35 protein-coding genes are annotated in these 40,506 nt (G+C 66.2%); 19 read left to right on the top strand and 16 right to left on the bottom strand.

All coding sequences use genetic code 11. The annotated features are described in order from the left end of the window. The first annotated feature begins 93 nt into the window (after positions 1-93). The 5 genes from ASD86_RS20115 to ASD86_RS20095 all read left to right on the top strand — a co-directional run bounded on the left by ASD86_RS20115 (position 94) and on the right by ASD86_RS20095 (position 11,163). Entirely contained in the window at positions 94-2,766 is a 2,673-nt protein-coding gene (locus tag ASD86_RS20115) for a glycoside hydrolase family 2 protein (RefSeq protein ID WP_157476910.1), read from the top strand. A 529-nt stretch (positions 2,767-3,295) separates the two neighbouring features. Continuing rightward, complete coding sequence (locus tag ASD86_RS20110) at positions 3,296-6,247, top strand: VIT domain-containing protein (RefSeq protein WP_056114802.1); 2,952 nt, start codon at positions 3,296-3,298, stop codon at positions 6,245-6,247. 224 nt (positions 6,248-6,471) lie between these two features. Then, positions 6,472-7,600, top strand: a protein-coding gene (prfB, locus tag ASD86_RS20105) for a peptide chain release factor 2 (RefSeq protein ID WP_157476908.1) whose coding sequence is annotated in 2 segments (ribosomal slippage) — positions 6,472-6,546 and positions 6,548-7,600 — 1,128 coding nt in all. Because the reading frame shifts where the segments join, the coding sequence is not laid out codon by codon here. 694 nt (positions 7,601-8,294) lie between these two features. Next, positions 8,295-9,803, top strand: a complete 1,509-nt coding sequence (gene lysS, locus ASD86_RS20100) for a lysine--tRNA ligase (RefSeq protein ID WP_056114800.1) — start codon at positions 8,295-8,297, stop codon at positions 9,801-9,803. Positions 9,804-10,074: 271 nt separating this feature from the next. Continuing rightward, a complete protein-coding gene (locus ASD86_RS20095) occupies positions 10,075-11,163 on the top strand; it encodes a two-component system response regulator (protein WP_046656519.1) in 1,089 nt (362 codons plus the stop codon). A 356-nt stretch (positions 11,164-11,519) separates the two neighbouring features. On the opposite strand, the gene ASD86_RS20090 is transcribed toward ASD86_RS20095, so the two are convergent. Further along, positions 11,520-13,193: a long-chain fatty acid--CoA ligase gene (locus tag ASD86_RS20090; protein WP_056114797.1), complete on the bottom strand. Its 1,674-nt coding sequence runs from the start codon at positions 13,191-13,193 to the stop codon at positions 11,520-11,522. A 302-nt stretch (positions 13,194-13,495) separates the two neighbouring features. Here ASD86_RS20090 and ASD86_RS20085 point away from each other — a divergent pair, with 302 nt between their 5' ends. After that, on the top strand, positions 13,496-13,960 hold the full coding sequence (locus ASD86_RS20085) for a nuclear transport factor 2 family protein (RefSeq protein ID WP_056114794.1): 465 nt from the start codon (positions 13,496-13,498) through the stop codon (positions 13,958-13,960). A gap of 563 nt (positions 13,961-14,523) precedes the next feature. Here ASD86_RS20085 and acnA read toward each other — a convergent pair. Next, positions 14,524-17,289 (bottom strand): aconitate hydratase AcnA, encoded by a 2,766-nt coding sequence (gene acnA, locus ASD86_RS20080; RefSeq protein WP_056114791.1) that lies wholly within the window; start codon positions 17,287-17,289, stop codon positions 14,524-14,526. A gap of 397 nt (positions 17,290-17,686) precedes the next feature. Here acnA and acnB point away from each other — a divergent pair, with 397 nt between their 5' ends. Together acnB and ASD86_RS20070 are read left to right on the top strand one after the other, a co-directional pair. Continuing rightward, positions 17,687-20,287 (top strand): bifunctional aconitate hydratase 2/2-methylisocitrate dehydratase, encoded by a 2,601-nt coding sequence (acnB, locus tag ASD86_RS20075; protein WP_056114787.1) that lies wholly within the window; start codon positions 17,687-17,689, stop codon positions 20,285-20,287. A 59-nt stretch (positions 20,288-20,346) separates the two neighbouring features. After that, positions 20,347-21,150, top strand: coding sequence for a hypothetical protein (locus ASD86_RS20070; protein ID WP_157476904.1), 804 nt, complete (start codon positions 20,347-20,349; stop codon positions 21,148-21,150). A 379-nt stretch (positions 21,151-21,529) separates the two neighbouring features. Here ASD86_RS20070 and hflD read toward each other — a convergent pair whose 3' ends face one another. From hflD to ASD86_RS20050, 4 genes are read right to left on the bottom strand one after another with little or no spacing between them, the layout of a single operon-like run. Beyond that, the gene (gene hflD, locus ASD86_RS20065) at positions 21,530-22,138 is read right to left on the bottom strand and encodes a high frequency lysogenization protein HflD (RefSeq protein ID WP_056114782.1); all 609 of its coding nucleotides are present in this window, start codon (positions 22,136-22,138) and stop codon (positions 21,530-21,532) included. After that, positions 22,138-23,280 carry a tRNA 2-thiouridine(34) synthase MnmA gene (mnmA, locus tag ASD86_RS20060; RefSeq protein WP_056114774.1) on the bottom strand — a complete coding sequence of 381 codons (1,143 nt, stop codon included), beginning with the start codon at positions 23,278-23,280 and terminating at the stop codon, positions 22,138-22,140. Before mnmA ends, hflD begins: the two co-directional genes overlap by 1 nt. 5 nt (positions 23,281-23,285) lie before the next feature. Beyond that, on the bottom strand, positions 23,286-23,780 hold the full coding sequence (locus tag ASD86_RS20055; RefSeq protein WP_056114772.1) for an NUDIX hydrolase: 495 nt from the start codon (positions 23,778-23,780) through the stop codon (positions 23,286-23,288). Between the two features lies 1 nt (position 23,781). Then, the gene (locus tag ASD86_RS20050) at positions 23,782-24,384 is read right to left on the bottom strand and encodes a YbjN domain-containing protein (RefSeq protein WP_082578540.1); all 603 of its coding nucleotides are present in this window, start codon (positions 24,382-24,384) and stop codon (positions 23,782-23,784) included. Positions 24,385-24,563: 179 nt separating this feature from the next. On the opposite strand from ASD86_RS20050, the gene clpS reads away from it, so the two are divergent. The 4 genes from clpS (at position 24,564) to ASD86_RS20030 (ending at position 28,119) form a co-directional block, all read left to right on the top strand. Further along, a complete protein-coding gene (gene clpS / locus ASD86_RS20045; protein WP_036102919.1) occupies positions 24,564-24,884 on the top strand; it encodes an ATP-dependent Clp protease adapter ClpS in 321 nt (106 codons plus the stop codon). A gap of 89 nt (positions 24,885-24,973) precedes the next feature. Then, positions 24,974-27,253, top strand: coding sequence for an ATP-dependent Clp protease ATP-binding subunit ClpA (gene clpA / locus ASD86_RS20040; RefSeq protein ID WP_056114769.1), 2,280 nt, complete (start codon positions 24,974-24,976; stop codon positions 27,251-27,253). Between the two features lie 415 nt (positions 27,254-27,668). Then, positions 27,669-27,863 carry a hypothetical protein gene (locus ASD86_RS20035; protein WP_056114766.1) on the top strand — a complete coding sequence of 65 codons (195 nt, stop codon included), beginning with the start codon at positions 27,669-27,671 and terminating at the stop codon, positions 27,861-27,863. A gap of 46 nt (positions 27,864-27,909) precedes the next feature. Next, complete coding sequence (locus ASD86_RS20030) at positions 27,910-28,119, top strand: hypothetical protein (protein ID WP_056114763.1); 210 nt, start codon at positions 27,910-27,912, stop codon at positions 28,117-28,119. A 169-nt stretch (positions 28,120-28,288) separates the two neighbouring features. On the opposite strand, the gene ASD86_RS20025 is transcribed toward ASD86_RS20030, so the two are convergent. Together ASD86_RS20025 and ASD86_RS26980 are read right to left on the bottom strand one after the other, a co-directional pair. Continuing rightward, entirely contained in the window at positions 28,289-28,639 is a 351-nt protein-coding gene (locus ASD86_RS20025; RefSeq protein ID WP_056114759.1) for a hypothetical protein, read from the bottom strand. A 99-nt stretch (positions 28,640-28,738) separates the two neighbouring features. Next, the gene (locus ASD86_RS26980; RefSeq protein WP_157476902.1) at positions 28,739-29,128 is read right to left on the bottom strand and encodes a hypothetical protein; all 390 of its coding nucleotides are present in this window, start codon (positions 29,126-29,128) and stop codon (positions 28,739-28,741) included. Between ASD86_RS26980 and ASD86_RS20020 the strand changes: the two genes are divergently transcribed. The 3 genes from ASD86_RS20020 (at position 29,127) to ASD86_RS20010 (ending at position 30,036) form a co-directional block, all read left to right on the top strand. Next, the gene (locus tag ASD86_RS20020) at positions 29,127-29,324 is read left to right on the top strand and encodes a hypothetical protein (protein ID WP_157476900.1); all 198 of its coding nucleotides are present in this window, start codon (positions 29,127-29,129) and stop codon (positions 29,322-29,324) included. The genes ASD86_RS26980 and ASD86_RS20020 overlap by 2 nt on opposite strands. Before the next feature lie 111 nt (positions 29,325-29,435). After that, positions 29,436-29,645 (top strand): hypothetical protein, encoded by a 210-nt coding sequence (locus tag ASD86_RS20015; protein ID WP_046656529.1) that lies wholly within the window; start codon positions 29,436-29,438, stop codon positions 29,643-29,645. A gap of 193 nt (positions 29,646-29,838) precedes the next feature. After that, positions 29,839-30,036: a hypothetical protein gene (locus tag ASD86_RS20010; protein ID WP_056114751.1), complete on the top strand. Its 198-nt coding sequence runs from the start codon at positions 29,839-29,841 to the stop codon at positions 30,034-30,036. Between the two features lie 83 nt (positions 30,037-30,119). Here ASD86_RS20010 and infA read toward each other — a convergent pair whose 3' ends face one another. The 5 genes from infA to trxB form a co-directional block, all read right to left on the bottom strand. Beyond that, on the bottom strand, positions 30,120-30,338 hold the full coding sequence (gene infA, locus ASD86_RS20005; protein ID WP_031372296.1) for a translation initiation factor IF-1: 219 nt from the start codon (positions 30,336-30,338) through the stop codon (positions 30,120-30,122). A gap of 167 nt (positions 30,339-30,505) precedes the next feature. Then, entirely contained in the window at positions 30,506-31,276 is a 771-nt protein-coding gene (gene aat, locus ASD86_RS20000; protein ID WP_056114748.1) for a leucyl/phenylalanyl-tRNA--protein transferase, read from the bottom strand. A gap of 114 nt (positions 31,277-31,390) precedes the next feature. Beyond that, positions 31,391-32,545 carry a GNAT family N-acetyltransferase gene (locus ASD86_RS19995; protein ID WP_056115212.1) on the bottom strand — a complete coding sequence of 385 codons (1,155 nt, stop codon included), beginning with the start codon at positions 32,543-32,545 and terminating at the stop codon, positions 31,391-31,393. A 17-nt stretch (positions 32,546-32,562) separates the two neighbouring features. Next, positions 32,563-33,027, bottom strand: a complete 465-nt coding sequence (locus tag ASD86_RS19990) for a GNAT family N-acetyltransferase (RefSeq protein ID WP_056114745.1) — start codon at positions 33,025-33,027, stop codon at positions 32,563-32,565. Then, entirely contained in the window at positions 33,027-33,980 is a 954-nt protein-coding gene (trxB, locus tag ASD86_RS19985) for a thioredoxin-disulfide reductase (protein WP_056114741.1), read from the bottom strand. The genes ASD86_RS19990 and trxB overlap by 1 nt, the downstream gene beginning before the upstream one ends. Before the next feature lie 486 nt (positions 33,981-34,466). On the opposite strand from trxB, the gene ASD86_RS19980 reads away from it, so the two are divergent. Both ASD86_RS19980 and ASD86_RS19975 read left to right on the top strand, forming a co-directional pair. Next, on the top strand, positions 34,467-35,537 hold the full coding sequence (locus tag ASD86_RS19980; RefSeq protein ID WP_056114740.1) for an alanine dehydrogenase: 1,071 nt from the start codon (positions 34,467-34,469) through the stop codon (positions 35,535-35,537). Positions 35,538-35,839: 302 nt separating this feature from the next. Continuing rightward, complete coding sequence (locus tag ASD86_RS19975; RefSeq protein ID WP_235567848.1) at positions 35,840-38,152, top strand: DNA translocase FtsK; 2,313 nt, start codon at positions 35,840-35,842, stop codon at positions 38,150-38,152. A 63-nt stretch (positions 38,153-38,215) separates the two neighbouring features. Here the strand turns inward: ASD86_RS19975 and ASD86_RS19970 are convergent, their stop codons facing one another. After that, entirely contained in the window at positions 38,216-38,458 is a 243-nt protein-coding gene (locus ASD86_RS19970) for a DUF6289 family protein (RefSeq protein WP_056114730.1), read from the bottom strand. A 156-nt stretch (positions 38,459-38,614) separates the two neighbouring features. Between ASD86_RS19970 and lolA the strand changes: the two genes are divergently transcribed. Next, complete coding sequence (gene lolA / locus ASD86_RS19965; RefSeq protein ID WP_056114727.1) at positions 38,615-39,250, top strand: outer membrane lipoprotein chaperone LolA; 636 nt, start codon at positions 38,615-38,617, stop codon at positions 39,248-39,250. A gap of 122 nt (positions 39,251-39,372) precedes the next feature. Here lolA and ASD86_RS19960 read toward each other — a convergent pair whose 3' ends face one another. Then, complete coding sequence (locus tag ASD86_RS19960) at positions 39,373-39,951, bottom strand: GNAT family N-acetyltransferase (RefSeq protein WP_157476898.1); 579 nt, start codon at positions 39,949-39,951, stop codon at positions 39,373-39,375. Continuing rightward, on the bottom strand, positions 39,948-40,265 hold the full coding sequence (locus tag ASD86_RS19955; protein WP_056114721.1) for a hypothetical protein: 318 nt from the start codon (positions 40,263-40,265) through the stop codon (positions 39,948-39,950). Before ASD86_RS19955 ends, ASD86_RS19960 begins: the two co-directional genes overlap by 4 nt. A 109-nt stretch (positions 40,266-40,374) precedes the next feature. On the opposite strand from ASD86_RS19955, the gene ASD86_RS28220 reads away from it, so the two are divergent. Beyond that, entirely contained in the window at positions 40,375-40,497 is a 123-nt protein-coding gene (locus tag ASD86_RS28220; protein ID WP_255357304.1) for a hypothetical protein, read from the top strand. Positions 40,498-40,506: the final 9 nt, after the last annotated feature.

Raw genomic sequence — 40,506 nt, 5'->3', positions numbered from 1 at the left:
CGGCTCGCGCCGCTCCTACAGGTAGGCCATGTGGGAACGGCGCGATGGTGGTTTACCGCGTCACCCGCACTGTCCCAATCACAAGGTATGCGCATGCCCATCGCCCGATCCTCATCCGATTCCGTCTCGCGCCTGCGCACCCTGGCCGCGATCGCGCTGATGCTGATCGCCGCGCTCGCGGCCTACGGCGCGCAAGCCGCGCCGCTGCATTCGCAGCCCTTACATCAAAACTGGCAATTCCGCTTGGTACCGGGCGATCCGCAGGCCGCCGCGCATAAGCCGGCGACCGAGTGGCATCCGGCCCAGGTGCCCGGCCACGTTCACACCGATCTGCTGGCGGTGAAGCTGATCGAGGATCCTTACGTCGGTGCGCGCGAAGCGCAGTTGCAATGGATCGGCCTGTCGCAGTGGGAATACCGTGGCCGCTTCGACGTGGATCGCGAGACCCTGGCGCGCAAGCACGTCGAGCTGGTGTTCGACGGCCTGGACACCTTCGCCAATGTGCAGCTCAACGGCGTCGACCTGCTCAAGGCCGACAACAGCTTCCGCACCTGGCGCGTGCCAGTCGACGGCAAGCTGCGCGAGCGCGGCAATGAGTTGCGGGTGGTGTTCGATTCGCCGATCCGCCGGTTGCTGCCGCAAGTGCAGGCGATGCCGAACAAGATCGCCGGTAACTATCCTTCGCCCTACGGCGATGAACCGCGCGATGCGATGACCGCCAATTTCGTGCGCAAGCCCGGTTATCACTACGGCTGGGACTGGGGCCCGCGCTATGTCACCGCGGGTATCTGGCGCGGCGTGCGGCTGGAGAGTTGGGATCGCCTGCGCGTGGCCGATCTGCATGTGCAGCCCAAGACGATCAACCGGCAACGCGCCGATGCGGTGATCGAACTGGAGATCGAAAGCGCCAGTGCCGCAGCGGCGACGGTCGAGATCGAATACGCCGGTCCCGATGGTCGCGCCGAAATGCTGAGTTATCCGACCCAGCTCAAGCTCGGTCGCAATCTCGTCTCGATCCCGTTGAGCATCGAACGCCCGCGCCTGTGGTATCCGGTCGGCTACGGCGAGCAGGCGCTGTACTCGTTCAAGGCCACGGTGCGCGATGCCGATGGCGTGCAGGCCGTCGCCCAGCGCCGCACCGGCTTGCGCAGCATCCAACTGCGTCGCGACAAGGATGCGAACGGGCAGGGCTTCGCCTTCGTGGTCAACGGCATCGAGGTGTTCGCCAAGGGCGCCAACGCGATTCCGTTCGATGCGTTTCCGGCGCGGGTCACCCGCGAGCGGCTGCGCCGCGATCTGCAATCGGCGCGCGACGCCAACATGAACATGATCCGCAACTGGGGCGGCGGTTATTACGAATCCGACGATTTCTTCGAACTGACCGACGAACTGGGCCTGATGGTCTGGCAGGACTTCATGTTCGGCGGCGGCATGCCGCCCGGGTACGACGCCGCGTTTCGCGCCAACGTGGTCGAAGAGGCGCGCGACAACGTGCGCCGCCTGCGCAACCATCCCAGCATCGTGCTGTGGTGCGGCAACAACGAAGAAGAAACCGCGTGGAAGGATTGGGGCCACAGCAAGAAACTGATCGAGGCCGATCCCAAGTTCGCGCAGACGGTGTGGGACGGCTATGTCGCGCTGTTCGGCAAGGACCTGCGCGCGGTTGTGGCCGAACAGGGCGCGGGCGTGCCGTATTGGTCGAGTTCGCCGAGCAACGATCTGGCCGACAAGGCCAACGATTCCAACAACGGCGATAAGCATTACTGGGACGTGTGGGGCGGCCCGGCGCTGCCGGCCACCGCGTATCTCGATGAAACCCCGCGTTTCATGTCCGAATACGGCCTGCAGGGGTGGCCGTCGCTGCGCACCATCGCCGCATTCGCCAAGCCCGCGGAGCAGGGCATCGATGCCCCGGTGATCCGCGCGCATCAGAAATTCCTCGCCGGCGACGGCAACAACCGGCTGCTCAAGTACATCCGCGGCGAGTACGGCGAGCCGCGCGACTTCGCCGATTTCGTCTACCTCAGCCAGCAGGTGCAGGCCGAGGGCATCGAACTGGCGGCGCTGCATCATCGCGCTTCGCGGCCGCGCACCATGGGCTCGCTGTATTGGCAATTGAACGATGTCTGGCCGGGCGCGTCGTGGTCCAGCCTGGATTATTTCGGCCGCTGGAAGCCACTGCATTTCCACACCAAGCGTTTCTTCGCGCCGGTGACGATCGCGCCGTTGCGCCGGCCGGGCCGCGACGGCGGCCGCACCGAACTGAGCTTGTTGAACGACAAGACCACCGCGGTGCAAGGCGAATGGCGCCTGCGGGTGATCGATTTCGACGGCCGCGTGCATCGCGACGAACGCAAGCCGGCGAGTCTGGCAGCGCTGGCCTCGACCCGGGTTGGCGAATGGAGCGATGCGCAATTGCTCGGCGACGCCGATCCGCGCCGCACCGCGGCGGTGTTCGATCTGATCGTCGACGGCCGTTCGATGGCGCGGCGCGCGGTGTATTTCGGCGAGGCGCGGACCCTGGCGTGGCAGGACCCGAAGCTGCGCACTGAGCTGCGGCGCGACGGCGACGGTTATCGCCTGAGCGTGTATGCCGATGCACTGGCGCGCGCGGTGTGGGTCGATTTCGGCGATCAGGATGTGAGCCTGGCCGACAATGCCTTGACCTTGCTGCCGGGGGAGACGGTGGAGATCGCGGTGCAATCGAAGGCGGATCTGGCGAGTCTGCGGCGTGGGTTGAATGTGCGGTCGTTGTATCGGCCTTGAGGCGAACGCTAGGTATTTCTTGAGCCGCAGTCCGGTAGCTGCGGCTTGGCTTGGTCGATGGCGGGCTATCGATCCGCCTGAAGATGATGCGGCGTCGCGGGCGAGAGCAAATCCCCCGCGCTGTGAGGGCTGTATCGGCCTCGATGTTGCGCCGGGCGCTGGCCCCCTTTTTTAAAGGGGGCGAGTTGACGCGCTTGTTCTAAAGGAACGAGTCGACTCGCTTCGTTGCAGTGGTTGGGAGCCCACGTCCCCACCGTTCTAATTCCCCTGCAACGAAGTCCCCTCCCCTTTGAAAAAAGGGGAGTAGGGGGATTTGCTCTTCCGCCCACAGCCCCAGCCCACAGCCCCAGCCCCAGCCCCAGCCCGCGCCCGCGCCCAAGACCACGCCCAAGCCCAAGCTTGCAAGCCCCAGGCCGCTCCACCACTCTCCCCACTGCGGCATCCGCCCCCGCAAGGAAGCCCGCTCAACCCTTTTCGCGCCCCGGCGCGTTGAGAGTCTCAGCCCGCACTCACAAGGAAGAGGTTCCCGGTGAAATCACCGTTCTCGCTCGCCGCATTCGCCGGTGTGCTGCTCAGTCTGCCGCTCGGTCTGGTCGCGCTCGCGCAGGCCCAGGTCCATGGCCCAATCACCGCGCCGCGTATGCCGCCGTTGTTGATCGTGCGCGATGCCGCAAAACCGATCGAACTCGAATCGGTCCGGGTCGAGGGTGAAGTCGCCGGCGGTCTGGCCCGCACCTCGATCGAACTGGTGTTCCACAACCCCAACGCGCGCGTGCTCGAGGGCGAGCTGCAATTTCCGCTGCGCGACGGCCAGCAGGTCGCCGGGTTCGCGCTCGACATCGACGGCGCGCTGCGCCCGGCGGTGCCGGTGCCCAAGGCCAAGGGCCGGCAGGTGTTCGAGGCCATCGAACGCCGCGGCGTCGATCCGGCGCTGCTCGAGCAGACCGCCGGCAATCAGTTCAAGCTGCGGATCTATCCGATTCCCGCTCAGGGCACGCGCCGGGTGCGGCTGGAACTGAGCGAATCGCTGAGCCGTCACGACGGCGAATGGAAGTACGAATTGCCGTTGGCGTTCGCGGCGCAGGCGCGGCAGTTCGATCTGACGATCCGCGCCGCGCAGAAACCCAAGGTCGAGGGCCTGACCAGCGGTGTGCAGATCGGTTCGCGCGGCGGCCGCTACACGGTCAGCTTGAATAAGCCGCCGGTCGGCAACGCTCTGAGCCTGAGCATTCCGGCATCGGCCACGGCGCGCGCCTACACCCAGGATGTCGCCGGCGAGCGCTATTTCCTCGCGGAGATCCCGGTGGCGGGCGCCCGTCAGGCGCGCGCGTTGCCGAAGTCGATCGGACTGCTGTGGGACAGCTCGGCGTCGGGCTGCAAGCGCGACAACGCGAGCGAGCTGGCGTTGCTCGATCGTTACTTCCGCGCCGCCGGAACGGTGCAGGTCAGCCTGATCCGTCTGCGCGATCGCGCCGAGCCGGCGCGCAACTTCGCGGTGGCTGGCGGCGATTGGTCGGCGTTGCGTCGTGAACTGGAGAACACGGTGTATGACGGTGCGACCGATCCGGGTGGTTGGGAGCCTCAGGCCGGGATCGAGGAGTACCTCGTGGTCAGCGACGGACTGTTCAATTACGGCAAGCGGAGTTTTCCGCAATTGCTGCCGCGGCAGCGTCTGTATGCGCTGAACTCGGCCGGCGCGACCGCCGACGGCGCGCGCCTGAGCGCGTTGGCGCAAGCCAATGGCGGGCGATTGATCAGCTGGCAACGCGCCGGCGAACTCGATCGCGCCGCCGATGTGCTGCTCAATGAAGGCCCGCAATTGCTCGGCGTGAGCGCGCTGGGCGCGAACGAGGTGGTCGCCGATTCGCCGTTCGCCGATGGCGGACTGCTGCGGATCGCCGGCCGGCTGACCGATGCGAAAGCGCAGCTGACCCTGCGTCTGCGCGACGGCCGCGGCGAGCGCGAACAGACCATTGCGGTCGACGCCGGCAGCGATGCGAGCGGCTTTCCGGCTGGGCTGTGGGCGCGTTATTCGATCGCCGCGCTGCAGGCCGACCCCGACCTCAACCGCGCCGCGATCGCGCGCCTGGGCCAGCGCTTCGGCATCGTCACCGCCGAGACTTCGCTGATCGTGCTCGACGATATCGCCGACTACGTGCGTTACGACATCGCCCCGCCGGACCGGCTCGACGAATTCAATCGTCTAAAGACCCGGCAGGCCGCTGAACTCGATGGCGCGCGCAAGGCCAACCTGGACCGGGTGGCCGATATGTACAAGCAGCGTCTGGATTGGTGGCAGCGCGACTGGCCCAAGAACGCGCCGCCCAAGCCGGGCGACGATCTCAAGCTCAGCCGCGCCCGGCAGGCGCGCGATGAAAGTTCGCAGCGTGCTTACGCCCCGGCGATGGCGATGACGTCGCCGCCGCCGGCGCCCGCGCCGATGGCCGAAGCCGAAGCTTCGCCGATCGCGGCCGATGCCACGACGCTGGATCGTGTCGAGATCGCCGGTGGCATGGTCGCCGATGCCGCCGCCAGCGAGGCGAAGGTCGCTCCCGGTTCGAACGCCGCTCCTCGCGCCAGCATCAACCTGAAACCGTGGCAACCCGATTCGCCGTACGCGCGCCGCCTGCGTCAGGCCAGCGCCGACCGGGTCTATGCCATTTACCTGGACGAACGCGATTCCAATGCCGGCAGCACCGCGTTCTATCTCGACGTCGCCGATGTGCTGAGCGAAAAGGGCGAGCGCGATCTGGCTTTGCGGGTGCTGTCGAACCTGGCCGAGATGGATCTGGAGAACCGCCACATCCTGCGCGTGCTCGGCTATCGGCTGATGCAGGCCGGCCAGCCCGCGCTGGCGGTGCCGGTGTTGCAGCAGGTGCTGCGCCTGGCCGAGGAAGAGCCGCAGAGTTTCCGCGACCTGGGCCTGGCCTACGCCGCGAACGGGCAGTACCAGCAGGCGGTCGACAGCCTGTACGAAGTGGCCTTGCGCGACTGGGATCAGCGCTTCCCGGGGATCGAGGAAATCGCCCTGGCCGAGCTCAATGCCATCGCCGCCGCGCATCCGGATCAAGTCGACACGCGCCGCATCGATCCGCGCCTGAGCCGCAACCTGCCGCTGGACCTGCGCGTGGTGCTGAGCTGGGACAGCGACAACTCCGACATGGACCTGTGGGTGACCGACCCGAACGGCGAGAAGTGCTTCTACAGCCACAAGCTGACCTACCAGGGCGGGCGCATCACCAACGATTTCACCGGCGGTTACGGTCCCGAGGAGTTCTCGCTGCGCAAGGCCAAGCCCGGCAAGTACAAGGTCGAGGCCAATTTCTACGGCGACCGTCAGCAGCTGGTGACCGGCGCGACCACGCTGAGCCTGTGGCTGAGCACCGGCTTCGGCGGCCAGCGCCAGAACGACCAGCGGGTGACCCTGCGGCTCAAGGACCAGAAGGAAGTGGTGCTGGTGGGCGAGTTCGAGGTCAAGTAACGACAGCCCCCTGTAGGAGCGGCGCGAGCCGCGACGGCGAATTCCGTAGGCCCGCGCAAGCTGGTCACGGTGGTTGAGCGTCACGGCAAGCCCAGGCCTGCGCCGGGGTTGCCGTGGCGCGGTCGCGGCTCACGCCGCTCCTACAGGTGGGGCGTGGGGCAGGGCGGCCAACCACCGCCGCGGCTGCTAGAATCACCGGTTCTTCCGCATAGCAAGCACCGGACATGATCGAACTCAATCCCGTCCGCCAGCGCATCGCCGACCTCAAGGGCCGGTTGGATTCGCTCAGGGGGTATCTTTGACTACGACGCCAAGGTCGAACGTCTCGAAGAAGTAAACCGCGAGCTGGAAAGCCCGGACGTGTGGAACGACTCCGAGCGCGCCCAGGGCCTGGGCCGCGAACGCGCCGCGCTGGAAAAGGTCGTCAACGGCATCCGCACCCTCACCGAAGGCCTGCTGGGCGGCCTGGAACTGCTCGAACTGGCCGAGATGGAGGACGACGAGTCCACCGCGTTGGCTGTGGTCGAGGACGTCGAGCGCTACGCCAAGGAAGTCGAGAAACTCGAATTCCGCCGGATGTTCTCCGGGCAGATGGATTCGGCCTCGGCCTTCGTCGACATCCAGGCCGGCGCCGGCGGCACCGAGGCGCAGGACTGGGCGGAAATCCTGCTGCGCATGTACCTGCGCTGGGCCGAATCGCGCGGCTGGAAGGCCGAGCTGATGGAAGTCAGCGGTGGCGATGTCGCGGGCATCAAGTCGGCCACTTTCCGGGTGGAGGGCGATTTCGCTTACGGGTGGCTCAAGACCGAGACCGGCGTGCATCGCCTGGTGCGCAAGTCGCCGTTCGACTCCGACAACCGCCGCCACACCAGTTTCACCTCGGTGTTCGTGTCGCCGGAAGTCGACGACAAGATCGTCATCGACATCAACCCGGCCGACCTGAAGACCGACGTCTACCGCTCCTCGGGCGCCGGCGGCCAGCACGTCAACAAGACCGAATCGGCGGTGCGTATCACCCACGTGCCCAGCGGCATCGTGGTGGCCTGCCAGACCGAGCGCAGCCAGCACGCCAACCGTGACCGCGCGATGAAGATGCTCGCGGCGAAGTTGTACGAGCTGGAAATCCAGAAGCGCAACGCCGAGCGCGACGCGGTCGAGGCGACCAAGTCCGACATCGGCTGGGGCAGTCAGATCCGCAACTACGTGCTCGACCAGAGCCGGATCAAGGATCTGCGCACTGGCATCGAGCGCAGCGACACCCAGAAGGTGCTCGACGGCGACCTGGACGAATTCGTCGAGGCCAGCCTCAAATCGGGCCTGCAAGTGGGATCGAAACGCACCGACGCGGTGTAAGCCGCGTCGGTACGGGCGATGGGATGGGCGCGGCGTGTTCGACGCTGTGTCCGCCCTCGGCGCGATTCCCGGCGGGTCTCGCTGGGCTCGCGGCAGACTGGGCTCGCGGCGGATCGAGTTCACGGCGCATCGGGTTCGCAGCGAGAACCGGTTTGGCCATGCAGCGGTTAGCCACATCGCTCGCGGCACGAACCGGTTCGGACCACCCAGGCTCGGGCACTGGTTAGCGCACGCATCGGTTCGCCGCGTCCTCTCCGGTCGTCATCCCCGCGAAGGCGGGGATCCAGAGACTTCAGAGTGCTGCCGCGGTGAAGCCCTGGGTCCCCGCCTTCGCGGGGATGACGGGTAGGTAGGGGCGCAATGGCCTGACAGTGTCCTGACAGCGCCGCCCGCGGGAAAGCGCCGCGAGCGCGTCGGCCCGCACATCGGCCAGCACGATCCATCGCGACCGCACCGGCCTGAACCCGTTTGGATCGCGAAGTCCGGCGAACAGTCCGCGCCACCCGAGCCGACTCGACCAGCCCCCAGCCGAACGGAGTCGAACCGAACCATCAGCGCCATCGCCCGACTGATTAACCACCGCAATCGTTCCAGTTTCCGCACCACCGTCGCCCAGCCGCGCAAGCGCGCAACCTGCGACTTCAGTAATCTTCCTTCCTCACGCTTTCTCAAGCCCCGGCCAGACCCCAAGACCATGACCGACGATAACCTTCCGCCCATCGACGAGAACCATCTGATCGCGGAGCGTCGCGCCAAACTCAAGGCCTTGCGCGGGGAGGGCATCGCGTTCCCGAACGATTTCCGCCGCGGCGACTACACCGGCGACCTGCAGGCGCAGTACGCCGACGCCGAGCACTGGAACCAGGAATCGCTGGACACCGAGGCCCGCCGGGTCGCGGTCGCCGGCCGCATCCTGCTCAAGCGGGTGATGGGCAAGGCCAGCTTCGTGCAGATCCAGGACGAGTCCGGCCGCATCCAGCTGTTCCTGCAGTCCAACGCGCTGGGCGAGGTGTACGACAAGTTCAAGGGCTGGGACGTGGGCGACATCGTCGCCGCCGAAGGCACGGTCACCCGCACCAAGACCGGCGAGCTGTCGGTCAAGGCCGATTCGTTGCGCCTGCTGACCAAGTCGCTGCGTCCGCTGCCGGACAAGCACCACGGCCTGACCGACGTCGAGCAGCGCTACCGTCAGCGCTACGTCGACCTGATCGTCTCGCCCGACGCGCGCGACGTGTTCGTCAAGCGTTCCAAGATCATCCGCGCGATGCGCGCCTGGCTCGACACCCGGCGCTTCCTGGAAGTGGAAACGCCGATGATGCATTACATCCCCGGCGGCGCCGCGGCCAAGCCTTTCGTCACTCACCACAATGCGCTCGACCTGGAGCTGTACCTGCGGGTCGCGCCGGAGCTGTACCTCAAGCGCCTGGTGGTCGGCGGCCTGGAGCGCGTCTACGAGATCAACCGCAACTTCCGCAACGAGGGCGTGTCGACCCGGCACAACCCCGAATTCACCATGCTCGAGCTGTACGAGGCCTACGCCACCTACACCGAGATCATGGACCTGACCGAGTCGGTGATCCGCCACGCCGCGCAGGAAGTGCTCGGCAAGACCCAGGTCGAGTGGGACGGCCACGCGATCGACCTGGGGCCGGGCTTCCGCCGCTGGTCGATGACCGAGGCGGTGCTCGAGCACAACCCGGAGATCAAGCGCGAGGACCTGCGCAACCTGGACGCCATGCGCGCCCACGGCGCGCGGCTGAAGGTCGCGGTCAAGCCGTCCTACGGCTGGGGCAAGCTGCTGCTGGAAATCTTCGAAAAGACCGTCGAACACACCCTGATCCAGCCGACCTTCATCACCGACCATCCGGTCGAGGTGAGCCCGCTGGCGCGCGCCAACGACCTCGATCCGGAGCTGACCGATCGCTTTGAGCTGTTCGTCGGCGGCAAGGAACTGGCCAACGGTTTCTCCGAGCTCAACGATCCCGAAGACCAGGCCGCGCGCTTCCTGGCCCAGGTCGAGCAGAAGGACGGCGGCGACGACGAGGCGATGCATTTCGACGCCGATTACATTCGGGCGCTCGAAGTCGGGCTGCCGCCCACCGGCGGCCTGGGCATCGGCATCGACCGGCTGGTGATGATGCTGACCGGCTCGTCGTCGATCCGCGACGTGCTGCTGTTCCCGTACATGCGTCCGGAAGCCTGAGTTCGAGCCCGAGTTGACAAGCCTGAGCCACGCAGCGCGGTGCTTTCGTCTGGGCCGCGCGAACGCCAGAGCGGCGCATATCAACGCGGGTTAACCTGTACACCGGCCAGCTCGCGCTGGCCGTTTTCGTTATACGTTTACGTGTAAACCGTGACGAGCTGCGCGCAATTGCGCGCCTCGCTCATACGCATCCCGACTCAGGCATGACCGGTCGGGACTTTCGGCGGCTGTCACAGGCATTGCGGCGGAGTATGCTCGCAGGCCGGTCGCCATAGGGGGTGGCCTCACTACGGGTATCGGTGTGAACGTCGTTATCGTCGATGACCAGACATCCGCGCGGACGATGCTGCGCCACATCATCGAGGACATCGCGTCCGAGCTGTCGGTGCACGATTTCGGCGAGCCCGAAGCCGCGCTGGCGTGGTGCGAAAGCCATCAGCCCGACCTGCTGCTGCTCGATTACCGCATGCCCGGCATCGACGGCCTGGAGTTCGCGCGGCGTTTCCGCCGCCTGCCGATGCACCGCGACATTCCGATCATCCTGGTCACCGTGGTCGGCGACGAACCGGTCCGTCAGGCCGCGCTCGAAGCCGGGGTGATCGATTTCCTGGTCAAGCCGGTGCGCCCGCGCGAACTGCGCGCGCGTTGCCGCAACCTGCTGCAACTGCGCCAGCAGTCCGAGAACGTCAAGCAACGCGCGCTGTCGCTGGAGCAGCGCCTGCTGTCGAGCATGCACGAGGTCGAGGAGCGCGAACGCGAAACCCTGTCGCGGCTGGCCCGCGCGATCGAGTTCCGCGACGCCGGCACCAGCGCCTACCTGGAGCGGATGGCCCACATCGCTGGGCTGATCGCCGAGCAGCTGGGCATGTTCGAGGACGAGATCCGGGTCATCGAGATGGCCGCGCCGCTGCACGACATCGGCAAGATCGCCATCCCCGACGCGGTGCTGATGAAGCCCGGTCCGCTGACCGAGGAGGAGACGGCGATCATGCGCCGCCACCCCAAGATCGGCTACGAACTGCTCAGCGGCAGCCAGAACCGTTTCATTCAGGCCGGCGCCCTGATCGCCCTGCGCCACCACGAGCGGTACGACGGCAGCGGTTATCCGGACGGGCTGGTCGGGGACGAAATTCCGCTGGAAGCCCGGATCGTGGCGGTCGCGGATGTGTTCGACGCTCTCATTTCGCCGCGTCCGTACAAGAAAGCCTGGGACGTGGACGCCGCCTTGGGGTATATGTACGCCCAACGCGGGCGCTTGTTCGACCCGCGATGCGTGGACGCGCTGATTCGCAGCCGCGCCCGACTCGACGAAATCTGCCAACGCTATTCGACGAGTTCTACCCGCCCCGGCTTGGAGTAGCCGATGGATGCCATCTTGCGCTTGTTCAAGGAGCGCCTGCGGACTCGATCGGCACGCGAGTAGGAACGGACATGGCGGGCTCCCGGAAGGTTGGGGGCGGGCGGTGGACCCACGTCGCGATGCTACACCTCACCTGAAGAAAGTTCAGACTACGTTTGGTCTTGAACCGATGCGTCGCCGGACACGAAAAAGGCCCCTTTCGGGGCCTTTTTCGCTAACGCGGGCTCACGCCGGTCATTGCAACCGCACATTGGCTGTTACATCGCACGCGGGTTTCGCCTGTTCATCGCGGACCGACCATGGCTCGCTCGCGATCGCGCAGCGGTTACCTCGCGATCGATCGCGCCCGCTCGCCATTACTTGGGCGCGTCGCGCAGCTCGCGGCGCAGGATCTTGCCGACGTTGGTCTTGGGCAGTTCCTTGCGGAACTCCACGTACTTGGGATGCTTGTAACCGGTCAGGTTGAGGCGCGCATGCGCCTTGACGTCCTCGGCGGTCAGCGCCTCGTCCTTCTTGACGATCACCACCTTGACCGCTTCGCCGGACTTGTCGTCGGGCACGCCGACCGCGGCGACTTCGAGCACGCCGGGCATCATCGCGATCACGTCCTCGATCTCGTTGGGGTACACGTTGAAGCCCGAGACCAGGATCATGTCCTTCTTGCGGTCGACGATATAGAAGTAGCCCTTCTCGTCCATCCGCGCCATGTCGCCGGTGTGCAGCCAGCCGTCCTTGTCGATGACGTCGTCGGTTTCCTTCGGCCGCTGCCAATAGCCCTTCATCACCTGCGGGCCCTTGATGCACAGCTCGCCGACTTCGCCGACGCCCAGGACGTTGAAATTCTCGTCCTGCACGCAGGCGTCGGTCGAGGAAATCGGCAGGCCGATCGCGCCGTTGTAGGCGGGCAGGTCCATCGGGTTGATGCAGGCCGCGGGCGAGGTCTCGGTCAGGCCGTAGGCCTCGATCAGGGTCACGCCGGTGACTTCCTTCCAGCGGTCGGCGACCGAGCGCTGCACGGCCATGCCGCCGCCGAGGGTCAGGTGCAGTTTGGAGAAATCGACCTCGTCGAAACCGGGCGTGTTGAGCAGGCCGTTGAACAGGGTGTTGACGCCGGTGATCGCGGTGAACGGGGTGCTCTTGAGTTCCTTCACGAACGCCGGCATGTCGCGCGGGTTGGTGATCATGTGGTTGAGGCCGCCGAACTTCATGAACACCAGTCCGTTCGCCGTCAACGCGAAGATGTGGTACAGCGGCAGCGCGGTGATGATGATTTCCTGGCCGAGCTTGGCGTTGGTGCCGACCCAGGCCGCGGCCTGCTGCATGTTCGCGACCAGGTTACGGTGCGTCAGCATCGCCCCCTTGGCGACACCCGTGGTACCGCCGGTGTACTGCAGGAACGCAATGTCGTCCGGCGAAATCTCGACTTGCGGCAGCTTGTGCATCTGCCCAAGCGTGAGCGTGTCGCGAAACCGCACCGCGCCCGGAATGTCGTACTCGGGCACCATCTTTTTCACGTACTTGAGCACGAAGTTCATGATCGGGCCCTTGAGCCCGCCGATCATGTCGCCCAGCCCGGTGGTGATCACCTGCTTGACCGGCGTATCGGCGACCACGCTCTGCACGGTGTCGCCGAAGTTGTCGAGCACGAAGATCACCGACGCGCCCGAGTCCACCAACTGGTGCTTGAGCTCGCGCGGGGTGTACATCGGATTGGTGTTGACCACGGTCAGCCCGGCGCGCAGCACGCCGAAGGTCGCGATCGGGTACTGCAGGCAGTTGGGCATCATGATCGCGACGCGATCGCCCTTCTTGAGCTTGAGCTCGCCGAGCAGGTAAGCGGCGAATTGCGCGCTGAGCCGGTCGATATCGCCGTAGGTCAGGACCTTGCCGAAATTGGAGAAAGCGGGGCGGTCGCGGTATTTTTCGATCGCGTTTTCCAGCACCGACACCACCGACGGGAATTCCTCCACGTCGATCTGCGCGGGCACGCCTTGCGGATATTGGGCAAGCCACGGACGTTCCAAACTCATCGCGATCCCCTCTTTAAATCGCTTCGCCGATACTGGCCGCCGGCTTGCTGTGTGCGCCGCCGTACGGTGTTCGCTCGATTGGAGCATAGGCTCTACTGGCTGGCAAGGCGGTGTCGCGGGCGCGGCCGGTGATGCTGTCCGCGGCACCGCGAACCTGTCACGATGAGCGCCGATGCGGCGGCCCGAACGGTCGTGCGAAGACAGGACGTCGGCCCGCGGGGCCGGTACGCAGAGGGTTATCGATGGGGTATGCACAGACAATCGCCCGATTTTCCGCGCTGGCCCGCCCGCGAGGGGCGTGGATGAGCGCGACGGGGCGGTCGGTCGCTCGCCGGCTCGGGCCGCGCGCGCTGTGGTTGCTTGGGTTGCTCGCGCTGCTGCTGAGCGCCTGCGGCGAACAGGCGCCGCCCGAACAGCGCCTGCGGGCGACCGTGCAGCAGCTGCACGAGACCATCCAGCAACGCGATCCGAGCGCGCTCGAGGATTTTCTGGCCAAGGATTTCGTCGGCACCAACGGCCTGGACCGGCTCGGTGCGCGGCGCATGGCGATGGCGTTGTTCCTGCGTTATCGCAACGTCGGGGTCAAGTTGGGGCCGTTGAAGGTGCAGATGAAACCCGGTCACGCCACGGTGAGTTTCACCACCGCGTTGACCGGCGCGGCCGGGACGATTCCCGACGCGGCGCAGATCTACGACGTGCAGACCGGCTGGCGCGAGGAAGATGGGCAGTGGCGACTGACCTCGGCGCGATGGACGCCGGTGCTGTAGCGCAGCGTAGCGCTTTGCCGGCGCGGCGCGGGCGCTTGAGCGTTTCCTTCTCCCGCAAGCGGGAGAAGGTGCCCGCAGGGCGGATGAGGGACGCTGGTATCGCCAGCCGCCTGGGTACGAACGGCGCAAGCCGCGACCGTCATCTTGGAGTTCGCGCCGCAACGGCTTGAACCCATCGCAATCCGATCGAAAACGATCTGCCCGATCCGTCGTTGCGAAGATCGCTACCTGTATGAGCGGCGCAAGCCGCGACCGCGAAATCGCAACAACAACGCGTCGCTGTCGCGGCTTGCGCCGCTCCTACAGTGCAATACCTATCGTGCGCGGTGATCCGAGGCCCTGAGGTGCGGATTCGCAACCCTCACCCCAACCCCTCTCCCGCTAGCGGGAGCGGGGCTTTAAAGCCGATCAAGCCGCCTTTTTCGCAGCCAACTGGCGCAGCACGTAGTGCAGGATGCCGCCGTGGTGGCTGAGGCCAAGCGTTTGCGAACCGTCAGGTTCGCGCTTGGCCGAAGGCCGGCGGCGAAAGCCGCCGGCGGGGCTTGCGCTTGGCACGGAGCCGATCAAGCCGCCTTTTTCGCAGCCAACTGACGCAGCACGTAGTGCAGGATGCCGCCGTGACGGAAGTACTCGACTTCCTTCGGCGTCAACAGCAACACCTTCACTTCGAACTTCTGTTCGCTGCCGTCGGCCTTTCTGGCGACCAGGGTCGCGGTCTTGGACTTGCCGTCGTCCAGGCCGATCACGTCGATGGTTTCCGAACCGTCCAGGCCATGCGTCTGCGCGTTCTCGCCGTCCTTGAACTGCAAGGGCAGCACGCCCATGCCGACCAGGTTGGAGCGATGGATGCGCTCGAAGCTTTCGGCGATCACCGCCTTGACGCCGAGCAGGTTGGTGCCCTTGGCCGCCCAGTCGCGCGAGGAGCCGGTGCCGTATTCCTTGCCGGCGAACACCACCAGCGGCACGCCGTCGGCCTTGTACTTGATCGCCGCATCAAAGATCGCCAGCTTCTCACCTTCGCCGCCGTTCTTCGAGAAATACAGGGTGTTGCCGCCTTCCTCGCCACCGAACATCAGGTTCTTGATGCGGATGTTGGCGAAGGTGCCGCGCACCATCACGTCGTCGTTGCCGCGACGCGAACCGTAGCTGTTGAAGTCGGCCGGCTGCACGCCGCGTTCCTGCAGGAAGCGGCCCGCGGGCGAGTCTTTCTTGATGTTGCCGGCCGGCGAGATGTGGTCGGTGGTGATCGAATCGCCGAACACGCCCATCACCCGCGCGCCATGCACGTCGTCGATGGTGCCGACGTCCATGGTCATGCCGTCGAAGTAGGGCGGGTTCTTGATGTAGGTCGAGGACGCATCCCATTGGAACGACTCGCCGTCGGGCGAGGCGATCTGGTTCCAGCGGGTGTCGCCCTTGAACACGTCGGCGTAGTTTTGCGCGAACAGTTCCGGGCCAACCGTCGCGGCGATCATGTCGCCGATCTCTTTATTGGTCGGCCAGATGTCGCGCAAGTACACGTCCTGGCCGTCGCTGCCCTTGCCGATCGGTTCCTTCGTCAAGTCAATATTGACCGTGCCGGCGATCGCGTAAGCGACCACCAGTGGCGGCGAAGCCAGATAGTTGGCTTTGACTTCCGGATGCACGCGACCTTCGAAGTTGCGGTTGCCCGACAGCACCGAGGCCACCACCAATTCGTTCTCGGCGATGCCCTTGGACACTTCGTCCGGCAGCGGGCCGGAGTTGCCGATGCAGGTGGTGCAGCCGTAGCCGACCACGTAGAAACCCAGCGTTTCCAGGTCGGCGAGCACGCCGGCCTTGCGCAGGTAATCGGTCACCACCAGCGAGCCCGGGCCGAGCGAGGTCTTGACCCACGGCTTGGACTTCAGCCCCAGCCGGGCCGCGTTGCGCGCGAGCAGGCCGGCGCCGAGCATCACCGCCGGGTTGGAGGTATTGGTGCACGAGGTGATCGCGGCGATCACCACCGAACCGTCGCATAGCTCGGCGTCCTGATCCTTGATCCGGATTTTCGAGATCGGCTTGGCGGCGAGGTGGTTGGCTTGCGGCTGGGCGCCGCCTTCGGCTTTCAATTCCTCTATCGCGCAGCCGACCCTGGACTTGCGGTTGGCGATCAACGGGCCGAGGTTGTCGGCGAAATTGGTATGCACGTTTTCGAGCAGCACGCGGTCCTGCGGGCGCTTCGGGCCGGCCATCGACGGGCGCACGTCGCCCAGGTCGAGTTCCAGCGTGGCCGAGTAGGTCGCGTGCGGCTGGCCGGGTTCGTGCCACAGGCCCTGGGCCTTGGCGTAGGCCTCGACCAGGGCGATCTGTTCTTCCGAGCGGCCCGACAAGCGCAGATAGGTCACCGATTCGCTATCGATCGGGAAGATGCCGCAGGTCGCGCCGTACTCGGGCGCCATGTTGGCGATGGTCGCGCGGTCGGCCAGCGGCAGGTGCTGCAGGCCTTCGCCGAAGAACTCGACGAACTTGCCGACCACGCCGTGCTTGCGCAGCATCTGGGTCACGGTCAGGACCAGATCGGTCGCGGTCGCGCCCTCGGGCAACTGGCCGGTCAGTTTGAAGCCGACCACCTGCGGGATCAGCATCGACGAGGGTTGGCCGAGCATCGCCGCTTCGGCCTCGATGCCGCCCACGCCCCAGCCGAGCACGCCGATGCCGTTGATCATGGTGGTGTGGCTGTCGGTGCCGAACACGGTGTCCGGGAACGCCTGCAGCACGCCATCGACTTCACGGCCCATGACCACGCGCGCCAGGTTCTCCAGATTCACCTGATGGACGATGCCGGTGTTGGGCGGCACCACCTTGAAATTCTCGAACGATTTCTGGCCCCAGCGCAGGAAGCTGTAGCGCTCCATGTTGCGTTCGAATTCGATCTTGCCGTTGAGGTCCAGCGCCTGCGGACTGCCGAACACGTCGACCTGGACCGAGTGGTCGATCACCAGTTCCGACGGGATCAGCGGGTTGATCTGCGAGGGCTTGCCGCCGAGCTTGCTGACCGCGTCGCGCATCGCCGCCAGATCGACCACGCAGGGCACGCCGGTGAAGTCCTGCAGGACCACGCGCGCCGGCATGAAGGCGATTTCCTGATCGGGTTCCTTGCTGGCGTCCCATTGCGCGACCGCTTCGATGTGCTCCTTGCCGACCGTCATGCCGCCGTCTTCGTGACGCAGCAGGTTTTCGAGCAGGATCTTCATCGAATAGGGCAGGCGGCTGATGTCGTAGCGCTCGCCCAGGGCCGGCAGACTGAAGTAGGTGTAGTCGCGTGCGTTGACGGACAGTGTGTGGCGGGTGGAATAGGAGTCGGACATATCGGTGAAGCTCCTTTGACACTACTGGCATGCCGGCGGGGCGGCACGGGGGCTTGCGTGCCTGGGGAGGTCGGCACGGTGGCTGGCGTTGCGGCCGATTATCGCTTTATCGGGTTCACGAAACGTGCAGACCATGGTCGCAATCGCGCCACAGCGTTCCAGCGCGCGCCTGCGACCGGATCGTGCAAAGCCGCGCGGGCCCCGCGCGACGGGCCCCGGGGCGCCGCGCGCGTTGCCCGCGAGCGGCTTTGAAGGCAAAATACGCGGTTGAAGCCGTGCCCCACTCAGGCGCGCACGGCCTTCCTCCGACCCGCCACGTAAGTCCCCCAAGCCACGCGCCAGGACGGACCCACGCAGCCGGTACGGCGTCTTTCCGCTTCACTCGACGGGACACTCCATGCTCTCCAGCTATCGCCAACACGTTGCCGAGCGCGCCGCGCTGGGCATTCCGCCGCTGCCCCTGACCGCCCAGCAGACCGCGCAGGTCATCGAGCTGCTGAAGGCGCCGCCGGCGGGAGAGGGTGAGTTCCTGCTCGACCTGATCACCTATCGCGTTCCGGCCGGCGTCGACGACGCCGCCAAGGTCAAGGCTTCCTACCTGGCCGCGGTCGCCTTCGGCACCGAACACAACACGCTGATCAGCCGCGCGCGCGCGACCGAACTGCTCGGCACCATGCTCGGCGGCTACAACATCCACCCGCTGATCGAGCTGCTCGACGACGCCGAGGTCGGCACGGTCGCGGCCGAAGCGCTCAAGCACACCTTGCTGATGTTCGACGCGTTCCACGACGTGCAGGAAAAGGCAGAGAAGGGCAACGCCAACGCCCGCGCCGTGCTGCAGAGCTGGGCCGACGCGGAATGGTTCACCAGCAAGCCCGAAGTGCCCGAAAGCCTGACCGTCACCGTGTTCAAGGTGACCGGCGAAACCAATACCGACGACCTGTCGCCGGCGCCCGACGCGACCACCCGTCCGGACATCCCGCTGCACGCGCTGGCGATGCTCAAGAACAAGCGCGACGGCATCGAGCCGGAAGAAGACGGCAAGCGCGGCCCGATCGCCTTCATCGAATCGCTCAAGGACAAGGGCCACCTGGTCGCCTATGTCGGCGACGTGGTCGGCACCGGTTCCAGCCGCAAGTCGGCGACCAACTCGGTGCTGTGGTTCACCGGCGAAGACATCCCCTTCATTCCGAACAAGCGTTTCGGCGGCGTGTGCCTGGGTTCGAAGATCGCGCCGATCTTCTACAACACCATGGAAGACGCCGGCGCGCTGCCGATCGAACTCGACGTGTCGCAGATGAACATGGGCGACGTGGTCGAACTGCGTCCCTACGACGGCAAGGCGTTCAAGAACGGCGAAGTGATCGCCGAGTTCGCGTTGAAATCCGACGTGCTGCTCGACGAAGTCCGCGCCGGCGGCCGCATCCCGCTGATCGTCGGTCGCGGCCTGACCGCGAAGGCGCGCGAAGCGCTCGGCCTGCCGACCTCGACCCTGTTCCGCCTGCCGACCAACCCGGCCGACACCGGCAAGGGCTATTCGCTGGCGCAGAAGATGGTCGGCCGCGCCTGCGGCGTGCCGGAAGTCGACGGCAAGCAGCCGGGCATCCGTCCGGGCACCTACTGCGAGCCGAGGATGACCTCGGTCGGTTCGCAGGACACCACCGGTCCGATGACCCGCGACGAATTGAAGGATCTGGCCTGCCTGGGCTTCTCGGCCGACCTCGTCATGCAGTCGTTCTGCCACACCGCGGCCTACCCGAAGCCGGTCGACGTCAAGACCCATCACGATCTGCCGGCCTTCATCAGCAACCGCGGCGGTATCGCCCTGCGTCCGGGCGACGGCGTGATCCACTCGTGGCTCAACCGCATGCTGATGCCCGACACGGTCGGCACCGGCGGCGACTCGCACACCCGTTTCCCGGTCGGCATCTCGTTCCCGGCCGGCTCCGGCCTGGTCGCGTTCGCCGCGGCCACCGGCGTCATGCCGCTGGACATGCCCGAGTCGGTGCTGGTGCGTTTCTCCGGCGAAATGCAGCCCGGCGTGACCCTGCGCGACCTGGTCAACGCGATCCCGCTGGCCGCGATCAACAGCGGTCTGCTGACCGTCGCCAAGCAGGGCAAGAAGAACATCTTCTCCGGCCGCATCCTGGAAATCGAAGGCCTGCCGCAGCTCAAGGTCGAGCAGGCGTTCGAACTGTCCGACGCCTCGGCCGAACGTTCCGCCGCGGGTTGCACGGTCAAGCTGGATGCCGAACCGATCATCGAGTACCTGACCAGCAACATCACCCTGCTCAAGTGGATGATCGCCGAGGGCTACGCCGACCCGCGTTCGCTGCAGCGCCGGATCAAGGCGATGGAAGGCTGGCTGGCCAATCCGCAGTTGCTGGAAGGCGACGCCGATGCCGAGTACGCCGCGGTCATCGACATCGACCTCAACCAGATCGTCGAGCCGATCGTCGCCTGCCCGAACGATCCCGACGACGTGAAGACCCTGTCGGCGGTGTCCGGCGCGGTCATCGACGAAGTGTTCATCGGTTCGTGCATGACCAACATCGGCCACTTCCGCGCCGCGGCGAAGCTGCTGGAAGGCAAGCGCGATATCCCGACCCGTCTGTGGGTCGCGCCGCCGACCAAGATGGATGCGTCCGAACTGACGAAGGAAGGCCACTACGGCACCTTCGGCACCGCCGGCGCGCGCATGGAAATGCCGGGCTGCTCGCTGTGCATGGGCAACCAGGCGCAGGCGCGCGAGGGCGCGACGGTGTTCTCCACCAGCACCCGCAACTTCCCGAACCGTCTGGGCCGCAACACCAACGTGTACCTGGGTTCGGCCGAACTGGCCGCGATCTGCTCGCGTCTGGGCCGCATCCCGACCCGCGAGGAGTACATGGCGGACGTCGGCGTGCTCAAGGCCGACGGCGACAAGATCTACCGTTACATGAACTTCGATCAGATCGAAGATTACAAGTCGGTCGCCGATACCGTCGCCGCGGCCTGAGTCAGCTACAGACCGGCGACGCGGCATGCACGAACGAACCCCGGCCAAGGCCGGGGTTTTTGTTTGCCGACACGCTGCGCCGACGGCTTCGCCGTTGTTTGAATGCAGGCGACAGCGGCTTCGCTCATCGTTGCCGCGAAAGCGGGCTCAGCTTTACTTCGGCGGAGCCGAATAGCCAGGGGCTTTATCCCGTCATGACCTTGAAGTGTCCGGACATGTCGGCCTGGATCGCGCCGATCAAGGCGGGCGAGTGGGGGATTTCGCCCCGTCCGCTCGTCATCAACCCACCCCTCGATAAGGATTTCGCAATGAACCGATGCTCGCTTCGTTTCGTATCCGCCGCCGTGCTGGCGACGGTCTTCGCCCTGCCGCTGGCGGCGGCCGCAGAAGACGAAAACTACCGCGACGCCGCCGAAGTGCAGGCCGCACTGGTCAAGGTGCTGACCTGTCAGGCCGATCGCGCCGAATACGAACGACTGGGCAGCGCGCTGACCCCGATCTATTACGAAAAGCCGGCGCAACCGGCGCTGGCGGGATGGAGCCTGGTCAAGGACGAGAACTCCTTCGTCGCCGTGATGAACCTGCCCAAGCCGGTGACCGTCTACGGCCACCCGACCAAGCAAGTGATGATGGCGGGGCAGGGGCTGCTGGCGGTGCTGGACGGCGATCACGTCGATGCCCTGTCGACCGAGTTGAAACTCACCCCGAGCACCGAACCCCTGGCCCAGCACATCCGCACGCGCACCGTGAAGGTCCAGCCGATCGGCGACGGCATCGAAGCCACGATCGTGCAGACCGTCAGCACGATCACCACGCATCCAGGCAAAACCATGGTGGGCTGCGAATACCGGATGAATTACTGACCCGGCCAATGCGTCGCTCCACCCGATTGCGACGCACCCGGCCAGCCCCCTGTAGGAGCGGCGCAAGCCGCGACCGCGAATCACGCCTCACGGCGTCAGCTGCATGGGAATCTGTTCCGGTCGCAAGCCGCGACCGCGCGGCCACGACGAGCCGGCGCAACCAGCGAAGTGTCGCGGTCGCGGCTTGCGCCGCTCCTACAGTCGCTCCGTCCAATCGCGACGCGGTCGGATAGCCCCTTGTAGGATCTGCGCAAGCTGCGACCGCGAATCACGCCATATGGCGTCAGCTAAACGAAGATTTTTCCACTCGCACGCTGCGATTGGAGGTCACGCTGCCCGGCGTCAATCTGGACGCCATCATCGCCGCCATCACAACCCCTCAGCCCAACCGTTCCTCAATCGAATCCACCATCGCCCGGCGCCGCAGCAAAATATCCCAATAGCTGCCGCCCAACTGCCGCCACAGCACCGCCGAGCGCACCGAAGCCAGCAGCACGGCGCGGACTTCGGCGACCACGCCGGGCTGGCCGAGGTAATGCGGGTTGCCCTGCACCAGCACGCGCGGGCGAAGGTGGCTCAGGGTGTCGGCGTAGAGCGTGCCGAGGGCGGCGATCACGTCCGGATGGCTGCTGCCGAGGCGATGCGCGGCGGTGGCCTGGTCGTGGATGCTGCGCAGGACCTTATCGGTCATCGCCTGGTCGCGCACGAAGCGGCGCTCCAGTTGCAGCACCGCCATCGCCAGACGCGGCAGGTGTTCGTCGCTGACCCGGTTGACCAGATAGTCCTGCAGCAAGGTCAGCCCCGGACGCAGGTTGGCCGCGCCGCCGTAGACCGCGGCGGTCGAGGACGCATCGATACGGAACACCGAGTCCAGGCAGGTGCCGAGCACGGCCGCGTTGGCCTGGCCGGTGTCGGCGATGCGCCGCACCTGGGCCAGGGCCTGGGCGAGGCCGGCGAGGGCGAGAACGCGTTCGGAAAGATCGGCCATTACGAGCTCGCGGTAAGAATAGAGGGGGATGAAAGCGGACGGTCGCAGGCCGGCGCGTCGGTCGTGGCGATCACCGCGCCGCCGAGGCAGACCTCGCCGGCGTACAGCACCAGCGACTGGCCCGGGGTAACCGCGCGCTGCGGTTCGCGGAACACGACGTCCACGCTGCCGTCGTCGAGCACCGTGACCTCGCAGTCCTGATCGGCCTGGCGATAGCGGGTCTGCGCGGTGCAGGCGAAACGCGTCGCGGGCGGAGCGCCGGCGATCCAGTGCGCGGTTTCCGAACGCAGCCGCTGCGAATGCAGCCACGGACTGTCGCTGCCCTGGTCGACGTACAGCACGTTGCTGACCACGTTCTTGCCGATCACGTACCACGGCGCCGGTTCGAACCCGCGCACGCCGCCGATGTTGAGGCCCTCGCGCTGGCCAAGAGTGAAGTAAAACACTCCGGCATGAGTACCGACCACGCGCCCGTCCGGGGTGCGGATCTCGCCTTGCTTCGCCGGCAGATAGCGCGACAGGAACTCGCGGAAGTCGCGTTCGCCGATGAAGCAGATGCCGGTGGAATCCTTCTTGGTCGCGGTCGGCAATGCGGCCATGCGCGCCATCTCGCGCACATCGCGCTTGAGCAGCTCGCCGAGCGGGAACTTGGTCGCCGACAGCTGCGTCTGGCCTAGCTGGTGCAGGAAATAGCTCTGGTCCTTGCTACGGTCGAGCGCGCGCAGCAGGCGGAAGCGGCCGTCGGGCCCCTGATCGACCCGCGCGTAATGACCGGTCGCGATGTAGCGCGCGCCCAGTTGCTGCGCGGCGTCGAGGAAATGCTTGAACTTGATTTCGCGGTTGCACAGCACGTCCGGGTTCGGCGTGCGGCCGGCCGCGTACTCGGCGACGAAATGCTCGAACACCCCGGCCCAGTACTCGCCGGAGAAATCGCGGAAATGGATCGGCAGGCCCAGCCGGCCCGACACCGCGACCGCATCGCGGCGGTCGTCCTCGGCGCGGCAGTCGCCGCTGCCGTCATCGGCCCAGTTCTGCATGAACAAACCCGACAGCGCCTCGCCGCTGTCGCGCAGCAACAGCGCGGCGACCGAGGAATCGACCCCGCCCGACATGCCCACGATGGTGTCCGCCGACCCTGCCATGACGGTCACAGCGGTTCGGGCGAGACCATGTGCTGCACCAGGTCCAGCGAATGGCGGCGTCCGCCCAGGTAATCGGCCACGACCTGCCAGACCAGCGGGCCGCGGTGCTGCGGCGCGCGCGCCTGCAATTCGGCCGGGGTCATCCACAGCGCCTGCGCGATGCCTTCGTCGAGCGCGCGCTCGGCGTGATGCCGGACCGGTTCGGCGGCGAAGGCGAAGCGCAGGTAATGACGGCCGCCGGAGCCGTCCGGCTGCAACGGTGCTTTCCACTGATAAGCGCCGATGAAGGCGGTCAGGCGCACGTCCCAGCCGGTTTCTTCCAGGGTCTCGCGCAGCGCCGCGTCGAGCAGGCTTTCGTCGGGTTCCAGGTGCCCGGCGGGCTGGTTGATCACCAATTGCCCGCCGACTGTCTCTTCGACCATCAACAGGCGGCCGCCCTCGACCACGATCGTGGCGACGGTGACGTCGGGTTGCCAGAAACGGCCTTCGCGGTAGCTCACGTCAGAATTCGTCCTTGCCGGGCGTGAGCACGGCTTCCATCTGGTCGGCGGCGCGGACCACGTAGTCGATGGCGTCGTCCAGATCGTCCTGGGCCGCGCCGGCGTCGAGCTTGACCACGAACACCGCGACCCCGTCCTGCTTGACCCAGCCGCCCATCTTGCTCAGGTGGCTGTCCTCGAGCAGGCGGTTGGCGACATCGGCCGGGAAGTCCTGGTCGGCGGCGCGATACCCCGGCGACCACACCTCGCGCACCTGCAGCTTGCCGTAGCTCTGGGTGCTCGACAGCACATAGGCCATCTGGCTGCGGTCGCCGTCCAGGCCGAAGGTCAGGACGAAATCGCCGTCCTCGTCGACCTGATACTTGTAGCCCAGGGCGTCGAGCTGCTGGCGGATGCGCGCATCGCCGGCCTTGGAGGCATTGGCGTCGGGCTCGGCCCGGGCCGCGTCGCCGCGATCGATACTGGCTTCTACCTGTTTGCCCTCTGCCTGCTTGGCCTGCGTTTGCTTGGGCGCCGTCCTGGCGGCCGGCTCGACGGCGGCGAATGCGGCCACCGGCGACAGCGCGAGCAGGGCGACGGGCAGCAGACAACGGGGCAGGCGCATGAGGGTCCTTGAATTCAACGGCGGCGGCGCAACTAAGTCCGACGGCTCCGACACAGATGGCGGCGCTGCGGCATTTTGCAATGCGGCCGTACGGTGCGTCCATGTCGTCACGCGGCCGCCACGCGTCCGCGCCATCTCCACCCCACGCCCGGATCGGGGCAGCGGTCTATAATCCTCCGATGGCAAAACAGACCGAACACGAACACAGTCACGGCGTGCTGGTGGAAACCGGCAAGCCCGAAGTCGCCCGTCCGCCGCTGTATTCCGTACTGCTGCTTAACGACGATTACACCCCGATGGACTTCGTTGTCGAGGTCCTGACCCGCTTTTTCCCGATGAATGTCGAAAAAGCGACCCAGATCATGCTGCATGTGCATACCCGCGGCCGTGGCGTATGCGGGGTTTTCACCCGCGAAGTGGCCGAGTCCAAGGTCGCCCAGGTGAACGAATTTTCAAGACTGCATCAGCACCCCTTGCTGTGCACGATGGAAAGGGCCTAAAAGGGAGCTGTCGCACCCGTTGGGGCGGGGCATGGAAAAGCCGGCGAGCGCCCCCACGTAGCGTGCATACGTTCTGGAGGCTACGCCCCATGTTCAGCAAGGATCTCGAATACAGCATCGGCCAGTGCTACAAGCGCGCCCGCGAAGCGCGCCATGAGTACATGACGGTCGAACACCTGCTGCTCGCACTACTCGACAACCCCTCGGCGGAAGCCGTGCTCAAGGCGACCGGCGCCGACTTCCTGCGCCTGCGCAGCGACCTCGAACAGGCCATCGCGACCTCGGTCCAGGTCCTGCCCGACGACGTCGACCGCGACACCCAGCCCACGCTCGGGTTCCAGCGGGTGCTGCAGCGCGCGGTCTACCACGTCCAGTCCTCGGGCAAGAAGGAGGTCACCGGCGCCAACGTGCTGGTGGCGATCTTCGGCGAGAAGGACTCGCACGCGGTCTACTTCCTCAATCAGCAGGACGTGGCCCGGCTCGACGTGGTCAATTACCTGTCGCACGGCATCGTCAAGCACAGCGCCGAGGACGGGCAGGGTCACCACGAGGAAGAGGCCAAGCCGCCGGAAGGCCCGGACAGCGAAGGCAAGTCCGACGCCCTGGCCGAGTTCGCCAGCAACCTCAACCAGCTCGCCCGCGAGGGCAAGATCGACCCGCTGGTCGGGCGTGGCGACGAGGTGGAGCGCACCATCCAGGTGCTGTGCCGCCGGCGCAAGAACAACCCGCTCTACGTCGGCGAGGCCGGCGTGGGCAAGACCGCGATCGCCGAGGGCCTGGCCAAGCGCATCGTCGACGGCGAAGTGCCCGAGGTGCTGCGCAACGCGACCATCTACGCCCTCGACCTGGGCGCGCTGGTCGCCGGCACCAAGTACCGCGGCGATTTCGAAAAGCGCCTCAAGGCCGTGCTCGCGCAGCTCAAGAAGCAGCCCGAGTCGATCCTGTTCGTCGATGAGATCCACACCATCATCGGCGCCGGTTCGGCCAGCGGCGGCACCATGGACGCCAGCAACCTGATTAAGCCGGCGCTGTCCTCGGGCGAGCTGCGCTGCATCGGTTCGACCACGTTCCAGGAATACCGCGGCATCTTCGAAAAGGACCGCGCGCTGGCGCGGCGCTTCCAGAAGATCGACATCGTTGAGCCGACCGTGGGCGAAACCTACGAGATCCTGCAGGGCCTCAAGCCCAAGTACGAATCGCACCACGGCGTGACCTACGCCGACGAGGCCTTGCAGGCCGCGGTCGACCTGTCGGTCAAGCACATCGGCGACCGTCTGCTGCCGGACAAGGCGATCGACGTGATCGACGAGGCCGGCGCGCGTCAGCGTCTGCTGCCCGAGTCGGCGCGCAAGGCGGTGATCGACATCGAGGAAGTCGAGATGATCGTGGCCAAGATGGCGCGCATCCCGACCAAGCAGGTCTCGGCCAACGACAAGGACGTGCTGCGCAATCTCGAGCGCAACCTCAAGATGGTGATCTTCGGCCAGGACCCGGCGATCGAGACGCTCGCCTCGGCTATCAAGCTCGCGCGCTCGGGTCTGGGCAATCCGGACAAGCCGATCGGCAACTTCCTGTTCTCCGGCCCGACCGGCGTGGGCAAGACCGAGGTGACCAAGCAGCTCGCGCTGCAACTGGGCATCGAGCTGGTCCGCTTCGACATGTCCGAGTACATGGAACCGCATTCGGTCAGCCGCCTGATCGGCGCGCCTCCGGGCTATGTCGGCTTCGACCAGGGCGGCCTGCTGACCGAGAAGATCGTCAAGACCCCGCACTGCGTGTTGCTGCTCGACGAGGTCGAGAAGGCGCATCCGGACATCTTCAACATCCTGTTGCAGGTCATGGACCGCGGCACCTTGACCGATACCAACGGTCGCGAAGCCAACTTCAAGAACGTGATCGTGGTGATGACGACCAATGCCGGCGCGGCCCAGGCCTCGCGGCGTTCGATCGGCTTCACCAAGCAGGACCATTCCACCGACGCGATGGAATCGATCCGCAAGGCCTTCACCCCGGAATTCCGCAACCGCCTCGACGCGGTGGTGCAGTTCCAGGCGCTGGGCTTCGAGCACATCCTGCGGGTGGTGGACAAGTTCCTGATCGAACTGGAAAGCCAGTTGCACGAGAAGAACGTGACCCTGACCGCCACCCCGACCGCGCGCGACTGGCTGGCCCAGCACGGCTTCGATCCGCTCATGGGCGCGCGTCCGATGGCACGCGTGATCCAGGACAAGATCAAGCGTCCGTTGGCCGACGAACTGCTGTTCGGCAAGCTGATCGACGGCGGCCGGGTCACCATCGACGTCGCCAACGACGAGCTGGTGGTCGAGGCGCATGCCGAGCCGGAGAAGCTGTTGCCGGCGACGGTGTGATCGGGACGCCGCTGCTTGCGGCATCGTGAGAGAGGCGGCCTTCGGGCCGCCTTTTTCGTTTGCGGGGATGCGCGCGCGGTTTTGCTTGGTGCGGTGCGCGGTTCGCGCGGGCCGCGCACCGCAGTTGGCGCGAAGGTTTCGACGAGGTTCGTTGCCGCATGACACTCGGCATTCATTGCGCGGCGGATCGCATCGAACCGTTATGGCCGCGTGTTGCACCGCGCCACATCGCAACGCGATCGAACGCGCGAAACGCGTTGCGCGTCGCAACTGCGGTATCTGTCCGCGCATGCGACCTGTCGGTTCTGCCAGGGCTTGTCAGCGCGAGGCGATGCCGGTGCTAGCGTCCAGTCGCCTGCGGATTGCGGGCGGCGGCCCGGTTGGCCGCTTTCACTGGAAACAGGAGTCCGATTCGATGAAGAAGCGCTCTCTCGCGGCCTTGGCCGCGTTCGTGTTCGGCTGCGCGGTGGTCACCACCGCGATGGCCGCCGATGCCTGCGATACCTGCTGGGTGCGTTACAACAAGTGCGTCAACTCCGGCGTGGAGAACTGCGAGTACCAACTCTCGCAGTGTCTGAGCCGCTACGGCTGCCCGAATCCGCCGTGGTGAGTCGCGGCCGTAGGTATCGCTCAGGATGCATGGATAAGGAGGTTGCATGAAGTCGCGCAAGACCCTGTTCGCGGCGTTGGCCGCGTTCGCGTTCTCCGCTTCGGTGGTCGCGGCGGTTCCGCCGCCGTTGAACCCGTGCAAGCAATGCCGCACGCAATATCAGAACTGCATGACCAACGGCGGTCTCGACGGCAGCCGCGATTGCGAAACACCTTTCAGCCAATGCCTGATCTCGGCGGGTTGCCCGCTGGAGTAAGGATCGCGCGCGGGTCCGGCACGGGCCCGCGCGTTTCGCGCCGCCTCGGCGTTGGCCGGCGGCGGCAGCCGCTCACCTCGGCTGCGGATACGAAAAAGGCGGCCTTCCGGCCGCCTTTTCCGCGGACACCGGCCGCGCGCTCCGCATGCGGAACGCGCGTGGCGCAGGCTCAGCGCTGACGACGGTAACGGTCGTAAGCGGCTTCGTCGATCTTGTCGACCTTGCCGACGTCGCAGGTGTCGCGCGCGGTCTTGACCACGCTGCCGCTCGGGCACAGGCGGTTGGCCTGCTGCTCGCTGGAGATTTCCATCTTGTTGGTGGTGGTCAGGTCCGAACAGGTCTGGCGGAAGCCGACGCGATAGAACTCGCTGTCGTGCTTGACCACGACGAACTGCGCGCCGGCGCGCGAGATCTGCGAGCTGTCGCCCAGATCGACGCAGGAATCGAGCGTGGCCGCGGACGCTGCGGTCGCGGACAGGCTCAGCAGACAGGTAAGGGTGACGGTACGTAGCAGCGACATTGGGGGCGTCCTCGATGGGGCTGGCTCGGATTGAGCTTGCCGCGAAATCTAGACGCATCGCGCGCGGATGGAATCTGAAAGAAGTCGCTATGACCTTCGTCACTGTATGCGATCGGCTGTAAACCATCGGCCCGTTGCATGCATCGTGCATTGTTGCGGGCCAGATGCGAGTGGCCGGATTTTCGCATCGATGAATGCGCGGAGTTTGCCGAAACGGTCGAGTCGCGCGGTGTTCGCGTGGATTGCGTCGTTGTCGCGGTTGCGTGGATGCGACAGCGGGCGATAACGCCTCGTGATCGAGTCGTCGATTCGATGCGCGCGCTCGCGTTTTTTTCTCGTTCGCCGGACATCGCCGCGATGATCAGGCGCATCGGCATGCCGCAGTGCAGCTCGATTCGCCCGCCGCGCCGGTGTTAGCGTGCGACCGGCCCGCAAGGCGCGGGCGGCCGTCCTGAGCGACGGTCTGACCGATCCGGAGACGATCATCATGAAACTGTCCAGACCCGCGCTGGCGGCGCTCGCCGCCTTCGTGTTCGGTTGCAGTGCGTTTACCACCGCGAGTTCCGCGGTCAATCCGTGTCAGGTCTGTTACGACCTGTACAACCGATGCCTGCAGCTGGGCCAGCTCGATTGCGATTACAAGCGCGACGACTGCCTGCGCCGCAAGAACTGCCCCCTGCAGTAACCGTCCCGTTCGCTCGCACGCATCGGGATTCGCCACTGCGACCGCGCTCGCGGCGCAGTCACTCAGGCCGGGGCCGCGGCCCCGCGCCCATCCATGGAAAAGGAGCACCACATGAACCTGCGCAAGCTCACCCTGACCGCCGTCGCCGCCTTCGTCTTCGCCGGCTCGGCCGTCGCCGCCCACCCTCCGCTCAATCCCTGCCGCGAATGCCGTATCGCCTACAACGTGTGCATGAGCGAAAGCGGCGGCCCGGAAGACGACATGGTGTGCGAAGGCGACTTCAGCACCTGCCTGATCTCGGCCGGCTGTCCGCTGGAGTAAGCGCCGACGGATGTCGACCGGCCGGTGTCTCAGGGCCGGGATCGTCCGCAGCCCATGGGGCGTGAACGAAGTGGGCGCCGGGTCACGGGCCGGTGGGTGTACGGACCTAGGCTCGCCGGTCCGCGACCGATCGTTGCGGACCGGCGGGCGCTCGCACGCTCGCCGCGCCATTCAAGGAATAGGGAGGTTCACCATGACGTTGAAGCATCTGTCGCTGAGCGCATTGGCCGGGTTCGTGTTCGCCGGCTCGCTGATCGCCAGCGCGGGCGCCGCGCCGGTCAATGCCTGTACGGCCTGCTGGCAGGCCTACGACCGCTGCAACCTGACCACCGCGACCGACTGCGAGACCAAGCTGCTCGCCTGCCAGCGCCGCAACAACTGCCCGTTGTAAGGGTGGCCGACGCGCCTAGCCGTGGCCGGGACGCAGGCATGAAAAAGGCGGCCAATGGCCGCCTTTTTCGATAGTTACCGCGATTACTTCATGCGGTAGGTGATGCGGCCCTTGGTGAGGTCGTAGGGCGTCATCTCCACCTTGACCTTGTCGCCGGTCAGGATGCGGATGTAGTTCTTGCGCATGCGACCCGAGATGTGGGCGATGATTTCGTGCCCGTTTTCGAGACGCACACGGAACATGGTGTTCGGAAGAGTTTCCGCCACCGTGCCCTCGAATTCGATCACGTCGTCTTTTGCCATGTGGTTCTCAAGGAGGAGTCGCGATGTCGCGAGGATGGGCGTCGCGCGCCCGCGAAGCCGCACATTCTGCCACGGCAGTGGCCCGGGCGCAAAAAAACCGTTAACCGGTCCCGAGGCCCGCCGATCGCCGACTGCGTGGCGGGGCGCAATGGCAGGCTGCGCGGTGCTCAGGCGCCCGCGCGCGGCTGGTCGTCGACCGCCGGATCGGCCAGCGCGCGGGCGGGGTAGTCGCCGAAATGCGCGGTCCACGGCCCTGGAGCGAACCCCGGCAGCGCGGTCAGCCGGTCGACCTCGGCCAGAAACTCCGTCCGCGGCATCGACACCGCGCCCAGGCTCAGCAGGTGCGGATTCTCGACCTGGCCATCCAGCAGCGGCCAGCCCCAGGCATGCAGATGCCGGGCCAGGGCGGCGATCGCCACCTTGGAACCGCCCGGACGGGCGCTGAACATGCTCTCGCCGAAGAACATCCGGCCGATCGCGATGCCGTACAGGCCGCCGATCAGCTGCGCGCCGTCGTAGACCTCGATCGAATGCGCATGCCCGAGCCGGTGCATGGCGACATAGGCCTCGCGCAGTTCGTCGTTGATCCAGGTGCCGTCCTGGCCCGGCCGCGGCGCCTGCGCGCAGGCGGCGATGACCTGTTCGAACGCGGTGTCGGCGCGCACCACCCAGTCGCTGCGGCGCAGTCCGCGGCGGAACTTCGACGCCAGCCGCAGCGCGTCGGTGCGGAACACGGTGCGCGGGTCGGGGCACCACCAAAGCAGCGGATAGCCGTCCGACGGCCACGGGAAGATGCCGTGGCGGTAGGCGTTGAGCAGACGTTCGGGGCGGAAATCGCCGCCCACCGCGAGCAACCCGTCTGGCTCGCGCAGCGCCTGTTCGCCCGGCGGGAACGGCGTGGCGGGGTCGGGGGCCAGCAGGAAGGGGAGGCGGCGCATGGGGGCGGAGATTCGGGATTTGGGATTCGGAATTGGTAAAAGCGCGATCGGCGAGGAAGAGGCAGGCGTAACAGAAGGTAGTGCGTTTCCCACCGAATCCCCAATCTCGAATCCCTAATCCCCTCGCTTGAACGGCGAATGCGCCCCCAACGTCTGCGCATAGCGCCGGACCGAGGCCGCCTCGTCGCGGCACCACGGCCGCAGCGCGTCGCGGAAACCGGGGTGGGCGATCCAGTGGCGGCTATGCACAAAGGTCGGCAGGAAGCCGCGCGCGAGTTTGTGTTCGCCCTGGGCGCCGGGTTCGAAGCGGGCGAGCCCTTCGCGCAGGCAGTAGTCGATGCCCTGGTAGTAGCAGGTCTCGAAGTGCAGCCCGGGCAGGGTGACCTCGCTGCCCCAGTAGCGGCCGTACAAGGTGTCGCCGCCGCGTAGACACAGCGCGCCGGCGATCGCTTCGCCGTCGCGCTCGGCCAGGAAGATCACCAGCGACCGCGGCATCTCGCGGGCCAGGTGCTGGAGGAAATCCAGGGTCAGCGCCGCGTGGTTGCCGTACTCGGCGAAGGTGGTCAGGTAGAAGCGATGCATCGTCGCCAGATCGTCGGCGCTCGCATTGAGGCCCTCGACGACGCGGAACGTCACCCCGGCGCGCGCGACCTTGGCCCGTTCCTGGCGGATGTTCTTGCGGTGCTTGTGATCGAACGCGGCCAGGAACTGATCGAAGTCGTTCCAGCGCAGGCCCTGCGCGTCGCGCGGGTTCTGCCAGTGGTATTGCACGTCGATGCGCGGCAGCCAGTCGCCGTCGGCGCGGCCGTCGTCGAACAACGAATCCTCATCGCTCGTATGAAAGTTCACATGCGCCGACGACAACTTCTGCCGCGCGCACAACTGCGCCATCGCCGCGATCAGCACCCGCCGGTGGTCGTCGTCGCGAGCGAGCAGGCGCGGGCCGGTGACCGGTGAGTAGGGCACCGCCGCGAGCCACTTGGGGAAATAGTCCAGGCCGTGCTGCGCGTAAGCGTGGGCCCAGGCGTGATCGAACACGAATTCGCCGTGCGAGTTCTGCTTCAGATACGCCGGCATCGCCGCGATCAGCGAATCGCCGTCCCACACGGTCAGATGATGCGGCGCCCAGCCCCAGTCTTCGCGCAGGCAGCCGTGAAGTTCCATGCCGTGCAGGAAGGCGTGGGCGACGAAGGGATTGGTGCCGTCGTGCAGGGCATCCCATTGGGGCGCGTCGATCTCGTCGAGCGAACCGATCAGGCGGATCGACAAGGCGTCGTCGCGCGTGCTCACGGCGATGAGTCGGGTTGCGCGAGTCCGCGGAGATACACCTCGGGATCGTGCCGCTGCATATGCTGATCGGGCTGGCTCAATGCGCTGAAACCGAGCCCGGAATACAAACCTTGCATGTCGCGGGTGACCAGATGCCAGCGCCGCAAGCCTTGCAGGCGCGGGTCGGCCATGAGCGCGGCGACGATCGCGCGTGCATGGCCATGGCCGCGATGCGCCGGCAGCACGAACACGTCGGCCAGATAGGCGAACGTCGCCTGATCGGTGACCGCGCGCGCGAACGCGACCATCTGCCCGTGCAGATGGCCGCTGTAGCAGATCGAATGATCCAGCGCGCGTCGCAAGGTCGGCGCCGGGATGCCCGCGGCCCAGTAGGACTCGCGGGCGAGGAAGTCGTGGATCACGGCGAAATCGAGATCGCCGGGCTCGCCGCTGATGCGCAGCGATTCACGACCGTCGGCCATCAGGCGTCCTTGTCGAGGAACTTCTCGGCGTCCAGCGCGGCCATGCAGCCGAACCCGGCCGAAGTGATGGCCTGGCGATAGACCTGATCGGCGACGTCGCCGGCGGCGAACACGCCTTCGACCGAGGTCCGGGTGGCGTTGCCGTCCAGGCCGGTCTCGATGGTCAGGTAGCCGTTCTTCATCGCCAGCTGGCCTTCGAACAGGCTGGTGTTCGGGGTGTGGCCGATGGCGACGAACAGGCCGTGCACGGCGAGGTCGCGGCTGGAACCGTCCTGCACCGACTTGACCCGCACGCCGGTCACGCCGGCGTCGTTGCCGAGCACTTCGTCGACGGTGTGGTGCCACACCGGCTCGATCTTGCCGGCCTGGATCTTGGCCTGCAGCTTGTCCTGCATGATCTTCTCCGCGCGCAGGGTGTCGCGGCGATGGATCAGATAGACCTTGCGGGCGATGTTCGACAGGTACAGCGCTTCCTCGACCGCGGTGTTGCCGCCGCCGATCACCGCCACGTCCTGGTCCTTGTAGAAGAAGCCGTCGCAGGTCGCGCAGGCGGACACGCCGCGGCCCTTGAACTCTTCTTCCGACGGCAGCCCGAGGTACTTGGCGGTGGCGCCGGTGGCGATGATCAGCGCATCGGCGGTGTAGTCGCCGCTGTCGCCCTTGAGCCGGAACGGGCGCTTGGACAAATCGGCGGTGTGGATGTGGTCGAACACGACTTCGGTATCGAAGCGTTCAGCATGCGCCTGCATGCGGGTCATCAGATCCGGACCCATCAAACCGTGCGCGTCGCCAGGCCAGTTGTCGACTTCGGTCGTGGTCATCAGCTGGCCGCCTTGTTGCAGGCCCGTGATCACCAGCGGCTTGAGGTTGGCGCGGGCGGCGTAGACGGCGGCAGTCCAGCCGGCCGGGCCGGAACCGAGGATGACGACACGGGAGTGCTTCGAAGGGGTCATGTATATAATCGCGGGCAGTTGGGAATGCGCTGAGCGCAGAAAGAATCCTCAGCTTCGGCCATACGCCGGCGTGTAGAAGATTCCGGAACAGGGCATAGCTTGGAGGCGCGGTCCCGGCAACACAAGGCGTATCGCGCGGATGCAACGGTGCGTGCCACGGCACGAGGCCGGCGTTATCGGCGAACCGCCAAAGCGCACGCTGGCGTATTGCCGGTCGATGGTCGTACAAAGGCCGCCGGGTCGGCCCGCGCTTCGAGGCACCGATTCGACAAACGGCGTTCGCTGCGACGACTTGCCGATCACACGCTTCCGACGCGACTTCCATCCGACACAGCGGCCAAGCTCAGCGATTCCAAGTCAGATCCGAATCCAGATCCGAATCCAGACCCAAAGTCAGACGCGACACTTCCCCCACACGACACTCAAGACAACATGGCCAGGGGCGCCGCGCATGCGGCGTTTTTGCAGGCCGCACCGGAGATTGCAATGCGTATCGGCGTACCGAAGGAAACCAAGACTCTCGAAGGGCGCGTCGCGCTCGTTCCGGCCGCGGCCGGCGACCTGGTCAATCGTGGCCACGAGGTCTGGCTGGAGCAGGACGCGGGCATCAAGAGCGGCTTCAAGGACGCCGAATACACCCGTCTGGGCGTGAAGATCGCGCCGGACGCGGCGGCGCTGTACGAAAAGGGCGAGTTGATCGTCAAGGTCAAGGAGCCGATCGCCGGCGACCTGCAGCACCTGCGCAAGGATCACCTGCTGTTCTGCTACCTGCACCTGGCGGCCGAGCCGACCCTGACCAAGCAGTTGCTCGACATCGGCCTGACCGGCGTCGCCTTCGAGACCGTCGAGCTGCCCAACGGCGATCTGCCGCTGCTGGCGCCGATGTCGATCATCGCCGGCAAGATCGGCGTGCAGGTCGGCACCCACCTGCTGCACCAGCCCATGAGCGGCAAGGGCAAGCTGCTCGGCGGCCTGCCGTCGACCGAGCGCGGCAAGGTCGTGGTGTTCGGCGCGGGCCAGGCCGGCGGCGCGTCGGCGGCGCTGGCCGCGGCCGGCGGCTCCAATGTGACCGTGTTCGAAATGCGCCAGGACCGCATGGAACAGATGATGCGCCTGGGCAACAACGTCACCACGCTGTTCCCGTACGTCGACGTGGTCGCGCGCGAAGTGGCGTCGGCCGACCTGGTGATCGGCGCGGTGCTGGTGACCGGCGCGCGCGCGCCGCACGTGCTGACCCGCGAAATGCTCAAGGGCATGGAAGACGGCAGCGTGGTGGTCGACATCTCGATCGACCAGGGCGGTTGCTTCGAGACCTCGCGTCCGACCACCTGGAAGGAACCGACCTACGTCGAAGAGGGCGTGACCCACTTCTGCGTGACCAACATGCCCGGCGCGGTGCCGCAGACCTCCTCGCAGGCGATCTGCGCGGCGATCCTGCCGTGGGTCAACAAGCTGGCGGCCGGCAACGAATGGCGCAACAACCCGGCGCTGGTGCGCGGCATCAATGTCGAAGGCGGCAAGCTGATCCATCCGGCGTTGCAGGGCATGAAGCTTTAACGGCCGGGATTCGGGATTGGTGATTCGGGATTCGGTCAAAGCCGGTCCCGGTCTGACGCAGGGCGGCGGTGGACGGGGCTTGATGCTACCGTTCGCTGGCCGCCCTTCGTTTTTGTGCCGAGAGCGAGGCGGACGGCGCCGCGGGACGGGCAGGCGGCAGACCCGGCCGGCCCATGGCGCCGACACGCCGATTGCAGCCCTTTCCTGTATATTCAACGACTAACGAAACCATCCTAAGGCAGCACATCACGGTGGCGTCCGCTCCCACAGCCAGTCGCAAGAAGGCCAAGCCACCCGAAGCGGTGAAAAACGCGCCGTCCCCGAAGCGCCAGCGCCTCATGCGCGATATCGCGCTGATCGTGATCGCGCCGCTGCTGCTGTACCTGCTGGCCAGCCTGGTCACCTTCTCGCCGACCGATCCGGGCTGGTCGCATTCGGGTTCGATCACCGCGCCGCTGCACAACCTCGGCGGCCGGGTCGGCGCCTGGATCGCCGACGTGCTGCTGTACCTGTGCGGCTATGTCGCCTTCCTGCTGCCGATCATGCTCGGCGCGATCGCCTGGATCGCCCTGTTCGGCATGGACACCGACGGCGACGGCGAGGCCGATCTCGGTCCGGCGCTGCGCTTGATCGGCATCGTCGGATTCCTGGTCTCCGCGACCGGCCTGCTGCAACTGCGCTTCGGCCCGGCCGAGGATTTTTCCGCCGGCAGCGGCGGCATCCTCGGCCAGTTGGTCGGGCGTTCGCTGTATTCGGGTTTCGGCCCGGTCGGCGGCAATCTGTTTCTGCTCGCGCTGCTGCTGATCTCGGTGACCTTGGCCACCGGCATCTCGTGGTTCGCGGTGATGGACAAGCTGGGGCAATGGACCCTGGCGCTCGGCCCGGTGTTGAGCAAGCTGTTCCGCCGCGGCAGCCAGCAGGCGACCGAATGGCGCCAGACCCAGGTCATGCGCGAGGAGCGCGAGGAAGCGCGCAAGGTCGACACCGAACTGCGCTCCAAGCGTGAGAAGGTCAAGATCGAACCGCCGCCGGCGCCGGTGGTGGAAAAGAGCGAACGCGCCAAGCGCGAAACCCAGATTCCGTTGTTCAACACCGGCGACGGCAGCGGCTTGCCGCCGTTGGCCCTGCTCGACGATCCCAAGCCGCAGCCTAAGGGCTACAGCGAAGAAACCCTGGAAACGCTGTCGCGGCAGATCGAATTCAAGCTCAAGGATTTCCGCATCGACGCGCAGGTGATGGGCGCTTATCCGGGCCCGGTCATCACCCGTTTCGAAGTGCAACCCGCGCCGGGCGTCAAGGTCAGCCAGATCAGCTCGCTCGACAAGGACATCGCGCGCGGCCTGTCGGTCAAGTCGGTGCGCGTGGTCGACGTGATTCCGGGCAAGTCGGTGATCGGCCTGGAAACGCCGAACACCACCCGCGAGATGATCTTCCTGTCCGAGCTGCTGCGCTCGAAGGAATACGACAAGTCCGGCAGCCCGCTGACCCTGGCGCTGGGCAAGGACATCGCCGGCCGTCCGACCGTCGCCGATCTGGCGCGCATGCCGCATCTGCTGGTCGCCGGCACCACCGGCTCGGGCAAGTCGGTCGCGGTCAACGCGATGGTGCTGAGCCTGCTGTACAAGGCCTCGGCGAAAGAACTGCGGATGCTGATGATCGATCCGAAGATGCTGGAGCTGTCGGTCTACGAAGGCATTCCGCATCTGCTCGCGCCGGTCGTCACCGACATGAAGGAAGCCGCCAACGGCCTGCGCTGGTGCGTGGCCGAGATGGAGCGGCGCTACAAGCTGATGTCGATGGTCGGCGTGCGCAACCTGGCCGGTTTCAACAAGAAGGTCCGCGACGCCGAGGAAGCGGGCCAGCCGATGATGGATCCGCTGTTCAAGCCCAATCCGGACCTGGACGAAGCGCCGCGTCAGCTCGAGACCTTGCCGTTCATCGTCATCTTCATCGACGAATTCGCCGACATGATGATGATCGTCGGCAAGAAGGTCGAAGAACTGATCGCCCGTCTGGCGCAGAAGGCGCGCGCGGCCGGCATCCATTTGATCCTGGCCACCCAGCGTCCGTCGGTCGACGTCATCACCGGCCTGATCAAGGCCAACATCCCGACCCGCATCGCGTTCCAGGTGTCGAGCAAGATCGACTCGCGCACCATCCTCGATCAGTCCGGCGCCGAAACCCTGCTGGGCCACGGCGACATGCTGTACCTGCCGCCGGGCACGGCGATGCCCGAGCGCGTGCACGGCGCCTTCGTCTCCGACGAAGAAGTGCATCGCGTGGTCGAACACCTCAAGCAGATCGGCGGCCGCCCGGATTACATCGAAGGCGTGCTCGACGAAGTGCAGACCATGGGCGACGGCACCGTGGTCGGCGCGACCGGCCTGCCGGAAACCGCGAGCAGTGGCGGCGACGAATCCGACCCGCTGTACGACGAAGCGGTACGCATCGTCACCGAGACCCGCCGCGCCTCGATCTCTGGCGTGCAGCGGCGCCTGAAGATCGGCTACAACCGCGCCGCGCGTCTGATCGAGGCGATGGAGGCGGCCGGCATCGTGACCCCGCCCGAGCACAACGGCGACCGCAGCGTGCTGGCGCCGCCGCCGCCGAAGTAAGCCAGTGCTCGCGGCGACCGGGCCGCGATGCTCAGGCGCGGTGATCCGCCGATCGGCCGCCGATTACTCGGTCCCGCACGGCATTTGCGAATAGAACCGGTAGCCGCTGGTCTGACCCCAGCTCAGATGCTCGCCCGAGCAGGTCCAGCGTTCGCCGCCGATGCGCTGGGTCAGTTCGGCGTCGGAGTAATACTGGATGTCGTAATCGTGGCCCGGCAGGCTCGGAGGCGGCCGCGCCACCACGCTGCCCAGGGCGATGAGGCCGGCAACGCCGGTGATGGCGAGCAACCCACTGCGTTTGTTCATGACTTGACTCCCTGTCGGTGCGTGACCGAGATGGCCACCGGTCGAAACTAACCAGCCCGGGGCTGGCAAAATGTGCGCTGACCGGCGCTTTGCGACGTGGATATCGCGTTCAGCTTGGTTTGCCCACACTGCCGCCATCGTTTTCAGGAGAGTCCCGTGCCCCGTCTAATTCGCCATGCCGCTGTCGTCCTGTCCGTGTCCGCGGCGCTGTTCGCCGGCAGCGCCTTCGCCGGCGCGCGCGAGGACCTGGGCAGCTTCACCCGCGGCCTCAAGGGGCTCGACGGCCAGTTCGCCCAGCAGGTGTTCGACACCAACGGCAAGCTCAAGGAATCCTCGAGCGGCCAGGTCGCGCTCTCGGCGCCGCGCCTGTTCCGCTGGGAGTACACCAAGCCGTATCCGCAGCTGATCGTCGCCGACGGCAAGAAAGTCTGGGTCTACGAGCCCGACCTGCAGCAGGTCAGCGTGCGCCCGCAGGGTGTCGAGGAACAGAACAGCCCGCTCGCCGCATTGATCGACCCGAGCAAGCTCGACGCGATGTTCGTGGTCAAGGACAACGGCAGCCGCGGCGGCTTGAACTGGTTGGCGCTGGAGCCCAAGACACCGGGCGACGCCAGCTTCCGCAACGCCAAGCTCGGCTTCAACGCCAGCGGCCTGGCCAAGATGGAAATCGTCGACGCGCTGGGCCAGAAGACCGAGATCAGCTTCAGCGGTTGGAAGCGCAACCCCAGTTTCCCAGCGACCACCTTCAAGTACGCGCCGGCCAAGGGCGTGGATGTGATCGGCGAGGGTTGAGGCGCGGCGCATCGCGTAGCGGACGAAAAACGCGGGCTTCGGCCCGCGTTTTTTTATTGCCTGAGGTGCGCGATAGGCTCGCGATGCACGCCACGCGAGCATGCGTTCGCACGCCGCCTGCCTCAGGGCGCCAGCGATTTCTCGTAGCGGATCGTGATCAGGCCGCTGTTCCATTCCTCGTCTGGATAGCGCGCCACTTCGACGTAGCCCAGCGCGAGGTAAAGCCCTTGGCTGCCTTCGTTAAAAGTGTCGGTTTCGAGCGCCGCCAGCGTGACGCCGTCAGCGCGCATCGCCGCTTCGACCGCGTCCATCAACAACCGGCCGACCCCGCGCCGGCGCGCCCGCGGCAACACATGCAAGGCATCGACGAAGCCACCGTCGCGATGAGCAAAGCCCGCGATCCAGTCGTCGATCTGGGCGACGAAGAAGGCGGCCCCGTGTTCGGCGACGAAGCGCTCGGCCACGCGGTCGTTGCGGTAGGCGGCAATGGCCGCATCGGTCAGCTGCGGTCGCCAGGTGTCTTCGAATGTGCGTTCGAGAATGGCGAGCAGTTGGGGTTCGTCTTGTGGCGTTGAAGGGCGAACGAAAAGGGATGGAGTGTTCATGCGGACGGCTTTTCGAAGCGGGGTGGGCCAGGGCGGTGACGCGCAAGTCTGTCGAGAGTGCGGCAGCGAGATGATCGGGCGAATGCCTCGGTTCAATGCTGCTGCAAGGCGGAAATGATGTCGTCCACCGTGCGCTGCCACTGTTCGCTGTTGATCCTGGAAAAGTAAAAGTGCGTCCCGGTCTGGGTTTCAACATGCGACAAATCCGCCAGGCGCTGAGTTCTGCGGCCGAGATGATCGGACAGATAGAACACCAGGGTTCTTGCGCTGGCCGTATCGCGGCTCGACAGCGCCCAGACGATCCGTTCTTCTTCCGGACTGAACAGGTCGCCGTTCTCGTATTCGCTGGCGATGTCCCAGCCGTCGCTTTCGAGCGCATCGCGCAGTTGCGTCAGTCGCGCTCGTGTCATGTTGGATTCCCTTTGGCGGCGGCAGTTACGCGGCGTTTCCAGTCATTGGCTCGCGTAAATTTACTATGCCGATGCGCGAATCGGTTTGACGAGCATCAGCCGCTCAATCATGAAGGCGTCGCCCGTCGGCATGCCGACCCACCGGGCCGGCGCCAACATCGGCGTCGAGGTGGGCGAGGTTGGTCGTCGGGTGAGCATCCGCTGTTTGGAAAAAGCCACCGCCATGCCCTAAACAATCTCC

The organism is Lysobacter sp. Root690 (assembly GCF_001427785.1).
GTDB lineage: Bacteria > Pseudomonadota > Gammaproteobacteria > Xanthomonadales > Xanthomonadaceae > Lysobacter.
Note: the sequence above shows the minus strand (reverse complement) of the source record. Positions and strands in the feature narration are given on the sequence as shown.

Coding starts and splice junctions, on each gene's coding strand:
- clpA (WP_056114769.1), top strand. CDS start 24,974: ATGTTCAGCAAGGATCTCGAATACAGCATCGGCCAGTGCTACAAGCGC.
- mnmA (WP_056114774.1), bottom strand. CDS start 23,280: ATGGCAGGGTCGGCGGACACCATCGTGGGCATGTCGGGCGGGGTCGAT.
- ASD86_RS28220 (WP_255357304.1), top strand. CDS start 40,375: ATGAAGGCGTCGCCCGTCGGCATGCCGACCCACCGGGCCGGCGCCAAC.
- ASD86_RS20050 (WP_082578540.1), bottom strand. CDS start 24,384: ATGCGCCTGCCCCGTTGTCTGCTGCCCGTCGCCCTGCTCGCGCTGTCG.
- lysS (WP_056114800.1), top strand. CDS start 8,295: ATGACCGACGATAACCTTCCGCCCATCGACGAGAACCATCTGATCGCG.
- ASD86_RS20085 (WP_056114794.1), top strand. CDS start 13,496: ATGAGCGCGACGGGGCGGTCGGTCGCTCGCCGGCTCGGGCCGCGCGCG.
- ASD86_RS19980 (WP_056114740.1), top strand. CDS start 34,467: ATGCGTATCGGCGTACCGAAGGAAACCAAGACTCTCGAAGGGCGCGTC.
- ASD86_RS20015 (WP_046656529.1), top strand. CDS start 29,436: ATGAACCTGCGCAAGCTCACCCTGACCGCCGTCGCCGCCTTCGTCTTC.
- ASD86_RS20035 (WP_056114766.1), top strand. CDS start 27,669: ATGAAGAAGCGCTCTCTCGCGGCCTTGGCCGCGTTCGTGTTCGGCTGC.
- ASD86_RS20090 (WP_056114797.1), bottom strand. CDS start 13,193: ATGAGTTTGGAACGTCCGTGGCTTGCCCAATATCCGCAAGGCGTGCCC.
- ASD86_RS19970 (WP_056114730.1), bottom strand. CDS start 38,458: ATGAACAAACGCAGTGGGTTGCTCGCCATCACCGGCGTTGCCGGCCTC.
- ASD86_RS20115 (WP_157476910.1), top strand. CDS start 94: ATGCCCATCGCCCGATCCTCATCCGATTCCGTCTCGCGCCTGCGCACC.
- trxB (WP_056114741.1), bottom strand. CDS start 33,980: ATGACCCCTTCGAAGCACTCCCGTGTCGTCATCCTCGGTTCCGGCCCG.
- acnB (WP_056114787.1), top strand. CDS start 17,687: ATGCTCTCCAGCTATCGCCAACACGTTGCCGAGCGCGCCGCGCTGGGC.
- hflD (WP_056114782.1), bottom strand. CDS start 22,138: ATGGCCGATCTTTCCGAACGCGTTCTCGCCCTCGCCGGCCTCGCCCAG.
- ASD86_RS20030 (WP_056114763.1), top strand. CDS start 27,910: ATGAAGTCGCGCAAGACCCTGTTCGCGGCGTTGGCCGCGTTCGCGTTC.
- aat (WP_056114748.1), bottom strand. CDS start 31,276: ATGCGCCGCCTCCCCTTCCTGCTGGCCCCCGACCCCGCCACGCCGTTC.
- ASD86_RS20025 (WP_056114759.1), bottom strand. CDS start 28,639: ATGTCGCTGCTACGTACCGTCACCCTTACCTGTCTGCTGAGCCTGTCC.
- ASD86_RS26980 (WP_157476902.1), bottom strand. CDS start 29,128: ATGATGATCGTCTCCGGATCGGTCAGACCGTCGCTCAGGACGGCCGCC.
- ASD86_RS20010 (WP_056114751.1), top strand. CDS start 29,839: ATGACGTTGAAGCATCTGTCGCTGAGCGCATTGGCCGGGTTCGTGTTC.
- ASD86_RS19955 (WP_056114721.1), bottom strand. CDS start 40,265: ATGACACGAGCGCGACTGACGCAACTGCGCGATGCGCTCGAAAGCGAC.
- acnA (WP_056114791.1), bottom strand. CDS start 17,289: ATGTCCGACTCCTATTCCACCCGCCACACACTGTCCGTCAACGCACGC.
- clpS (WP_036102919.1), top strand. CDS start 24,564: ATGGCAAAACAGACCGAACACGAACACAGTCACGGCGTGCTGGTGGAA.
- ASD86_RS19990 (WP_056114745.1), bottom strand. CDS start 33,027: ATGGCCGACGGTCGTGAATCGCTGCGCATCAGCGGCGAGCCCGGCGAT.
- ASD86_RS20020 (WP_157476900.1), top strand. CDS start 29,127: ATGAAACTGTCCAGACCCGCGCTGGCGGCGCTCGCCGCCTTCGTGTTC.
- infA (WP_031372296.1), bottom strand. CDS start 30,338: ATGGCAAAAGACGACGTGATCGAATTCGAGGGCACGGTGGCGGAAACT.